The following is a 50429-nucleotide window of genomic DNA, read 5'->3' as shown; positions in this document are numbered from 1 at the left end:
ACAATAAAGTAAAAGAAGTTACAAAAATGTTACCTTCTTACCTATCGATGAAATCGTTGACTGATATTAATTTCTTTGATGAAATTGAAGAAACTGGAACAACTTTCGAAGAAAATGCGCAATTAAAAGCGAAAACTATTTTCGATAAAACGGGTAAAAATATCTTTGCAGATGATTCTGGATTAGTGATAGAAGCGTTAGATGGTGCGCCTGGTGTATATTCTGCTCGATATGCAGGTACTGGAAAAGACGAAGATAATATCGCAAAAGCGTTGAAAGAATTGGAAGGAGAAACGAATCGAAAAGCTTATTTTATTTCTATTTTCTGTTTAATTTTGAATGGAAAAGAATATTTTTTCGAAGGTCGCGTAAATGGAACAATTGCTACCGAAATTATGGGTGATAATGGTTTTGGTTACGATCCTATTTTTATTCCTGATGGTTTTTCAAAATCATTTGCTCAAATGACTGCTGAAGAAAAAAACGCCATTAGTCATAGAGGAAAAGCTGTCGAAAAATTAAACGATTTTTTAATTAATCTAAACGTAAATTGAGTTTACAACTAACAATATTAGGATTTAATTCGGCATTACCAACGGCTTTTACGCATCCAACCGCACAATTATTAAATATTGCAGAACGCTATTTTTTGATTGATTGCGGAGAAGGAACACAAGTACAATTGCGAAAAGCAAAGGCAAAATTCAACCGAATAAACCACATTTTTATATCGCATTTACATGGCGATCATGTTTTTGGATTGATTGGATTAATTTCCACACTTCAATTACTTGGTCGCGATATGCCTTTGCATATCCATGGTCCGAAAGGAATTGAGGAATTTATTACGACACAATTACGCTTAACAGAATCCAATAATTCATTCGAGATTATTTTCAATGAATTGCATACAAAAGAATCTGTTTTAGTTTTTGAAGATGATAAAGTTGAAGTTTATTCTATTCCGCTAAATCACCGAGTGTATACCAATGGTTATCTTTTTCGAGAAAAGCCAAAACCTCGAAAATTGAATATGGATACAATCGAAGAATTTCCTGAAATTGAAATCTGCGATTATCAAAATTTAAAAAATGGAAAAGATTTTACGTTAGAATCTGGAAAAATAATTCCGAATGATTATTTAACCTTTGATGCGCAAAAATCTTTGAGTTACGCATTTTGTTCGGACACAAAATATAAACCAGATATTGTTCCGATTATAAAAGATGTCGATTTGTTGTATCACGAATCAACATTTTTGCATGAATTGAAAGATTTAGCAGTTTACACTGGACATACAACTGCAAAAGAAGCTGGAATGATTGCGAAACAAGCCAATGTAAAAAAATTAATTTTAGGTCATTTTTCTAATCGTTATCACGATTATAAACCTTTATTAATCGAAGCCCAAGAAGAATTTACGAATACCGCTTTACCTGAATTGTTGAAAACAATAAAAATAAAAAGTTTGTAATTAAAATATAAAAAAATCCGTTCGAATAATCGAACGGATTTTTTTTGTTTTATAAATGTTTTACCTATTAAGGATTTTGAACTAAAACTCCTTTAGATAAGTTTATTTGCTGTTCTGGAATATATTCTACAATTTCATTTGCCGTTGGTGCAATTGTATAAAATGGATTATTTCCTGATAAATGAGTTCCTGGATATTGACGTTCCATTGTTAATCCATTTCTGAAAACATCAAATTTACGATGACCTTCCCAAGCCAATTCTAATTGACGCTCTTGCATCACAACATCTAATGCGGAAAGACCTCCTAAATTAGCTGTAGTCCACAATCCTCCTGTAGGAATGCCTGCTCTTTCACGAATAACATTAACATCTGTTAAAGCTGCATTTGTATTTCCTAATTTTGCATTTGCTTCTGCACGGATTAAATACATTTCACTTAAACGAGAAATAACTGGAGACCATAAATGAGATTGATCTTCTTGGCCTGAACATTTTAAAATATAATATTTTAAATATCCATTTCTATTTGCTAATTTATTATCGACTAAAACTGTTCTTTCTTTTCCTTCAATATTAATAAAATATTGGAAAGCATCTGCTCCATTCGATTTTTTAATTAATGTTTTCGTTACTCCAGATTCAGTATAGTTATAATCAGTTCCTGACTTAGTTACCACTACACTAGCGTATTGATAATTATCTTTTACATAATATGCATGTAATTCATTAGGTTTTTCAGCATCTAAGACTGGTTTAATTAAAGAATATCTAACATCTTGTGGATATTTACGAACTAACTCTAAATATTTACGTGAAGCATACATTTCTCCCCAACCAGAACCATTAATATTTGCATACATAGAACCAATTGTATACCATCCTCCATCTGGGTAATCAATATTTTTTACAAACTTGATTGAAAAGATATTTTCTGGATTTTTTTCAGGAGCATTAACTGCAAAGTTCTTATATTCATTTTTAGAAATTAATGTAAATTTTCCTGAATCAATTACTTTATTTGCATATTCAATTGCTTTTTGATTATTCTCCATGTAAAGATAAACACGAGACAATAATGCATAAACTGCTTCTTTTGATGCGTACACTTTATCACGACTTTCATCATTAATTAAAGCTTCTGCTTTATCTAAATCTGTTAAAATCTGATCATATACTTGTTTTACAGTACTTCTTGGTAAATTTTCGTACGGATCATCTTTTAATTTAATTGGCACTCCTAAATTTGTACTTGCACCTTGATTATAAGGACGTCCAAATACATTTGTTAAATAAAAGTACATTAAACTACGGATATATAAATTTTCCGCAATTAATTGATCATCCTCTTGCGATTTACCTTCTTCTAATTTCGTCAAGGTACTATTAACACCAGCAATAATCTTGTAAGAATATGCCCAATAGTTATTTACCCTACTATTATTTACAATTCGTTGATAATTGTAATTATTCATTAAATTATCTGTTGTAGAACCACTCAATGCAACATTGTCTCCTGGATATTCAGTAATTCTATGCCAATTTTCTACCCAATTCTTCATTAAGCTATAGTTACCTAACGTTAGGTTTTTAGGAGAACCATCAATATGATCAATTTCTCCTTCAGGTATACTTGTATAAGGCTCATAACCTAAGTCACATGATGTTAAACTCAAAAAAGTTACAGATGCCAATATATATACTATTTTTTTCATTTTTAATTTTTTAGAAAGTTAGATTTAAACCAAATGTGAAACGTTTCGGATTTGGATAATTTGAAGTTCTATCTCCTGAAATAACAGCTTCTACATCAGCTCCTGTATATTTTGTAGCAGTCCACAAATTATCTCCTGAAATATATAATCCTAATCCTTTTAGACCAATTGATTCAATATCTTTTTGATCAAAATTATATCCTAATCTTAAACTTCTCATTCTTAAGAATGAAGCATCTTCTAAATAACGACTAGAGATTTTATTTGAGTTAGCATTACCATTGTAGACCAATTCTGGATGAGTTGCATTGTTTGGATCTGCAGCAGTCCAACGTTTCCAACCACTTTGCATTTTCATTTGGTTATAATATGGATATGCTCCGTCAGAATCAAATAATTCTCTACCAACATTATAGGCTAATCCTCCTTTAGAATACACAAAATCTGCACTTAATGTAAATCCTTTGTATGACATTGTTGAAGAAAATCCTCCATTAAAATCTGGAGTAGTATTTCCTATTCTTTGTAGACTTGCTTGATTATAATTGGTAACTGTTGTTATTTCTCCTGTTTTTTCATCTATTTTTTCCCACATTGGCTTACCTGTTGCAACATCTACACCAGCCCATTTACGCATATACCAAGTATCCATATCGTATCCTTCTTCGATACGTTTCATGTATCCATTTGCAGTAGCATCTACAAATATTGGAGTACCACCATACAACTCTTTTACTTTATTTTTATTCTTCGCTATATTGAAGGCTAAATTCCATTGAAATTCGCTAGAAGGCTTAAATAAGTTAGCATTAATAGAGAATTCTATACCTTTATTATTTACAACCCCTACATTATCCCAATAGCCTGACCATCCAGATGTATCAGGGAATTTAACGAAGAACAATAATCCATCTGTGTTCTTATTATACACATCTAGAGTCATATTAATTCGGTTAAATAAACCTATGTCTAAACCTATATTTGTATCCTTAGATGTTTCCCAAGAAACTGCATTATTTCCATACTGCCCTTGTGTTAATGCAGGCAAACTATTGTATTGCCCTGAGTTAGAATATAATTGATAATACATATATAGATTGTTGTCTGGACCAACATTACCTACAATACCATAAGAAGCTCTTAATTTTAAGTTCGAAATTGTATTAGAATCTTTCAAAAAAGCTTCATTGCTAACATTCCATCCTCCACTAATTGCATAAAAACCTTTGTATTGATTACCTTTTGCAAATCTAGATGATCCATCATAACGATAAGAAGCTTGTGCGTAATAACGATTATCATATCCATAATTTACTTGGGCTAAACCTGCTTGAAATGCGTAATCATTTCTTAAACCTTCAGATTTAAACGGAGTAACACCATTATTTAAAACTGTTGTTCCAGGAAGAACACCTTGTTTTGTAGCTCCTAAATTTTTATAATCATAATCAGAATACTCATAAGCTACATATCCAGATAAACTATGTAAACCAAATTTGCGGTTATAACGTAACATTTGGTTAAACAAGCGTACAATTCTTCTGTCTGAATATTGATAAATAGATCCATCATAATCTGCTCCTGAGATAGATTTAGGATCTACATAATACATAGATGTTTCTGAGTAATACTGTACATTATTTGTTGATTGAAAAGTTAATGAATTCGAAATTTTCCATTCAAAATCCATATTTGCTTGAATATCAAATTTATTTCCTTCACCATAATTAGTACTCAAATCATAATAATAATTCGAATAATCTCTTCCATACCAAGTACCTCCGTCCCAAGTATTTGGATTAATTAACTTACCATTTTTATCATAAGGACTATCCCAAGGCATATTTAGATACATATCATACAATGAATGCTCACGATCTTTCTCTGTCGTATAGGTAGCGTTTAATTTTGGTTTGAAAGTTAAACGATCAGAAAGTTTATGATCAAGATTAATTCTTGCAGATAATCGTTCATATTCATAGCCTTTTACAGTTCCTTTCTCATCATAATAATTAATCGTTGAATAAAGATTTGTTAATTCTGTATTAGAAGCAATGCTAACTGAAGCATCTTGTACAACACCTACAGTTGTTCCATTTTTTACCCAATCAAAATTTTGAGTAGCTAACTCCTTTGAAGGAATCTGATCTGTAGGAACTTTACTCATAGATAAGAAATTATCATACATTTCTTGACTATTCATCACTTCAAATTTTCCTGGATTAAATTTATTCCAACTAGAAGCGTAATCAACATTAATTGTTAGCCCTTTTCCACGTCCTCTCTTTGTTGTTACAATAACAACTCCATTTGCTCCACGAGAACCATATTGAGAAGTCGCTGCAGCATCCTTTAGAATAGAAATCGTTTCAACATCATTTGGATTTAAAACAGGCGTTTTATGATAAATAACTCCATCAACAACCCAAAGTGCATCCTGATTTCCATAAATAGAAGACTTTCCTCTAATTTTTAGACTTCCTGTTGAGCCAGGTTTTCCTGAGTTATTTATAATTGTTAATCCCGCATCTTTACCCTGCAATAAATTTGTAATATTTGGAGATTTTGTATCAACTAAATCTTTTGCACTTACAACTGAAACTGCTGTGGTTACTTCTTCTTTACGCTGTGTAGAATATCCAATTACAACTGCAGTTCCTAAATCTACAACTTTATCTTGTTGAAAATAACTAGATAAATCTCCTAAATTTCCAGAAGTAACAGTAATTTCCTTGCCTTTAATAATTAAAATATCACCGATTTTGGCATCAATATTAAAATCTCCATTTTCATCTGTGTAAGCTGCCTTATCAGTCCCTTTTATTTTTACCTCTACATCTGCTTCTGGAAAACCAACAGAATCTTTTACATGACCTGTAGTTTGAGCATAAGCAAACGATCCAAGAACAAAAAGAAGACTAAAAATTCTAATTTTTTTTTCTCATCTCTTGTGTTAAAATTGTTAATAATAAAAGTATTTAAAAAAAACACTTAAGAATTACTCTACAATTCAAATACAAAAATAAACCAAGTAATAAAAGAATATATAGAATAATTTTAGGAATTACTTGTTTCAATAAAATATTAAACTATTTTTTCAACTCTTAATAGAATGTTAAGAAATGGTAAAATTTAATATTTTATATTAAACTTTCAAAATCAGCCAAAAAAAATCCGTTCGATTATCGAACGGATTTTATATTTTTCCTAAAAAAGCAGTTTTTAGTAAGCAGCGTCTTTGATACGAGCTTTTTTACCACGTAATGCTCTGAAGTAGAAGATACGAGCTCTACGAACTTTACCTTTTTTGTTTACTTCAATTTTTTGTAACGCTGGCATGTTAACTGGGAAGATACGCTCTACACCAACATCTCCAGACATTTTACGGATTGTGAAAGTTTCTGTAGTTCCTTGTCCTCTTCTTTGGATAACAACCCCTTTAAAGAACTGAACACGAGTTTTTCCACCCTCTGTAATTTCTTGATAAACTGTAATAGTATCACCTGCTGCGAAAGCTGGGAACTCTTTTTTAGCTACGTATTTCTCTTGTACGTATTTTACTAAATTTTCCATTATTATAATTTCAATTTATTTGAATTGAGCAACTTAAACGTCTTTCGTCAGAGGTTGAACAATGTGGGTGCAAAATTAATCAAAAATCTTGATTATACAAATGATTCTCTTTCTTTTATGAATGAATTTTTATTAAATCATCTTCAAAAGATTGATTTGTTAATTGTGCTACGACTGATTTCATCGCTAAAAGTCGAGCAGTTTTTTTATCATCTGTCACAATTTCTAGCCAAGATGAACTTTCTGTTCCTGTTTGCTGAAACATTTTGTCAATGTAATTGGTATAAACATCCCATAACTCTTGTGCCTTTTGATCCAATGTTCCTAATTTCCATTGTTTCATTTCGTCATCTTTCCGATCTTGTAATCGTTCTGCTTGTTCTTCTTTCGAAATCGACAGGAAAATTTTAACCAAAATAATTCCATCATCTTGCAAAAGCTTTTCTACTTCTACTACTTGTTTCATAAACTTTGTATGTTGTTCTTCCGTACAAAATCCGAAAACAGGCTCTACAACAGCACGATTATACCAAGAACGATCAAAGAATACAATTTCACCTGCATTTGGTAATTCTTTAAAATATCGCTGAAAATACCATTGTCCTTGTTCTATTTCAGTCGGCTTTGGTAATGCTTCAACACGATATTTTTTAGGGTTTAGAAATTCTGTTATTCTCGAAATTGTTCCTCCTTTTCCAGCTGCATCACGACCTTCAAAAATAATTAACACACGTTTATTCTCTTGAATAACTTTAGATTGTATTTCTAACAATTTTTCTTGAAGTTCTTTTAATTCTTTCTCATAAGCGAGTTGTTCTTTGAACTTCTTTTCTTTTATAATATCATGTCTAACCAAAAAATCAATGATTTCTTGATTATTATTTATTTTTTCTAAATCATTTAAATCAAATTCAGCCATAGTTTTAGGTTTGATAATTAATTTTCTTCTTCTAAGTTTTGATGTTTCAAAATACGTTTATTTTTATCATCATAAGGTATTTTAGACAAAATATATTCCATCGCCTCTACTCTAGCCTTGTACTTTTTGTTGGCATCAATGATTTTCCAAGGAGCAAAATCTGTATTTGTTTTCGTAAACATTACATCTTTATAAGCTGAATAAACATCAAACAAATCTTGCGCTTTTTGATCTACAGAGCTATACTTCCATCGTTTGGTTGGTGAATTTACAATATCCGCAAAACGTTTTGCTTGTTGTTCTTTTGTAATCGAAAAATAAATTTTAATCAAATATATTCCCGAATTAATCCACATTTTCTCGACATCATTTACCTCGTTCATAAAAGTTTCATATTCCTCTTGTGTACAAAACCCATTTACAGGCTCTACAACAGCTCTATTGTACCAACTTCTATCAAAAAAAACAATTTCTCCTGCACGTGGTAACTGACGAACATAACGTTGAAAATACCATTGTCCTCGTTCTACTTCATTAGGCTTTGGCAGTGCTATAATTCTATGTTCACGAGGATTTAGATGTTCTACAATTCGACGAATTGCACCTCCTTTCCCAGCTGCATCTCGACCTTCAAAAACAATCACAACTTTTCGTTTATTTTCGGCTACCCAAGTTTGTAATTTTATCAATTCTTCTTGTAATTGCTCTATCCTATTTTCATATTTTACAGTACGCAAGGCTTTCGCAAAATTCAACTTTCCATGATCAGATTGTAAAAGTCCAACAAGACCTTTTTTGGTTTCGATTAATTTTAAATCTTTCGGTTTTAGCTCCATTTTCTTACAATTTAAAATTAATGATTCAATTCTTTTACCATTCGATAATAACGTTCAATCACATTTGGATCTACCATTAAATTTACTTCGGCATCCTCTTTTCCTTTATAATTAAACAAAGAAAGCACATAACGAATAGATTCTAATCTTGCCGTATTTTTATCATTTGCGTTGACAATAATCCAAGGCGAAAAAGAGTTGTGCGTGCGCGTAAACATTTGATTGATATAATGCGAAAATTCATCCCAAAGCTCTTGTCCTTTTGCATCGACTGGACTATATTTCCACTTTTTAAGCGGATTATTTAACCTCGAATCAAAACGTGTTTGCTGCTCCTCTTTAGTCACAGAAAACCACAATTTGACAATATATGTCCCTGATTCGTACAACATATGTTCAAATTCTGAAACTTGCACCATAAATTGCTCATATTGTTGCTCGGTACAAAATCCCATAACTGGCTCTACAACTGCTCTGTTGTACCAACTTCTGTCAAAAAAAACAATTTCACCAGCATTTGGTAACTCTTTGATATAACGATTAAAATACCACTGATTTTGTTCGACTTCTGTAGGTTTATTCAATGCAACAACACGCATAGAACGCGGATTAAGATGCTCGCGAAAACGGCGAATTGTACCTCCTTTTCCTGAAGCATCTCGTCCTTCGAAAATGATTGCAACTTTTTTCTTTTCTGTCGAAATCCAATTTTGAAGATTTACTAACTCTGATTGCAGTTTTAGTAACTCATTTTCATATTCAAACTTCTTTATCACATTTTTATAGAGAGGATTTTCTTCTTGATTTTCGACCAAAAAATGCATTAGTTCTTCGGTTGTTGTAAAATCTAAAATCTTACTTTTTTTCATAAATATTTATAGATTGTAAAATCTTTTTTAAGGTAAAAATTTTACAGAACATAAAAGTGAAGATTATGATAAATCTTTCTTTTAAAATCATAAATTTTATCATATTCAACCTCAATCAATTTGGTTAAATTTGACAATAAATTAGTTTTTTGCGCATACTATTTTTCATATCACTCATATTTTCTATCGCATTTCGTCCTTTAATGCCGATGATAGATTATGTTTTGAATTATGAAGAAATCGCAAATGAACTTTGTGAAAATCGAGAAAAACCCGAATTACTTTGTAATGGTTTTTGCTATTTGAAAGAAGAAATTTCGAAAAGTGAAAAGAATCAGCCAGAAAATCATTTTGTCAAAAATTCGGTCAAAATTTTAGATGCGATTGTTCCTCAAAAACAAATTATTTCTCCAAAAAAGTATTTTACGCAAAAAAATAAATTATCAACTGATCATTATCAAGATATTAATTCTAACTATATTATTCGTTTAGTTTTTCATCCTCCAATTGTTTAATTTTTCTTTAATAAATCTAAACTATAGAATCAGATAACAATTAATTAAAAACAAATAAACAATTTAAAATGAAAAATTTAAAAAATATATTCTCTTTAATAGTATTAGGGTTTGCATTATTTTCTTGTAATAAAGAGCAAACAAAACAAGAGAATTTTGAAGTAAAGCATGTTTCTCACGAAGAAATGAAAGCTGTAACTAAATTGGATATTGCGGTTGTGAACGAAGTTGATCCAATTTGCGGAATGAAAACTGCAGATCATTTGAGTGACACAGCTAATTACCAAGGAAAAACGTATGGTTTTTGTTCGACAATGTGCAAAGAAGAGTTTCTAAAAAATCCTGAAAAACATATCCATGAATAAACAATTAATAGCCGTTATTGTTATTATTTTAGGCGTTATAGGAACTGTTTTTTGGTTAAAAAATAAGCCTAAAGATGAACTTTACATGGTAATGAAAGTTCCGGAATTTTCGATGACGAATCAAAATAATCAAACGATTACAAATCGTGATATGTTAGGAAAAGTGTACGTTGTAGAATTTTTCTTTACAAGTTGTCCAACGATTTGTCCAGTAATGAGTAACAATTTACGCACAATAGAAGATGAAATAAATGAAGCAAACCTTGGTTTTATTTCGATTACAATTGATCCAAAACGAGATACACCTGCACGATTGTTAGAATATGCAAAACAAATTGGTGTAAAATCGCCGAATTGGCATTATTTGACTTCGGATCGAGAAGAAATTGAGCAACTTTCGGATAAATTCAATATTTATGTTGGAAAAGACGAAACAACTGCCGAAGGTCTGAATCACAGCGGAAAACTTGCATTGGTTGATAAACAAGGAAATATCAGAAGTCGATATGATAAAATGGGTGTTCCAATACTGTTTTATTCGGGACTGAATTACAAAGATCCTGAAGGAAAAGAACCTTCTCTAGCTGGAAAATATCATCCTGAAATAGAATTTTTAAAAGAAGATATAAAAAAACTTCTTGCAGAATAAAATTTAAAACCCTCCTAAAAATGGAGGGTTTTGTTTTAATTATAATTTTCTAAATCACAGCAAATTATTGTTTGTCCTGATGGAAAATTAATGGACGAAATGCATCGCGTTGTAAAAGCAAATTTATTGGAGTTGAAAACGATAAAAGCGTATCGACTTTCGACTTTACCAAACCCCGATTATATTGATGTAGATCCTGACGATTTACCTTATGACGAAAATTAAAATTTAGAAATTATGCAATCAAATTTTGAATGGTTCAGAACGTTTAAAGCAATTTACGAAACTGGAACTTTATCTGCTGCTGCACAACAATTATTTATTTCACAACCTGGTGTTATCTTACATCTCAATTCGTTAGAAGCCTATACAGGCTACAAATTATTTGATCGATCGGCGCGAAAAATGGTTCCGACTGAAAAAGGAAAAATTTTGTATAATTTTATTTTAGAACCGATTCAAAAATTAGCTGCTGCGGAGCAACATTTTTGGAAAGAAAATTTTAAAGAACATCCAGATTTCAAACCAAATTATATTGTCCCAAATATCAGTTCTATTATTCGTTGTTTGAGCGATGGAAATGGCTTTTCTATTGTTCCCGACTTTTTATGTCAAGAAGCACTAAATTCTGGTAAAATAAAATTGGTTTGGCAAGGTGAAAAACCGTTGGAAAATACACTTTATTTTGGATCTAGAAAAAATACGATTTACGAAAAAGAAATTGCGCAATTACAACAGATTTTCGAGAATAAATGGTGTAAAGATTTGGGTTAAATACTTCCCAAATCTTTGAAAAATGCAACCAATTGATGATTACTTGTAATTTGTAGCGACTCTTTTAATGAGCCCAATCTCTTTTCTACACTACTTAGACTTGCAGGTTTGATATTATTTTGTTTTAAGTGATTTGAAATATCTTTTAGCAAAATTCCATTCGAAAGCAAAGAAACTAACGTAACATCATACGAAGTTATTTCATACGTATTTTTTTGTTTGATACTACGTTTCATGTCCAATTCCAAATGCATTCCGCCCGCAAAAACAGTTTGTATCGCTTTTTTCAACTCTTTCGAATCTTCTCTTCCTTTCGCCACAAACCCATCTATATGGTATTCCTTGAAAAGATTATCCACCATATCCGCTTTCTTTTCTACCGAAAAAACAATCATTTTCAAATTTGGCTGAATTGCTTTTACAGCTTCAATTAAATCTCTTCCTCCTTTCAAGTTTTGCTCGCGGTGATCTTCTTCAAAAGACAAATCAGAAATCAATAAATCATAAGGTTGATTGTCGTGCAATGCTTTTTTCACTTTCAAGAATGCATCATCACAATAAAAAGCATAATCAGGATTTTCTACATGTAAATCTTTTAAAACTTTCTGAATTGAAATATTAAAACTCTCAAAATCTTCTGCAATTAATACTTTTTTAAACATACTTTTTATTTAGGTTATTGAATTGGAAATATGATCTTAATTTTTAGACCATTCACATTTTCAGTTTCAAAAATAACATCTCCGTTTAGATTAGAAATACGTGAAACCGTATTTTGCAAACCATTTTTAGGTTTTAAGTCCGAAATCCCAATTCCATTATCTGAATAATTGATAATAATTTGTTGGTTTTCTTCTTTAAAATTTAGTATAACTCGTGAAGCTTCGCTATGTTTTTTCATGTTCGTCAACAATTCTTGCATCACTAAGAAAACCTCTGTTTTAGCATAATCTTTTACGTTTCTCCAAAGTTCTTTTTCATTTCCAATCAAATATATTTTGACTTGTTCCGAATCATAAGAACTTATCAATTGTGCTAATTTTTCTGCAAAATTTTCTTGTTGATTTTCATCGATTTTGTCATAAGAAATATCGCGCGAAATTTCATAAACAACTTCCAATTTATCTAAAATTTGATCACGATTAAATTCTGATTTATTCTCAATATCAGACATCACATGATAAATTCCGTTCGCCACTTTATCGTGTACTTTTTTAGAATATTTCAATTCTGTTTTTTTGACTTCCAAAACCTTTTCTTGTTGCAACAAAACTTTCTCTTGCTCTAATTTTTGCTTTCTTTTTCTGTATAAAAAATATCCAAAAACAAACAAAACGATCAATAAACCGATTAGAATATAAAGTTTTAAAATATCATTTTTCTTCTTTTCATTCTCTGCTTCAGCTTTCAAAAAATCTGCACGATTTTTCTCCGAATCATAACGCACCAACGCAAATTGATTTTTCGCTCTGTTACGTTCTAACTGAATACTATCGTTTAGCTTTTGATAAGCTTCAAAATATTGTTTTGCATTTGTAGGATTTTCTAATAAAATAAGTTGTTGATAAACTTCTAATTTATCGCCCACACTCTTATTTTCGAAAGCAATTTGTTTTCTTTTATAAGCATAGTCCAAGGCTTTTTTATGATCTAAATTTGAAAAATAATCTGTTAAATGCGCATAACTTGCATTTTGTCCCCACAAATCATTTTCCTTTAATCTAATATTTAACGCTTTATTTAATTCATTTATAACATTGGACTTATTGTCTTTTAACCATTTGGTATATGCTAAATTATCAGTAATTCGCGCATATTCTTTTGGATTTTCAATTGTATTCTTATCTTTTAGTAATTCTTGGTAAATCTTTATCGCTTCATCATACTGCTTATCGTAACGATAACTATTTGCAATGTTATTTTGATTGATAATATAAACATCTTTTTCTTTAGAAAAATCAATTGCTTTTTGATAATAATCTATAGCATCATTAAAATTTCCTAAATCATGAGAAGTTTGCCCTAAAATATTATATGCACTAGAAAGTGTTTCTTTTTCTTCACTTATTTTAGGGTTTAATAATTTTACCGAAGAAATAATTAATTCTTGGCTTCCAAACCAATCTCCTTGATCTTTAGAAATAAAAGCCATATTTATCAAACATTTTGATGCTTGATGTTTGTTATTCAGTTTTATAAATTCTGAATATGCTTTATTAAAATAAACATAAGCACTATCATTCTCTTGTTTTTCATAAAACTTCCATGCTTTATCATAAGCTTTATTATCTAAATTATCCTGCTCAATCTCTTTGTTTTTAGACTGTTGACATGAAATAATAAAAAGTATAAAATAAAAAAATAAAATTTTTCTCAAATCTCCATATTTACAACCTAAAGCTAAACAAAAAACGGATAGATTACTCTATCCGTTGATGATTTATTTTTTCACAGGAACATCCCCTTTTTCTCCATTTGTATCACCGTCTATACTATCGGTTGATGTTTGTACAACTGGATGTTGATCTTGTGAAATTGTGTTTGCATTTTGATTTGGAAAAAAGAATCCCAATAAAGCGAATAATAATTGTAACATAGCTTAAATTTTTAATTTTTTGATATAGGTGCTCTTCCTCGCAAAACAGATTGCGAATAGTGTACACGAGAAAAAAAGAAGCGCTTCTTTAGTGGGAAGTTTTTTGTAGTCTTGAGAACAATTCAGGAAAAATGCTTCCCTTCAAATCACCTCAACTATTTTCGAGACTACGTTTTCAGAAATCAAGTTTTTTGTTTTTGTTTTGATTTCTACTGCAAAGTAAATACAGAACACAAAGTCGCTGTTAGACAAACAATGGACAAGTTTTGGACAATTATTGGACAGCCCGTTTTACGGGAAACCGTAATTTATTTTATCCAAAATTTGTCTACTTTGTAAAAGAATTAAAAGCGAAATGTCTACAAAAAAAGATCTATTCGAAAAAGTTTTTGAGAAAGCAAAAAATGAATGTGGGAGTTCAAGTAAAAATGGAATGTCTGTTCATTTAGAAAAAGTAATTTCAGATGATTATAATTATCCTATAACAAGCAAATCTTTCTCTCGACATTTTGATGATTTCGTGAAAGAAAACAATTTAAAGAAGGAAATAAGTCCTGATTTATTAAACATTCTTTCTTATTATATCGGTTATGAAAGTTTTGGAGATTTTAATCAAAAAAATCAGCTGATAAAAAGTGATGAAAAAGAAGTTAATGTAGAAGAAATCGTATCCGTAGAACTAATAGTAGATGATAATATTTCTGCAGAAGCAGAAATTATTAATCTTCCATCAAAAAAGAATAATTTCTTTGAGAAAATAAAACTTCAACGAAATAAAGTAATTGCTGGAAGTGGCATTGCAACTATTTTGGCTAGCGTAGGATTATTTCTTAATTCAATCAATCAAAATTCGTCTTGTATGATTTGGAAAGAAAATCATTATGAAGAAATAGAATGCGAAGAAACTTCGCCTCAAATGAATGCTGTTCCATATAACGAAATTGTTTTTCAATTGAAGAAAATCACAAAACCTGATACTTTAAATTTTGAAAATGCACTTGATAAAGTTTGGTATACAAAGAAAAATGGTGAAGTAGAATTTTATACAAATTACGGTTTACATCCCGAAAATGGCAAAACATTGAAACCTGTCACAAAATATATTTTAACTAAATATGTCTTAAATAATGAACAATAAAAAACACTCAACATGCGAGATGAAGAGTGTTTTGATTGTTAGAAATGATATATAAAATTTAGAAAATTTTAAAAAGAATTCGAATACTAAATGTGATGACTAAAAAAGCTACAGCCAAAATAGCAACTTTCTGAGGTATTTTGCCTGCTAATTTCGCAGCAATTGGCGCTGCTAAAGCTCCTCCAATTATTAAACCTGCAATGATAAAACCATGACTTACGCCCAAAGCTGCAAAAAAAGTCAACGATGCAGAAAGTGTCACAAAAAACTCGGCTAAACTAACTGTTCCTACTACTAAGTTTGATTTTTTTCCTTTTGCTAATAAAGTTGATGTCACGACAGGTCCCCAACCTCCACCACCAAAAGCATCTAAAAAACCTCCAGCAAATCCTAAAAATCCAACCCGTTTTACTTTTTTGCGTTCGATTTTTTTTCTGAATGCTAAAATAATTAATCGAATTCCGATGATCAACGTATACGAAGCTAAAATTCCGTAAGTAATTGTTTCATATTTGTTTCCCAAATAAACCAATAATAATGATCCCGAAACTGCTCCAATAACACCTGGAATAGCCAATGCCAATAATAATTTTTTGTTTACATTTCCAAATCTATAATGCGAAAAACCACTAATTCCGCTCGAAAACATTTCGGCAGTATGAATACTACCACTTATTGAAGGTAAATTAACGCCAAACAACATCATGCTTGTAGAACAGGTTACACCATATCCCAAACCAACGGCTCCGTCGACCATTTGAGCGAAAAAACCAACCGCCAACATAATGTAAAAAACATTTGGAATGTGAATCACAAAATCTTTCGCTTCCGAAAAACTCACGATTGATGACAAAGCATATCCTAAGAATAATGCAAAAAATATCAATGTAATTTCGGTTACTAAACGTTTGTATTTTTTAGTCGATTTTTTTCCTTCAAAAGAAGAAGTTAAATGATTCAAATCAGTTAGTTTTTGATTAAAATCTCCTTTGTGACTATTTCTAATTTTATTTAAACTTTCAATGTTTTCATCAATTGAATCTGGAATAACATCAGAAAAATATTCTCTCAAACGTTTTGCCATAACAGGAGATTGTCCATTTGTAGAAATCGCAATTTTAAGATGACCTTTATTCACAATCGAACCTAAATAAAAATCGCACAAATCGGGCTGATCAGCTGCATTAACCAAAATTCCTTTTGCATTTGCTTTTTGCTTCACTTCTCTCGAAGTTTCATTATTATCGGTTGCGACAATCACTAAATCTATATTTTCCAAATCACTCGATTCGAACGCATGAGTTTCGTATTTAATTGATGGATATTGTGAAAAAACATCTTTCAATTCTTGTTTAAAATCCTTTGCTACAACTTTCAAATTAATCGAAGGATTTTGTTTGATTAGCGTCGAAACCTTTTCTAATCCTACATTTCCTCCGCCAACAATCAGGAAGCGCAAATGTTCTGTTTTTAAAAATATCGGGAATAAATTATTTTTCATTGTTCTTAAAGCGATTTAACTAATTAACCGAAAAATATTTTCGATAGGTAAAATCTCCGAATGTTTCATTGTCTATTTTTTCTTTTGTATAACTTTCGAAAACTTGGTCTAACTCATTCAAAATCTCAGTTTCATTGACTTTTTCTTTGTAAATTTTGTTCAAACGAACACCATATCGATCTCCTCCCAACATCAGATTATAATGTCCAGCAGAAGTTCCGACAAAACCAATCTCCGAAACATACGAACGACCGCAACCATTTGGACAGCCCGTCATACGAATAGAAATATCATCATTTTGAAGTTGATGTTTTTCTAGCAAAGGCTCTATTTTAGTTACTAATTCTGGTAAATAACGCTGTGCTTCCGCCAGAGCCAATGGACAAGTTGGTAAAGCCACGCATGCCATCGAATTTTTTCGAAGTTCACTAATATCTTTGTGAATAGAATATTTTTCTAAAAGCTGTTCAACTTTAGCTTTATTTTCAGTAGAAATCTCACCTAACAATAAATTTTGATTCGCTGTAAAAATAAAATTATTGATATTTAATAAAGCCAATTCATGTAAAAATGCTTTCTGATTAGGCTGTACAACTCCATTCTCCACAAATAAAGTGTAATACCACGTTTTATTATTCACTTGTCGCCAATCATAAATATCAGAACGCTCCGTAAATTGATAGGGCTGAGAAGACTTTAATTTAAAACCAACACGTTTTTCTAATTCAGACTTGAAACCATCAACTGTTAATTTATCAACTGTATACTTTAGTCTCGCTAATTTTCGATCGCCACGATTCCCAAAATCACGCTGAATTGTCAACACTTCATAAGCAACTTTCAACACTTTTTCTTCAGAATCAACAAAACCAATTTCGGTTGCTAAACGCGAATATGTATTTGGATTTCCGTGAGTTGTAGACAAACCTCCACCAACAGCGATATTGAAACCTTTCAATTCATTATTTTCGATAATCGCAATCAGTCCCAAATCATTTGCAAAAACATCTACATCATTAGTTGGCGGAATAGCGATTGCAATTTTAAATTTTCGAGGTAAATAGCGGTCTTCGTATAACTCATCTTTCTCAGTTTCTCGCTCATAAATCTTTTCATTATCTACAAAAATTTCGTAATACGCTTGGGTTTTAGGCAACAAATGTTTAGATAACTTATCTGCATACGCATGAATTTGAGCGTGAATAGGTGAAACCAAAGGGTGAGAACTCGCAATTACATTTCTGTTCACATCACCACAAGCCGCAATAGAATCTAACTTTGCTTGGTCAAAAGATTGTAAAGTTGGGCGCAATTGATGTTTCAAAATTCCGTGCAATTGAATGGTTTGACGCGTTGTAATTTTCAAAACGCCTGTTCCATATTGTTCAGAAGTTTCATGAATTGCCAACCACTTATCAGCGTCAATAATTCCACCCGGAATACGCAAACGAATCATAAACGAATACAATTTGTCTAACTTTTTTTCTGCGCGTTCTTCTCGTCTATCGCGATCATCTTGCACATACATTCCGTGAAATTTCACCAAAGCTTCGTCATCTGCACGTACATTTCCAGTGTGATTATCTAGCTCTATACTTTCTTTTAACGTACCGCGAAGTCCGTCACTTTTTATTTTAATTCCTTCTATAGGAGATTGTTTTTCTATACTCATTTTATTAGTTATTGGTTGATTAGTAAACATCTTTTTGGTAGCGACCTTCTTCTTCCAATTGTTCCAGAAAATTTTTCGCTGAAACCTCATCTTGATTTGATTCTTTTGCTATTAATTCGATCAAAGCACTTTCTACATCTGTACTCATTCCGTCTTTTTGACCGCAGACATACAAATACGCACCTTCGTTTAACCAATTGTAAAGTTCTTTTCCTCGTTCTTTCACTCGATCTTGCACATAAATTTTATGTTTTTGATCTCTCGAAAAAGCTGTATCTAATTTGCTTAAAACTCCTGTTGAAAGCCATTCCTGAATTTCAGTTTGATAATAGAAATCCGAAACAAAATGTTGCTCACCAAAAAACAACCAGTTTTTACCTTCTGCGCCAATTGCATCGCGATGTGTCAAAAAACTACGAAAAGGCGCAATTCCAGTTCCCGGACCAATCATAATCACCGACTGATTTTCATCTGGAAGTTTGAAGTTTTTATTTTTATGAATGTAAAATTCTATGGATTTATCTTGCTCAAAATCTGCTAAAAACTGAGAACATAATCCAGTTTTTTGTTGATCTGAAACTGAAAAAGTATTCAGACTAACCGTTAAATGAATTTCGTTATCATGTGCTTCATTCGATGATGAAATCGAATATAAACGTGGCGCAATCGGATGCAAAAGATCTAAAATATCATCAAATTTCATTGTAGATTCTGACGAATAATATTTTGATAATAAATCAATTAAATCAATCTTAGTTTCAAGAATTTCTACATTCAAAATTGTTGCAAATTGATCGATTGATTTTTTAGAAAGTGCTCTAATATTTTTTTCTTCAAGTTCTTTTGCGCGATTTTCTTCATTGAAAAATTTTGCAATCGTTAAAATTTCGGTTTGATTATTTTTTGGATAAACACCCAAAGCATCGCCAGGTTCGTAATCTACTTGCTCATCAACTGCAATTTCGATATGATATGTTTCTTTGTTTGAACCTCTATCGTTCAAAACAATTTTATGCTTTACAATTCCTTCGTACGATTTTTTCTGCGTAGAAGAACTTTGTAATTTTTGAGGTTGAACATTTGTTGAACTTCTTTCTGATTGAATAGTTTTTAAAATTTCAGCAAACCAATTTTCGGCAATTTCCTGATAATCTAAATCTACTTTTACCAAATCAAAAACGCGTTGCGCACCAAGTTTTTCGAATAATTCATCAATTTCTTCTCCTGATTTACAAAAAAACGGATAAGACGTATCGCCCAAACCAAAAACAGCAAACTTTGTTTGATTTAATTTTAGGTCAGAATTGCTCAAATTATCATAAAATTTTTGTGCATTTTGAGGTAAATCTCCATCTCCTTGCGTACTAAAAATTAGAATTAAAAATTCTTCTTTTTCAATTTTTTCCAGTGGATATTGAAACGCATCAATCGCTTTGGCTTGAATTTTATTCTTCTTAAAAATTCCAAGTAATTGATTAGCTAATTTCTTCGCATTTCCTGTTTCAGTTCCATAGATTATTGTAGGTTTGATTGAGGTTAAAACTCTTTGTTCTTGCAGTACTTCTTGTGTTTGATTTACAACTAATCCAGCCAAATAACCATTTGTCCAAATAATTTCGTCACGTGATAATTCTTTGACTAAACTTTTTACTAAGTTCAATTTTTCGTTAGCTAGCATAAGAAATTGTTGTTTTATAGTTATCAAAATATGAATTGGAAGTTGGTTGTTCATCTAACCAAGCGAATGATTGATGCAAATTGACAACATGACCAACGATAATTAAAGTTGGTACAAAATCAAAGGTTGGTAAATGATTTTCTACAATATTTTCAAAAGTAAACACTTGCGTTTTCTGATCTGGAGTTGTCGCTTGTTGAATAACTGCTAAACCTTTTTCGGTATCAATTCCATTCAAAATTAACTGATCGGCTAAAGTTTGTAAACGTTGTCCACTCATATAAAAAACCAATGTATCTGACGTTTTTGCCCAATCTTTCCATTGTTTATCGTCAATAGATTTCAAATCGCACAACGTCAACATGCGAACTCCTTTCGAATGATTTCGTGCTGTCAACGGAATTCCCGTGTAAGCAGCAGCACCAAAAGCAGCCGAAATCCCTGGAATTATTTCGTACGGAACATGATTTTTTTTCAAGGTTTCTAATTCGTCCAAAATATTAGAGAAAAGCGAAGCGTCACCTCCTTTCAATCGAACCACTAATTTTCCTTGCATTGCAAACTCAATCATCAAGTCATTGATATCTTTTTGAGGCGTATGAATTCCTTTCGAACATTGTTTTCCGACATAAATAACCAACGCATCTTTCGACGCATATTCATCTATTAACACTGGAGAAACCAAGCGATCTGTCAAAATAACATTCGCTTTTTTGATATAATTTAATGTTTTGAGCGTCACCAATTCTGGATCTCCTGGACCAGCACCGGCCAAAATTACTTTTCCTATTGTTGTTTGCATGTTTGTAATAAATTAGTTGATTGATAAGATTGAATTGATATTTTGAAACCTTTATATTTTAGATAATTTTATTAATGAAATCGTCAATTCGAGTGGAATTTTGTATCGATAAAAAATTATGGAAAATAAAATTCATCTTAGTTCTCGATATAATTTTTATAAATTCATTTCTAAAAATCACTCGAACTGACGAATTTTAGTCAATAAACATTAAAGCTGCGACTGTATTTTTTGTTGTTTCGTCAATCAAAATGGCATTTCCTGTATGAATATTTTCTTTGAAAGAATCGAAAAATAAAGGTTGATTTGTTTTTAAAACCACTTGTCCAATATCATTTAACTTGATTTCTTCAGATGGAATAAATTCCCAATTATTAATATCCCATTGTTGATCGATTGTTTTGATTTTTGCACGAACCGAATGAAAACGATGTTGCAACACATACGTTTTTCCTTGTTGTAATGCATTATTGTCTAACCAACAAATCCACGCTTTTAGCACATTTGTAGTTTGCGGTTCTTCGGAAGTTTTTACAATTGTGTCTCCTCTACTGATATCTATATTATTTTCGAGATGAATCACAACATTTTCTCCTGCTTCAGCATGTTGTACTTCTTCCAAATGACGTTCTATTTTAACAATTTTTGATTCGATATTTGATGGATAAACTTTAATAGAATCCCCAACTTTGTAGGCTCCACTCAAAATTTGCCCCGCATAACCTCTATAATCGTGATGCTCTTCATCTTTTGGACGAATTACCCATTGAACCTGAAAACGAGCTGCTAAATTTTTATCTGTTTCAATCGAAATTGTTTCCAATTGATGCAATAATGTTTCTCCATTGTACCAAGGCGTTTTTGCAGATTTTTCGACAATATTATCGCCAACCAAAGCAGAAACTGGAATAAAAGTTACTTCATCATAATTCAATTGATCTTGAATTTGTTGAAAATTATTTTTTATCTTTTCGAAAATATCTTGTGAATAATCAACCAAATCAATTTTATTAATGGCGATAATTGCTTTTTTAATTCCCATTAACGATCCAATACTTGCATGACGTTTTGTTTGAGAAGTGATTCCTTTACGTGCATCAACCAAAATAATAATCAACTCTGAATTTGAAGCTCCTGTAATCATATTTCGCGTGTATTGCTCATGCCCAGGTGCATCTGCAATAATAAATTTTCGTTTTGCAGTCGAAAAATATTTGTATGCTACATCTATTGTAATTCCTTGTTCACGCTCGGCACGTAAACCATCTGTAATTAAAGACAAATCAATTTCGTCGTCTTCGTTTGATTTACGTTTTTCTAAAACACCTAATTGATCGGTGTGAATACTATTCGAATCGTAAAGTAAACGCCCTATTAAAGTACTTTTACCATCGTCTACGTTTCCTGCTGTTATAAATTTTAATGTATTCATTTTACTTAATTTCTATAGAACTTATAGAGTATTGTTTAAAAAAAATTTGACTTAGAAATAACCTTGTTTTTTACGGTCTTCCATTGCCGATTCTGATAATTGATCGTCCAAACGAGTTTGTCCTCTTTCGCTAATTCTTGTATTGATAATATCAGTAATAATATCGTCAATAGTAGAAGAATCTGAAGGTACAGCCGCTGTACACGTCATATCACCAACCGTTCTGTAACGTACTTTTTCTATCACAACTTCATCTTCTGCATTTGGCTGAATAAAATCTGAAGTCGCTATTAATTTATCATTGTAAACAATACATTCGCGCTCATGAGCAAAGTATAAATTTGGCAATTCGATGTTATTTTGTTTGATATAATTCCAAACATCTAATTCTGTCCAATTGCTAATCGGAAAAACACGAACATTATGTCCTTTTTCAATTCTTCCATTCAAAATATTCCACAATTCAGGACGTTGAAGTTTCGGGTCCCATTGGCCAAAATCATCACGAACTGAGAAAATACGCTCTTTTGCACGTGCTTTTTCTTCATCGCGACGAGCTCCTCCAATACATGCATCAAATTCATTTTCTTCAATCACATCTAATAACGCATACGTTTGTAAGGCATTACGAGAAGGAAAACGGCCAGAAGTTTCTTTCAGATTATATTTTTTTATAGCATTTTCTACAGAGGCTACAATCAATTTTTCACCGATTTTATCAACCAAATAATCTCTAAATTTTATCGCTTCAGGAAAATTGTGTCCTGTATCTACGTGTACTAAAGGAAAAGGAAATTTCCCTGGACGAAAGGCTTTCAAAGCTAAATGAATCAAAACAATCGAATCTTTTCCTCCTGAAAATAACAATGCTGGACGCTCAAATTGAGCAGCTGTTTCTCTCAGAATATAGATTGCTTCGTCTTCTAATTGATTTAAATAATTTTTTTCTTGACTTGACATTCTTTCTAACTTTCTAACTTATTTTTTGACAATAAAAAACTCCTCAAAATTTTGGAGGAGTTCATGAACTATTATTTTCGTAATTAATACATCACAACATATTCCTCCTCTTGTAAAGAGCGACACATATACATTGACATATTAAATACTATTTTTTTCATTTTTCTTGTTTCATTTCTGAGTTCAAAATTATATTATTTTTCTAAATAAATATAATTAATAGAATAATTTAAATAACAAACCTATTTTTTAAACAATTTAAAGAAAATTATCCTAAATAAATTTATTCAATAAAATAATAATCTATAAAACCGATAGATTTTATGTTGTAAAAGTAAAAATTTTATTTAAAATACAAAGATTGATTCCAAAAAAAGATAAAAAATTGAATATTTCGGGGACTTCCTTACCTTTGCAAAATGTCAAGAAAAGCGAAACAAAAAATCATATTAAATAATATAGAAGTTTTACGTGCTGGTGCAAAAGGTGTATCGGTTGGTAAAACAGAGGAAGGGAAAACGGTTCTGATAAAAGGCGCAATTCCAGGAGACGTTGTAGATGTACACGTTTTGAAGAAAAAAAGCAGCTATTTAGAAGGACAAGCAATCGAAATTCACACAAAATCTCCTTATCGCGTTCAGCCAGAATGTGAGCATTTTGGTGTTTGCGGTGGTTGTAAATGGCAAGATATGAGCTATGATGCGCAATTAAAATTTAAGCATGACGAAGTGGTTAACAATTTGGTTCGTATCGGAGGTTTCAAAGATTTAGATGCTGAAATTGTTCCAATTTTAGGTTCTAAAGAACAATATTTTTACCGTAATAAATTAGAGTTTACTTTTTCTAATGCACGTTGGTTAACGTTAGAAGAAATTCAATCAGGTAAAGAATTTGACGACCGCGACGTAGTTGGATTCCATATTCCTGGCGCTTGGTCTAAAGTTTTGGATGTTACAAAATGTCACTTACAACGTGATCCTTCGAATGCGATTCGTGTCGAAGCAAAACGATTTGCATTAGAACATCACTTGGATTTCTTTGACTTAAAAAATCAAGAAGGTTTGTTGAGAACGTTAATGATTCGTACTTCTCAGAATGGACAAGTAATGGTTTTAGTTCAATTCTTCCGCGAAGAGAAAGAAAATCGTGAAGCTTTCTTACAAAACCTAAAAGATAAATTCCCTGAAATCACATCTTTATTGTATGCGATTAATCCAAAACAAAACGATTCTGTTTATGATTTAGATATCGAAGTTTTTGCTGGAGATGATCATATTATGGAAAAGATGGAAGATTTGAACTTCAAAATTGGTCCAAAATCTTTCTATCAAACAAATCCAGAACAAGCTTACGAATTATATAAATTAACACGTGATTTTGCAGGTTTAACTGGAGATGAATTAGTATACGATTTATATACTGGAACTGGAACGATTGCGCAATTCGTTTCGAAAAAAGCGAAAAAAGTAGTTGGTGTAGAATCTGTTCAAGAAGCAATTGATGCAGCAAAAGCGGCAGCAAAATTTAATGGAATTGATAATTGTGATTTCTATTGTGGTGACATGAAAGATGTCTTGAATCAAGATTTCATTAACGAACACGGAATTCCAGATGTAATTATTACTGATCCTCCACGTGATGGAATGCATAAAAAAGTGGTTGAAAATATTTTGTTTATGAATCCTAAACGTGTTGTTTATGTTTCGTGTAACTCTGCTACACAAGCGCGCGATTTAGAATTGATGAAAGATCAATATAAAATTGTTAAAGTTCAACCAGTTGATATGTTTCCACAAACACATCATGTAGAAAATATTGTACTTTTAGAGCGAATTTAAAATTCAATCAAAAAAAAATGAAAAATATTCAACGTTTTCTAGCCTACTCAATTTTTGCTTCTATAATTTCTTTAGCATTTTATAGTTGCGAAGATGATGATATTTGTACCGACGAAGGTGATGTTCCACGCATGGTTGCTAATATGTATTATGATGGAACTAATGTTCCTTTGGAAGATTCTATTTATTATTGGGCTTATGTTTATAATGATTCGATTACGAAAGGAATTAGAGAAGCTACAGGAACGAGTAAAGATACTGTCTTAATCGAAAAAAATTCTGCTTTAGGAAAAACGAGTTTCGGAATTGCTTTGCGTCAAAATAGTAAAAAAGAGATTTACTATACTATAGCGCAAGGTCCAGATATAGATGTAAAAGATTCTATAACGGGTAAAGTCATCAGAACAATTCCTGCAAAACGTGATCGATTGATTTTAAAATACGATACGCTTGGAAATGGCTATACTTCTAAAGCTTGTGGTTTTGGATTAACTTTTAAAGGAGTTGATGTAAAATTGGTAACAAAAACTGGAAATGGAGCTGGAAATTGGATAAAGAAAATAGAAACTGTAAATACTGAAATTAAAGATGGTTCGACAACTATTATTAAGCTTTTTGCTGACGAGCGCAATTAATTTTGCATTTGGTCAAGAAAATAAAACTGATTCGACAAAAGTTTCCGTTACAGATTCTATTCCAAAGAAAAAACACCATGATATTTTTATCGGTGTAGATGTTTTCAATCCGATTGTTTCTGCTTTCAACGATAAAAAAGGTGTTAGTGCTTATGCTTCTTATCAAATCAATAATAAGTGGCATGCTGTTGTAGAAGCTGGTTTCGAGAAAAATAAGTTCGATGAAATCAATTGGAATGTTGATGTTGACGGCGTTTTTGCAAAACTTGGTGCAAACTGGTTTATAACGCAAGATGTAGAAAATCAATCGAACGGAATTTACATTGGTGGACGAATTGCGTATTCTAAATATTCGCAAACCATTAATAGTTATCCGATTAGAGATTTACAATCTAATGAGATTACAGGAACAGGAAGTTTGCCAAAAGCGAATGTAAGCAGTTATTGGATAGAAGCTGTGGTTGGTGGACGTGTAGAGATTTTCAAGAATTTTTATGGTGAATTAGCCTTGCATCCTGCAGCTTATATTGGTGGTAAAAAAGATCAAGGAATTGATCCTTTGGTTATTCCTGGTTATGGGAAATATAGTGGTCCTTTTAATATGCCTGTTTTTTGGGGAATTGCTTATAAGATAAAGTAAAACTAAGGTTAAGATTTAGACTAAAGTTAAGATAAAGTATACAAAAAAAGGAACTCTAAATTGAGTTCCTTTTATGTTGATGCGAAGCTGAAATGAATTCAGCTTGACATTCTTTCTCTACATTATCATTAATAATCCTTAAATTAGTTTATCTAACGAAGTCATCCTGAACTCGTTTCAGGAACATATCATATAAGGAATTCTTATGAAAATATATTATGTTTATATACTTACAAACAAATATCGAACTGTTTTCTATATTGGAGTTACCAACAATTTAATTAAAAGAATAGAAGCTCATAAAGAAGGAATTGGTTCAGCTTTCACTCAAAAATACAATGTAAAATCATTAATTTATTTTGAAGATTTTACTTCAATTAGTCAAGATATGTTAAGAGAAAAGCAATTGAAAAATTGGAAACGGGAATGGAAAATTAATTTAATTAAATCTAAAAATCCAAATTTAGAAGATATTAGTATTCTATAATAAACAAAAAAGGAACTCTAAATTGAGTTCCTTTTTATATGTTCTAAAAAGATTTATAGATTAATCCAAAACCTTTGCTCCTTTTACTTTTTGATTCGTTAAAGCAATATCCAAAACTTCTTTCATTTCTTTTACAAAATGAAAAGTCATTCCTTTTACGTATTCTGCTTTAATTTCTTCAATATCTTTTCGGTTATCTTCGCACAAAATAATTTCTTTGATATTTGCACGTTTTGCCGCTAAAATTTTCTCTTTAATTCCGCCAACTGGCAACACTTTTCCACGAAGCGTGATCTCACCTGTCATTGCTAATTTTGCTTTTACTTTTCGTTGTGTAAAAGACGAAACCAAAGACGTCAACATTGTAATTCCGGCAGATGGTCCATCTTTTGGCGTTGCTCCTTCCGGAACGTGAATATGAACTTTATAATTCTCGAAAACTTCTGGTTTAATTCCCAATTCATCCGCATGCGATTTGATGTATTCTAATGCAATTGTTGCAGATTCTTTCATCACAGTTCCTAAATTTCCTGTGATAGAAAGTCCACCATTTTTTGCTTTCGATAAAATAGATTCGATAAACAATATATCCCCTCCAACACTTGTCCAAGCTAAACCAACCACAACACCTGGAACTTCATTGTTCTCGTATTGATCTGGCGTAATAGAAGGACCTAAGATTTTCGAAATATCTTCAATTGAATATTTAGTATTAAATTCTTCTTCCAACGCAATATGTTTTGCAGCTGAACGAACTAATTTCGCAACTTTCTGATTCAATTTACGAACACCAGATTCACGCGTATAACCTGTTATTAAATATTCGATTTCTTTTTTTCCTAACACAACATCTTTCTCTTTCAAGCCATGTTCTGTTAGTTGTTTTGGTAAAAGGTGACGTTTTACGATTTCAGATTTTTCCTCGATTGTATAACCTGCAATATTAATCATCTCCATACGATCACGTAACGGACTTGGAATATCTCCAATATTATTGGCTGTCGCTATGAAAAATACTTTCGATAAATCGTAGCCAATTTCTAAGAAATTATCATAAAAAGTTGAATTTTGCTCTGGATCTAAAACCTCTAACATTGCTGATGAAGGATCTCCATGCGCACTAGCCGACATTTTATCAATCTCATCTAAAACAAAAACCGGATTCGACGATTCAGATTTTTTGATTGACTGTAAAATTCTTCCTGGCATCGCTCCAATATAGGTTTTACGATGACCACGAATCTCAGATTCGTCGTGTAAACCACCCAACGACATACGTACATATTTGCGCCCAATCGCTTCTGAAATAGATTTCCCCAACGATGTTTTACCAACACCCGGAGGTCCATATAAACAAAGAATTGGCGAACGCATATCCCCTTTCAATTTCAACACAGCAAGATGCTCCAAAATGCGTTCTTTCACATCTTCTAAACCATAATGATCATGATCTAAAATTTTCTTTGCATTCTTGATATCAAAGTTATCTTTCGTCAAGGTATTCCAAGGTAAATCCAACATAAATTCAAGGTAATTACGCTGAATATTATGCTCTGGCATTTGCGGATTTAGACGAGAAAGACGGTTGATTTCTTTATCAAAATGATTTGCTACATCTTCGCTCCAACTTTTCGTTAAAGAACGTTTGCGCATTTCATTAATTTCTTCTTCTGTCGAATTTCCTCCTAATTCTTCTTGAATCGATTTGATTTGTTGATTTAAGAAATATTCTTTTTGTTGTTGATCTAATTCTTTGCGAACTTTATTCTGAATCGTATTCTTCAACTCCAATTTCTGAAGCTCAACATTCATAAAACGCATCACTTCCATTGCCCGAAGTTTCATATCAGAAATTTCTAACAACAACTGTTTTTCATCTAAACTCAACGTCAAATTAGACGCTACAAAGTTGATTAGAAATGTATTACTTTCGATACTTTTTATAGCTCCTGCAGCTTCCGAAGGCAACATTGGATTTTCTTCTACAATCTGAAAAGCTAAATCACGAATTGATTCAATAATAATTGGATATTCTTTGTTGCGTGATGTCGGAACTTTTTCTGTCAAAATTTCTACTTCAGCCTTGAAATAAGGATCATTTGATACAAATTCTTTAACTTTGAAGCGTTTCATCCCTTGTAAAATCACCGTAATGTTTCCATCTGGCAATTTTATCATTCGCATGATTTTCGCAACTGTACCAACTGTATACAAATCGTCTTGTGTAGGATCTTCCACAGCAATTTCTTTCTGCGAAAGCACTCCAATAATGCGATCTTCTTTGTAAGCTTGTGTTAAAAGTTGTATAGATTTATCTCTACCCGCGGTAATTGGCGCAACCACACCCGGAAATAAGACAGTGTTTCTTAACGATAAAATAGGCAATACCGAAGAAATATCTTGCTTATTTAGCTTACTTTCTTCGTCTTTACTCATCAAAGGAATTAATTCGATTTCTTCTTCCATTACTTGTGCTAATGACAAATTGTCTATGTTCATAATTTTTTTATACGTTCAAAGTGTCAGTAAAACTATTTTTAACTGACGAAAGCCTTTCATAATAACAACATTATTAAGATTTGAATCTTGTCTAAAGCATTTAGAAAAGCGAGTATAAATAAGTCAAACGTTATGCCAATAAAATATATTGTCAGTTTTTCAATAAAGGTTTTGAATGAGGATGAATAAAAAAAATCGGGATTTACCCGATTTTAGATTTTGCAATTACTTTGCGGTACAATTCTTCATATTGCGGAAGAATATTCGTTTTATCAAATCGTATCGCTTGTTCTTTTGCTTGATAACTAAACTCTGCCAAACGCTTTTCGTCCTCTAAAATATAAATCGCTTTTTCTGCCATCATTTCGATATCTCCTACTGGGCAAACAAAACCAGTGACTCCGTTAATATTTACTTCTGGAATTCCGCCTGCATTGGACGAAATAACCGGAACACTTGCCGCCATAGCTTCAAGTGCTGCCAATCCAAAACTTTCTTGTTCAGACGGTAAAAGGAATAAATCTGCCGCTTTCAAAACATCATTCAAGTCACTTACCATTCCAAGACTTTTCACTTTATCTTGAATTCCAAATTCTTGAATCATTTGATCCGCCATATCCCATTCAGGACCTTCTCCAGCAATAATCAATTTCGATGGAATTTGTTTCTGGATCAAATTAAACGTTCCAATTACATCTTCAATACGTTTTACCTTTCTCAAGTTTGAAGTGTGCAAAATTACCTTCTCTTTTGGTTGCGCAAAATTATCACGACAACACACACATTTCTCTGGCAAATATTGATCATTATCAATAAAATTTGGCACTACTTCTATTTCATTTGTAATGTCAAATGCTTGTAAAGTATCTTGTTTCAAACTTTCGGAAACTGACGTTACAGCATCCGATTCATTGATCGAAAACTCAACAGCCGTTTTATACACAGGATGTTTCCCTACCAACGTAATATCTGTTCCGTGCAACGTTGTTACAATTGGTAATTTATACCCCTTTCGAGCCAACATTTGTTTCGTAAAATACGCCGCATACGCATGCGGGATCGCATAATGTACATGAACCAAATCTAATTCGTAATGCAAAACTTTATCATACAAAATTGTACTCAACGCCAAATCGTATGGCTGATATTGAAACAATGGATACGTTTCGACATGAATTCGATGAAAGTATATATTTGGTAATTTGATGTTTAATCTCGCAGGAACATTTGTGCTAAAAAAATGTACTTCATGACCTTTTTCCGCTAAATCCATTCCCAGTTCTGTTGCCACAATTCCACTCCCTCCATAGGTTGGATAGCATACAATTCCTATTTTCATTCGCGATTTTTATTTAGACAAATTTAAGGTAAAATTGCTTCATAAATTACTTGTCGAATATTTTCTCTCACTTTTTTAATGGAAAGATAATTTGGCTCGACAGTTTCATTGACACGATTCGAAAGAAAAATATACACTATATTATATTTAGGATCAGCCCAAACCATAGATCCAGTAAAACCTGTATGACCAAAACTTTCGACAGATGGGCCAACTTTAGAAATATGTTGCATTTTATCAAAACCAGCTCCACGATGATTTCCTTTGAATTGTTGTTTTGTAAATTCCGCAACTATCTCTGGCTTCAAATAAACCTCATCGCCATATTCTCCACCATTCAAATACATTTGCATCAATTTTGCCAAATCAATCGAGTTAGAGAATAAACCAGCATGACCAGCAATTCCGCCCATCATCGCAGCTCCTTGATCGTGTACAAAACCATGTACCAATTGATTTCTATAGGTTTTGTCGTATTCGGTTGGAATAATATCTTCTAAACTAAATTTTTCTTTTGGATTAAAAGTTGTGCGATACATTCCCAATGATTGATAAAATTTTTCTTGTGTCAGTTGATTCAAATCTTTCCCAAAATCCTTTTCTAATTTCTTCTTGAAAATATAATAGCCTAAGTCTGAGTATTCGTATGATTTACGGCCTAAAGATGATTTATAAATATCTTCGTAAATCGTATCTTTAATAGAGTTGATAATATAAATGTTATCTGTAACTTTTATCTGATGTTCCTCATCTTGCTTTCTCGAATAGAAATCTAAATATAATCGCGCATTTTTTACATTGACAGTTTCATTGTAAAAACCAATCCATGGCTTAAGACCAGCTTGATGCGCTAATACTTCACGAACTTTTAAGGAAGATTTGTTCGAGTTTTTTGCATCATTATCAATTTCTCCAATTGTTTGCTCAAGGTTTAATTTTCCTTCGTTTACCTCCAGCATCAACAAAGGCAACGTCGCCGTCACCTTTGTTACAGAAGCGACATCATATAAATCTGTCCACTTCACTTTTTTTAAAGAATTTTTATCTTGAGTTCCAAAGCTTTTATCATACACGATTTTCCCGTCTTTTGCGACTAAAATTTGCATTCCAGGCGTGTAATGATTTGCAATTGCTTCTTCGGCAAGTTTATCTATTTCTAAGAGTTTTTTTTTCCTAAATTCACATTTTCAGGTGCAGTAAATCCTAAACGTTTGATGTGTTTTGTTACAATTCCTTGCCCTTCTTTCAAGTTTTGATTGATATCTACCGGAAATGTTCCATCTGCATCAATTGCTCCAAAAATAACTTGCGCAGCAGCTGCTTGCGCATCTTTTGTATTTTGATAATGAACTGTAACCGCATCTAAATTTGATAAATCAAGATCTTTCAAACCATAAGGACTTGTGAATAATGAGAAGATTTTCTTTTTATCTTTTGGTAATGCTTTCAAAATTGCTTTCGAGTTATCTGACAATTTATATGGTTTGTAAACCGTTTCATTCGATAAAAACGCTCCCGAAATAATCACATCATAATCATTCAATAAATTGATCTGATTTGGATTTGAAATCTTCACCAACTCAACATTTGTATATTTTTGTAAATGTCTCAAAAATTGATCATAATCTGTTTGTTCAAGGGGAACAAAAGCTATTTTTTGATTCAATTTTTTAATTGGTAAAAGTTTGTGTTCATTCTTTACAACTGTCGAAGCTTTCTCAAAAATTTTAGTTGTTAACGCTAAATTTTCAGGAGAATTTAAATCTTCTAAAACATTTGCAGAATTTAAAGTTTTTATTTCATTTAAACCTGTAATATATTTTGCCATCAAAATTTTCTTCACACTTTCTTCTAAACGTGCTTCAGAAATCTGACCTTTATTTATTGCATCAATAATTTTTTGTTTCCCAACGTGTACATTTTGCGAAAACAATAAAATATCATTTCCCGCTACAAATGCTCTATAATCTACATCACCAGCAGGAAACATTTTTGCTACACCATCCATATTCAACGCATCTGTAATCACAATTCCTTTGAATTGTAATTCTCCTTTCAAATAATCTGTAATAATATTTTTTGACAACGTCGAAGGCATTTTTGGATCTGGTTCTAAAGCTGGAACATTTAGATGCGCCACCATAATTGACTGTACACCTTCATCAATCATTTTCTTGAAAGGTGCAATGTGATATTTCTCTAAATCTGCTTTATTATCTGGAATCAACGGCAAAACTTTGTGCGAATCTTGATCTGTATTTCCATGTCCAGGAAAATGTTTTGCAGACGATAATACGTTTTGCGCACGCATTCCATCCATATAAGCAATTCCTTTTTCTGCAACTCGATCTGGATTTGAACCAAAAGAACGATTCCCGATAATTGGGTTATTTGGATTAACATTGACATCAACTGAAGGTGAAAAATTAAACTGAACACCCATTCTGTTCGCTTGTATACCAATTTGTTTTCCAACTTGATACACCAACTTATTATTGCGTAGAGCACCAAGCGTCATATTCCAAGGAAAACGCTCCACTCCTTTCAAACGCATTGCCAATCCCCATTCTGCATCCATTCCAATTAACAATGGAATTTTAGAAATAGATTGAAATTTATTTGTCAACTCAATTTGATGAGCCGCTTGATCTTGCATAAAAATTAATCCTCCGATATGTTCTTCTTCAATTAATTTTTGAATATCATTTTCATGCACCACATCTCTATTTGTATAGGCTGCAACGATAAATAACTGACCTACTTTTTCTTCCAATGACATTGAATTATACTTCTCATTCACCCATTTCATCTGAATAGAATCTTTGTACAATGGCGAAACGTGTTGCGCTTTCGAAGCTATAGGTAAAATAATTGTTAAGAATACGTATGCGATTACTCTTTTCATTCCGGAATAAATTAATTTTGCTTGTTTTTTCTTTTTTAGAAACATTTTTTAAAGGCCAATCAAGTTAGGATTGGTAAATTTATAGTAAATTGTCAAATTAAATAAATTTATATGAGTATTTTCAGTGTTGTACAGGATAGCATGTTGAATCATCCTGGACTAATAACTGTTTTTGGGGTTGCAGTAATTATTATGTTACTACTTGATTTAGGTGTTTTTAATAAAAATGCGCACGTGGTTTCGAACAAAGAAGCGCTTACTTGGACCATCGTTTGGATTTCCTTGGCGATGATTTTTAGTGGAGTGATTTATTTCGTTTTTAAAGAAGCAGATGGACATGCATTTGCCATCAATAAATTTTCGCAATTCCAGGCGGCGTATTGGATAGAAAAAGCCTTATCCGTAGATAATTTATTCGTCTTCATACTCGTTTTTGGATTCTTTAAAATTCCAAAAGAATATCAACATAAAGTCCTTTTTTGGGGAATTTTAGGTGCTCTTCTTTTTAGAGCAATCTTTATTTTTGCAGGAGTTGAATTAATTAAAATGACTTATTTACCAGCTTTTTCTATTGGAGATTGGCACTTTAATCTTGGTGATGAAGCAACTCATGCAAATTTTGAAGCAAAACAATTCTTCCGTCCAAATGTTGTGTTAACACTGTTTGGTTTCTTCTTAATTGTCGCCGGAATCAAATCTTGGAAATCAAGTGATGATGATGAAAATCAAGATTTATCACAAAATTTTGGTGTTAAATTGGTACACAAATTCTTTAAAGTTACACCAAATTTTGATGGAGATAAATTCTTTTCTGTACAAAACGGAATTAAAATGGCAACACCACTTTTCGTCGCTTTAATGGTAATTGAAGTAACTGATTTGGTTTTCGCTGTAGATAGTATTCCCGCTATATTCGCTGTTGCTCCAGACGATCCTTTTATTCTATATTCATCTAATATTTTTGCAATTTTAGGACTACGATCGTTGTATTTCTTGTTGGCAAATTCAATGGATAAATTCAATAAACTACATTACGGCTTAGCGATTATTTTAAGTTTTATCGGAATTAAAATGATTATTATGCCATTCTATCATTTTGAATCGACTATCTCATTGTCAATAATTGGTGGAGTTTTATTAACAACAATTATTTGGTCGTTAATTTCGAATAAATCAGAGGTTACGGAATAAGATTATTATCATCATATAATGAATAAACCCCAAGATTGAATTAATCTTGGGGTTTATTTTATAATCATTATACCTTACGAAACAACTTCTATCAAACTACCTTTTTCTTCATCTTTTGTGATTTGTAGCGCAGCTGGAATTCGATCTTTTAATTCGTCAACATGAGAAATAATTCCGACAATTCGGTTCTCTTTTTGTAAACTCATCAACGTTTCAAACACGATATTTACCGCATCTGCGTCTTGCGTTCCAAAACCTTCATCAATAAAGAAGAAGTTCTTTTCCGACTTCGCATTTGTTTGCACACTTTCTGCCAAAGCCAAAGCCAAACTCAACGAAACTTGGAAAGATTGTCCTCCAGAAAGCGTTTTCACACTACGTGAACGACCTTCGTTCAAATAATCTATAATCTCAAAATCATTGTTGTCATTCATTTGTAAACTCAATTGATTTCTCGTCATTCGATGAAATCTCACATTTGCGTTATCACATAATTGTTTCAAATAAATTGACGAAACATATTGCACAAATCCTGCTGAATTAAACAAATTTCGCATCGTTTGTAAATTAGCCGCTCGCTTTTTCAACTTTTCCAATTCAATTAACAAATCTTTCTTTTCTGTAAAAGATTTATTCAATCGCTCAATTTCAGTTTTTATTTTAGTAACAACTTCAGTAGCTTCTTTCAATTGATTTATCACAAAAATCAATTTTTCTTCTTGTATTTTATAAATCGTTTCATCAAAAGAAACTTCCGATAATTTTTGCTCTAATTCATGAATTAAATTTTTCAACGTTTCATACAAAATTCGAAAATCTTCCAACTCTTTTCTGATTTGAGAAACATTAAATTTCTGATTTAAAACAAATTGAACCTCTTCAATGTTTTGTATTTGATATTTTTCTAATGCTTTTTCTATTTGATTTTGATTAATAGCCAACTCTTCTTTTAACTCAATAAGTTGTTTTTCAACTAATTCAATTGAAGTTTTTTGAGAAGCTAATTTTGGATTCAATTGATTTAAACTGTCTGTAAATTGAATATAATCTTGTTCAATTTTTGTATTATTTAACTTTAAATCATTCAAATTTTGAAGCACATTTTCTGTTGTTTGATTTTGAAAATCTTCAAATTTCAAGACTTTCAAATTTGCTTGATTTTGCTTGATTTGAGAAGCTTTTTCAGCTTCTTCTAATCTAAATTTTTCTAAAGCATTTTTATATTTTTCAACAGATTCACGTTCTTTCTCTAAAGTTTCACGAAAAGTTTCAATCTCTTTATTTTTATTCGAAATTGTTTTGTCCAAAGCAATAGCTGCTTTCTTTTTTTCTTCAAATAATTCAACATTTTTCGAATCAAAATCTTTCCAAACAAACAAATTCAGATGATTTTCTTGTTCAATTTTCAGATCATTCAAAACTTGATTTTCTTGTGCAATTTGTTTTTCAATAAACTGTTTTTGATCAATCATTTTCTGAACTTCATTTTGTTTTTTCTGAAGCGATTTTAACTTTTCATCAATTTGATTTAATTCATTATTTACAACTTCAAATTTCGTGGAAATATCATCAATTTCAACAATATTCGGATGCTCTAAAGCGCCACAAAGCGGACAAGATTCACCTTCGTTTAAATTATGTGCAAAATGAGCCAACTTTTGCTGAACTTCTAATTCATTTTTCTGTTTTTGAATTGATTTTTTAGTTGATTCAAGCTTTTCAAATTCAGAACTAAACCAATTTTCAAAACTTGAAATTTCAATATTATCTGTTTTGAATTGAGCTTCGAAAACATTAATTTGTTGCTTTTGCTCATCTATTTTAGTTTGTTGTTTCTGAATAGATTGTTGCAAATTTTGATTCTGAACAAACCAATTTCCAACCTCCATCAATGTTTGCGCATCTATTTTTGACTCAGCTAAAGTTTTGACTTCTTTTTCAGATGATTTGATTGAAGCTTCAATTTTTTGTTCATTTTTCTGAACCTCTTCAACTTCTTTCAAACCTTTTGCTGTTCTTACTTTTAACTTTTCTATCTCCTCTGAAAAAGTTAAAATTTGAACTATTAATTCTAAATCTGTTTCTTCTTTTCGTTTTATTGGTAAAGTTTCATAATCAGTTTTAATCGCTTCAATTTGGTTCGAAATTTCTTTGATTTGATTCTCGATTAAAGTCAATTGTTTTTGTTGATTCTTAACTGAAATTGACTTTTCTTCAATTTGATTTGAAACTTTTTTATGATTTTCTAAAAGTTGAGAAAACGCATTAAAAATCAATTCATAGCGCTCAATTTCAAGTTTTCGTTGATCCATTTCGTCTTTCTGAACTGAAACTTTTTCAAACTCAATTTTCTTTTGTTTTAACGTCTCAAAATCTGATTTCAACGATTTTAAATGTTGAAACGATTCATTCATTTGATTATATTCTTCTTGAACTTTATTGGTAACTTTTGTTTGTTCAATCAAATTTTCTTCAAGCTCTTTTATTTTTTCTTCCGAAACTTCTTCAAAACTAGATAATTTTCCTTCTAGTTGATTCAAATTCGTTAAGTTTTGAGAATTTAAAGCTGCAACTTTATCTTGTAAATCATAACGATGAAGTCCAAAAATTTCCTTCATCATTTGTGTTCGATCTTTTGCACCCAACTCAATAAATTCCTTGAATTGCCCTTGCGGAATAATAATTGTTCGTTTGAAATTTTCGTAACTCAACCCAATTATTTCTTCTGCTTTCGAATGATTAAGCGGAATCCATTCATTGTCTTTTTGTTCATAAAAAACAACTATTGGCGATTTTACATCTTCAAAACGTTTCGAATTTCTTTTAAATTCACGTGTTGCTCTGAATAATTTTTGTTCAAAATTATAGAAATCAAACTCGATATATGCCAAATTCGATTTCAAATTCATCATATTGTAAGCACGCTTATCTTTGGAATTTAGACGTTCTGTTTCGCCATACAAAACGTACATAATCGCTTCCAAAATTGACGATTTTCCGGAACCTACATTCCCGAAAATTCCAAATAATCCTGCTTCTGTTAATTCAGAAAAGTCAATTGTTTGACGTTCTTGATACGAATAAAGTCCTTCTATGGTTAATTTTACTGGAATCATTTTTTAAGTTTAAGGTTTAGATTAAGGATAAGATTTCTTGATATCATAATATAACTTCAAAAAATAATCAATTTAACTATTCAAAATTTCGTTAAACAAATCCTTTATTTCGTCGTTTGGTTCTTGATTTCCATTTTTCGATTTGAAATAATCTGCAAACAATTCCTTCATATCTTTTGTTTGATCTGCAAACTTATACTCAACCATTTCAACCTCTTGATTTTTAACTTTCGGAATCAAATGAATAATTCCATCATGTGATTGATAAATCAATTTTCGTTCATCAACTTTCAAAAAAGAATCACTTTCTAAAGTCAATTCAACCAACGCATTTTGATTTTCATTCAACCATTCTACAGCTAAATTTATATCATCAAAAGTTTTTCGAATAAGTGGTTTTCCGTTCTTTAATTCAACTTTATGATAAGAAACAGTTTGATTTGGTTCAGCTTCAATAATCGAAACATATTTGGTTTGACCAGCTTCGGAAAAGCTATAACACAAAGGCGAAGAGCTATACACAACGGGGTTTTCTTCCGATCCGATGTTCTTAAAACCATGCAAATGTCCCAAAGCTGTATATTGAATTTGAGGCGGAATAGCGTCGGAAAAAATCATATCTGCATTTCCAATTTTAATCGGTTTTTCTCCTTCAGGTTCCTCTAAAATTTCAGCACCTTTTTGATTCATATACAAATGCGCCATCAACAAATTAACTCCATTTGCGTCACAATATTCATTCGCAATATTTTTCCAATTTGTCGCTAAAACTTCATTCAATGCATCTTCTTTATTCTCTCCAAAATATTGTTTCAAACGGATTTCATTTGCATAAGGTGTATGAATAATTCGAATCGGATAATCGAAAGAATTTAATTTCAATTCAATCATTCCTTCCACAGATTTTGAAATTTTGAAATCATTTAATTCAAATTCCTGAATTTTTGCATTTGGATAACCAATCAAAATAATTCCACATTCACGTGCCAACGGATCTGGCGCATCAATCAAACTTGGAGAATCGTGATTACCAGAAATCGCTACAACAGGACGTTTTCCGTTATTCGAAAGTCTTTTTAATGTTTTATAAAATAATTCTACAGCTTCTACACTTGGATTAAAATTATCAAATAAATCGCCCGCAATAAGTACCAAATCGACTTGTTGTTGATCTGCAATTTCGACAATTTCATTCATCACTAAAACTTGTTCTTCTAATCGCGAAAAACTATCTAATTTTTTACCCAAATGCCAATCGGCTGTATGTAGAATTTTTATCATTATTCTTCCGTTTCTGGTTTATTTTTATCGTTAAATTGCTGATTAATTGCTTTCAATCGAGCTTTTCGTTCGGCCTCAGCTTCTTGCGCTTTACGCTTCTTTTGATCTAACTTTTTCTTGTGCGCTTTTTTATTTGCGTCTGTATTTCTACTCATTTCTATTTGGTTTAAAATTAATTATTCTCCACGCCAAATGATGTCGCAAAGTTAGATTAAATGATAAAGAATTGTAAAACTTTTGTCTAACTAAATTGAAATTATTAACTTGGGTAGAAAGTAATCGAATTTATTAATTTTAAAACATTTATAATGGGAAAAGGCGATAAAAAATCGAGAAGAGGAAAAATTGTGAATGGCTCTTATGGTGTAAAACGTCTGAGACATAAGTATTATTATGAGGAAGATGTGGTTGAAGAAAAACCAACCAAAAAAGCTAAAAAGTAATTTTTTTGAAGCTGAAAATCACGATTGATTTTCAGCTTTTTTATTTTATTGAATTTTTAGACATTCTAACAAAAGTCATTGAATACAAAATCAACAACCTCATTATATTTGCCGAAACAAAAATAACATGAAAGCAATTTTATTTGCCTTATTTCTATTATTGAATACTACAATTTTTGCTCAATCTCTTGAAATAAAATCACCGAATGAACTTCCTAAAAATGATCAACGTACAAAGATATTTTTAGGAGGAACGATTGATATGGGAAATTCTGAAGATTGGCAAGCGAAAGTTTCAAAAGAACTGAAAAATGAAAAAGTCATCCTGCTAAATCCTCGTCGTGATGATTGGAATACTGCTTGGAAGCCTGTGAAAGAAGAGCCCGAATTTCGCAAACAAGTGGAATGGGAATTGAAGGCATTGGAAAATGCAGACTATATTATTATGTATTTTGGAAAAGATTCTAAAAGTCCGATTAGTTTATTGGAAATGGGATTGTATGCAAAAAGTGGAAAACTATTGGTGATTTGTCCAGATGGTTTTTGGCGAAAAGGGAATGTTGATATTACGTCAGAAAAATATGGCGTAAAACAATTTGATTCAATAGAAAATGTGTTGGATTATTTAAAAAATAATCTAAAATAATTAATTAAAAGAGAGAGAATTAAGTTGAAACCTGAAAGGTTTAACATATAATTTTATTTCTCAAAATCTTATTTTAAAAATTTATGTTTTAGCTTTGAGACCGCTTTAATAGTAAGTTTTAGAGATTATGAAACATAATGATTTGGAAATTAATCGGTTGATTGAACGATTAGAATCTTTAGGAATTTTGGTCGAAAAAATCGAGAGTTCTGGTTTTGGTAGCATGTTAAATTTTGAAATGATTTATCAACTTCCTGAACAAAATATTTCTAATGCAATCAATTTTAGACGTTTTGATATACAAGATGTTTATCTTTATTTCAAAGAAGCTGTTAACCAAAAAGGAGATTTACTTTTTATAGAATAAACGAAAAATGCTCAAGAATTTGAGCATTTTTTTATTTCAATTTTTGTAAGTCATTAACCGTATAAAACTTCATATCATTGTTCTTTACAAACTTGCAAATCTCTTCTAAGGTTTTAAATTCAGTTTCATAATTATTAGTTGCTTTTGCAACTGTTTTATGCGCGTAAAAAACGACTATCTTATTGTTATCCTTTGCGTATTGCAACAACGAAATAAAATAAGGTACACTAAAATGCGCGTAACTATTATCGATTCCTAAACCAAAAAATAACGGTTTATTTTGATAATAACAGTTCTGAAAATTAGGCGCTTCGTTTCCATAAGTTGTTCCTCTTAATGTTTTAAAATGATTGAAAAGTAATTGATCCGATTCTACACTTCGATCGCCATAAGGATAAGAAAAATCGGTTACATCAAGACCTTTGTTTTTCATCAAAGTTAGCATTGGAGCGATTTCTTTATCAATAAATTCTTTTCCTCCAAATTCTTTTATATACTTTGTTGTATGAACGTGATTTAAACCATGCGCAGCAATCTCATTTCCGTTTTGTTGCAGATTAGTTAACTCACGTATTTGACTCTCCGAAAGCTTATCAAAATGCGTTACATAGAACGTTCCTTTCCAATTGTATTGTTTCAATTTTATATTCGCATTGAACCATTCGTCCACATAATCATCATCAAACGTAAGCACCACTCCTGCTCTATTTGTAGATTTTTTTGGTTCTTTTATCGCATCTTCTTCGTGTGTACAGCTATTCAACACAAAAATTGAAATTAAGCAAATAAAATAATAATTAAGTTTTAGCATTCTTTATCAGTAAGTTTTAGTACTTAAATATATCGAAAAAGTAACTGCTAAAATGAGAAATTTTTAAAATTAAGCAAATCTTAATTTTAGATCATTTTGAAGTGATTTAAAACAAAAAAACCACTCAAAATTGAGTGGTTTAGAAAATACTATAGTGTAATTTATATCTGCTGATACATAAAGTTTTCACCTAAATAAACGCGACGAACATCTTCATCATTTGCTAATTCTTCTGGCGAACCTTCTTTCAAGATTTTACCTTCGAACATAATATACGTTTTATCGGTAATTGCAAGCGTTTGCGATACATTATGATCGGTAATTAAGATTCCGATATTTTTATCTTTTAACGAACGTACAATCTTCTGAATATCCTCAACCGCAATTGGGTCAACTCCAGCAAAAGGCTCATCTAATAAGATAAAATTAGGTTCTGTTGCCAAACAACGTGCAATTTCGCAACGACGACGCTCACCTCCAGAAAGTAAATCTCCACGATTTTTACGAACATGCTCTAACGAAAACTCTTCAATCAAAGCATCTGTACGCATTTGTTGTTCTTTTTTGGAATGTTTCGTGAATTGTAAAACAGATTTGATGTTATCTTCTACAGAAAGTTTACGAAAAACAGAGGCTTCTTGCGCCAAATATCCAATACCTTTTTGCGCGCGTTTGTACATCGCATCGTTTGTGATATCTTGTTTATCTAAAAAAACTTTTCCTTGCGTAGCCTTTACTAAACCAACAATCATATAGAAAGAAGTCGTTTTACCAGCACCATTTGGTCCTAATAATCCAATAATTTCTCCTTGTTCTACTTGAAAAGACACATTTTTTACGACGTGTTTTTTACCGTAATCTTTTACTAAATTCTGACCTTTTAATACAATTCCCATATCGCTTCAAAGATAGGATTTTTGTTATTTAATCGAGTTAATAATATCATATTTTGTGATGATATGATATTTTCCATTTTCTAATTCTATTAAAACAGCTTGATTATCCTTAGTAATTAACTTCGAAACTTCTTCGATAGATGTTCCTGCTTTTACGACTGGATATGGTTTTCCCATTATTTCGTGAACAGGTTTTTCAGCAACATTTCTATCTTCTAAAAATGCTTGAAACAAATCTGATTCATCCAAAGAACCAACAATTCCATTCACGTCCATTACTGGAATTTGAGAAATTTTGAAACGACGCATACGATCAATTGCATGAGAAGCCAATTCCTCTGTACGAACCGTAACCAAAGGTTTATCAACATGTTCTTTGATTAAATCGACAGCTGTTTTGATTTCTTCGTCCAAATATCCTCTGTCACGCATCCAATCATCGTTAAAGATTTTTCCTACATAACGAGAACCTGAATCGTGGAATAAAACTACTACAACATCATCTGGTCCGAATTCGTCCTTCATTTGCAACAATCCTTTGATCGCTGATCCCGAAGACATTCCAACAAACAAACCTTCTTCTAAAGCTAAACGACGCGTATAAACCGCTGCATCTTTATCAGTCACTTTTGTAAATCCATCAATAATATCAAAATCTACGTTTTCTGGTAAAATATCTTCACCAATTCCTTCTGTTACATAAGAATACACTTCATTTTCGTCGAAGATTCCTGTTTCTTTATATTTTTTGAAAACTGATCCATACGTATCAACTCCCCAAATTTTAATGTTAGGATTTTTTTCTTTCAAGTATTTCCCAACTCCTGAAATTGTTCCTCCAGTTCCAACACCAACAATAAAATGCGTTACTTTTCCTTCTGTTTGTTCCCAAATTTCTGGTCCAGTTTGCTCATAATTCGCAATTGCATTTGATGGATTATCATACTGATTGACATACCAACCATTCGGTGTTTCTTGAGCCAAACGTTTAGAAACTGAATAATAAGAACGTGGATCATCTGGCTCAACATCCGTAGGACAAACCACAACTTTCGCACCAACAGCGCGCAAAATATCCATTTTCTCTTTCGATTGTTTGTCTGTAATCACACAAATTAATTTGTAACCTTTGATCACAGCAGCCAAAGCCAATCCCATTCCTGTGTTACCAGAAGTACCTTCGATAATTGTACCTCCTGGAACTAAACGACCATCTTTTTCGGCATCTTCAACCATTTTTAACGCCATACGATCTTTACAAGAATGACCAGGGTTAAAATATTCAACTTTTGCTAAAACTGTACATGGTAAATCCTTTGTAATCTTATTAATTTTAACCAAAGGTGTATTCCCAATCGTTTCTAATATATTGTTTGCGTATTTCATTTTTTTCTAACTTTTAAATTAAAACATTAAATTTTATCTAAAATTAATCGCTTTTGCAGGTGTAATTTTAGATATCATATACGATGGCAAAAGTAATACAATTGCACAAACTAATAACGCTCCTGCATTCAATAAAACAATTGTGCCAAAATCTAAATAAACTGGAGCTGTTGATAAATAATAGTTTTCTGCCGGAAGTTTGATAATTCCGAAATATTTCTGAATGAATAATAATCCAAGTCCAATTGCATTTCCAGCAATTAATCCTGGCAACATAATAAATAATGCGTAATTGATGAATAATTTTCGAATTCGCCAATTTGTTGCACCAAATGCTTTTAAAATTCCGATTGAATGTGTTCGTTCTAAAATTAAAATCAATAAAACCATCACCATATTAATCACCACGACAAAAAGCATGATAAAAAGAATAATGACAATATTTTTATCGAAAATAGAAATCCAATCGTTAATCTGAGCAAAAGATGCTGTTGCTGATTCTGCATACAAATTATATGGAATATTTTCTTGCACACGCTTTGCAACTGGATCAATATTTTCGACATCATTTACAAATAGTTCGAAACCACCAACAGTTGTCGAATCCCAACGATTAAGGCGTTGCACATGTTTAATATCACCAAACATAATTTGATCGTCAAAATTTTTGATGTCTGTTTTGAACAATCCAGAAATGGTAAATCGACGATAAATAGGCTTTGTATCTTCTTGAATAAAATACATCACAAACGAACTATCCACATCCAATTTCATTTCGTCCGCAATCTTTTTAGATAATAAAACCTCATCCATTATCGAATCTTTATTGATTCGAGGAAAATGTCCTTTTACCATAAATTTTTCGAAACGAACCGAATCATAATCTGTTCCAACTCCTTTGAACACCACACCACTAAAGTTTTCATCCGTTCGGATAACACCACTTTTATTGGCAATTGCTTGTACATGTTCTATTTCTGGAATCGATTTAAACTTTGGATAAAAAGCTTGATGAAGTGATAATGAATCGGAATTTAATGACGTATTACTATTATAGTTTCTAATCGTAATATGACCATTAAAATCGGCCAATTTTTCTTTGATTGCCATTCTTGCTCCAACACCAGTCGAAATCGTCACCAAAGAAACAATCAACCCTAATGCTACCGCAATTTGACCTACTCGAATAATAATACTCGATAAGTTATTTTTAGTATTTTTACCAAGCGCAATTTTTTTTGAAAACCACCAAGAAAAACTCAAATTATATATTTTTTATAAGATTAAAACTAACTTTAGGCTTTAAATTCGTCTAAATTCAAATGATTCAAAACGAAATGAAAAACTTTGTCAAATATACATCAATTGGTTTACTTAGTTCAGTTATTTTTTTCGGCTTTTCTACTCCAATTTTAGCTCAAAATAATACATCAAAAACGATAGAAAATCATTCAACTATTCTTGTTGGAGCAGAAAATACAGCTAACTATCTTTCGAAATTAAAAGGTAAAAAAGTTGGATTAATTTCTAATCAAACAGGAATTGTAACCATTAATGGAACTACGATGCATACAGTTGATTTGTTATTAAAAAATAACATCAATGTGGTTAAACTTTATTCCCCAGAACACGGTTTTCGTGGAGATGCTGATGCTGGCGCTAAGGTAAAATCTGGTGTTGATGCTAAAACTAACTTGCCAATTATTTCGCTTTATGGTGATAATAAAAAACCAAAAGCAAATCAGATTGCTGATGTAGATGTTTTGGTTTTTGATATGCAAGATGTTGGTGCGCGTTTTTACACTTACATTTCTACTTTGCATTATGTTTTGGAGGCTGCGGCTGAAAATGGCAAGAAAGTAATTGTGTTAGACAGACCAAATCCGAACGGACATTATGTGGACGGACCTGTGATGAAAAACGAGTATAAATCCTTTGTTGGAATGCACAATGTTCCGATTGTTTATGGAATGACGATTGGCGAATATGCGCAAATGATCAACGGTGAAGGTTGGTTAGCAAATGGTATAAAAGCAGATTTAGAAATTATTCCATTGATCAATTATACGCATCAATCCAAGTATAATTTACCTGTAAAACCATCGCCAAATTTACCAAATGCTCACGCGATTAATTTATATCCAAGTACCTGTTTGTTTGAAGGGACAAACGTTAACGAAGGTCGTGGAACAGATATTCAGTTTCAGGTTTATGGTTCACCATTCCTAAAAAATATGCCTTATCAATATACGCCAACTTCAAAACCTGGTGCAACAAGTCCAAAATTCAAAGATGAAGTTTGTTATGGCGAGGATTTATCGGATGTTCCGTATCAATCTTCCATCAATTTGAAATGGTTAATCAATGCGTATAAAAACAATACGAAGCAACCTTTTTGGACGATGAATGGTAAAAAATTGTGGATTGATCAACTTTCTGGAACTGATGAATTGCGCAAACAAATAGAAGCAGGTTTATCAGAAGAAGAAATAAAAGCAACTTGGCAAAAAGATTTAGAAGCTTTCAAGAAAATAAGAACAAAATATTTGATTTATAAAGAATAATCTAATTATAAATGATTAGTTATGAATTATGAATATCAAAATATAAAAACGGAAGCCAAATTTAACTTCCGTTTTTATGTTTTAGAATGATTATTTTTCTCCAACAACTGCAGAAATAGATTCACCCAATTCTTTTACTTTTTCATATAATTTTGTAGAACCTTTATCAAATTCTATCGAAATTTTTCCTTCACGTGCCTTTATTTCTAAAGAATCTCCTTCTCGCCAAACATAATTTTTTCCTTCAGTCGTTGGCTTTCCAAAAGCTTTCTCTATTTCATTTATTGCAGCTTTAGATTTTGGTTTATCAAAAATCGCCGAATACGAATAAACTTCGTTACTATCGCTCACACTAACCGAAACATTAGAATGAGTTGTTGATCCTGAAGATTTGGCAACTGCGTGTGATTTTGCTGTTTGTCCGTTACAAGCTAAAGCTGATAAAGTTATTGCTATAAATAATGTCTTTTTCATATTTTTATTTTTTATAAAATTCTGAAAAAGATTGGTTTGCATTGGTTAATGAACGGTTAACGAAGCGTTAACACAAAAAAAGCCACAAAATAATTGTAGCTTATTTTTTAAGTATTTGTATTATTTATATTTTTTGTTGCAAGAATTTTATCTACAAGATTTATAATTTTATCTACAACCTATTGATTATCGGTACTTTTTGAATCTCAATTTTAAGCGAATTATCATTCAAAATAATTTCAAAACTTCCTCTTCCAGTCCATATATAAACAGAATCTTCTAAAGTTCCTTCACCAAATTGTGTTTCAATCAACTCTTTTACCATATCATTTTGTTGCGGTCGAAAAACTACTTTATATGTGTACGACAACGGATTGTCGTTCAAGGCATAATTCTTGGTTGTAATCAATATATTTTTTGGTCCTGGATTAATGATAATTTCAGTTAATTCTTTCTCTAAATTCAGAAATTGATGATAAAATGAATCATCAGAATTATTTTTCATTAGAAAAATTCTACTTGATCTTTCTTCAACGTGATATCATAATCAGCCGCTTTCCTATCAAAAATATCTGTTTTTAACGTTGGTTCTCCAAAATATTTTTCGAAACTTTTCTTGATATTTGCTCTCTTATTCTGCGTAAAAACTCCACGATACGAAAATGTATTTGCTTTGTCATTTACAACATAAAATTTCTCTGTAATCAAGCGATGTTTAAAAACGGGTTGACTGACAATTGTCGATAAATCCTTTCCTAATTCTTTCACTTTTTCATACAAAGCCTGATTATCATTGCTTTTCCCGAAGTTTATATTGACATCATTTTCTCGCACAACAATTTCATAACTTCCGTTATAATTCCAAACCAAATCATTTTTATTGACTTTTGGCGCTTTAAATTCAGAAGAAATTCGATTGATGATTGCTTCTTTAGAACCTGAATCGAAAACCGCTTTGTACGTATAAGAAACTTGTGAATCGTTCTCTATAAATGATTTATTGTAATTTGTTTGAGCTGTGGCAAAAAGAGAAAATGATAAAGAAATTAAAAATAAATATTTTTTCATTTAAGGTTTATTATTAAACGATAAATATCTAAAATTTTCAGCAGAAAAACATCTTATAATTCGTTTAATATTTCAATCGTTAAGAATTCTCCCGTCATCGAATCAAAAGAGAATAAACAATTTAAACGACTATAATCATTTGCTAAACGATTTGGATCATTATTAATAATTCTTTGATAATCATTACTTTTACGAACTTGAGTTTCATCAATATTTCGATTCAAATCAAAAATATTTTGACCTTCATAAACCTTACAAATTGGATTTGGAGAAAGATAAAACTTAATCGAAACAATCATTTCATCAACAATTTTCACCGAAATACCTTTTTCTTTGTACAATACAATTTTTCCTTGAGGAATATTTTGCTCTGAAATATCAGATTCAAATTCAGTTTGAAATGATTGAAATAATTCGTCATTCACCGATTTTCCTATCAAAGAAAAATACTGATTTGGATTGGCTTGAAATAAGTTTGTCATATTTTATAGATTTGATTTCATAAAAAAACCTTTCCAAAAATAGAAAGGTTTTGATTAATTATTGAGTTAAAAATATTAGTTTTCTTTCAAATAAACTCCATCAGCCTCAAAATTATATTGCAACTGAGGTTTTGTAATTTTCGCAATTTCTTCTTTCGATTGTCCTGCATCTTCTGCATAATGACGCAATTTCTCAACAGAAATTTCACTAACAAAAGCTTTTCCGTGCACGACAACATTCGCTTTTTCACCATCTAAAGGCATAAAAAAACCATAATCTTTGAAACGCACAAACGACTGTTCTTCGCCTTTTCCAAGATCAACTTTCATCCAACAACCTTTCTTTTTGCAAACAGATTCTATCGTCGAAACAAACTGAACATTTTCCAAAGAATCACCACTTTTCATGTTATCATATAACTTTCCAAGCTCGTTTTTTGTTAATGTATTTTTGATATCAAACGATTCTCCATACACTTGATACGCATATAAATCGTCTATTTTTGCGGTTCCGTTATCTAAAATTTTTGATTGAGATTTAGAAGCTTTTTCAGTTTTAACCTTGGTTTCTTTTTTCGTTTGAGCATTAGTTGTCAACGCAAAAGATGTTAAGGCACAAAAAGTTAATATATATTTTTTCATATTAATTTTATTTAGTTCAAATTTAAATAATTATCCATCAATAATTTAATATTTGGATAAGAATTTTCTAATAATTCAGGAATTTCATTCTCTTTTTTCCATTCAACCGACTCAATTCCTTCTTCAGTTTGTGGCAAAGGCAATTCAACACCGTCATAAAAAACTTCGAACCAAAATGTTTCTTTGATAATATATTCTCTCAAAAAATAAATATGAAAAGTTGGTATTAAAAATCGTTTCAACTCCAAATTTGTCAAACTACACTCTTCTTCAATTTCACGAATTGCAGATTGTTCTCTCGATTCTCCTTTCTCCATTTTACCTTTTGGCAAATCCCATTTTCCAAGTCTAAAAATGAACAAATAATCGTCTTGCGGATTACGAACAATTCCGCCCGCAGCTTGTATATGTTTGTAATATTTTAAGAATTTCGTCCAAACATCATCAATATCTTCACTAAAAATATTGACTAAAGTTGCTGCTTTTGATGATAATAAATGAAAAGATTCATCAAATTGAGCTTCATTTTGAAACAAAATATTTTTTGCTTCTGGATTAGATTGGTTGCTGAAAGTTAACAAACTTTCATTAAAAAAAACTTTGTACATTTGAACGATTTGTTACAAATTTATAAAAAACTCACAAGGATATGAAGGTAAATACAAATAAAGTCCGTTTTGCAAAAAATCAACAAGAAGCATACACTTTTTTGTTGGATATGAAGAATTATGAGCAATTGATGCCAGAGGATACAAAATCGTTTGAAATTCACGAATCTGGAAAAGGATTTACGGTTGGTGTTGGTGCTTTACCAAAGGTTGGAATGCGTTTGAAAGAGACAGTTGAGCCATCGAAAATTGTTTTCGAATCTCCTGCACCTGCTTTTGAATATACTTTGACAATTTCTATTGATGCTGTTGATGAGAATTCGTCTGATGTTACGTTAGATTTTGATGGAAATTTCAATATGATGATCGAAATGATGGCAAAAAAACCATTAACATCTTTCATTGAAACTATTGCAGAAAATTTAGGAAAAATAGGCTAAGACTATTTTTCGATAAATAAAATTCCTAAAACTGTTAAATAAACTTTATATTTTAAAGTTATTTAGCAGTTTTTTTATCTAAATTATTTTTTATGAAACACTTTTATTCAAAAATAATTCTCCTACTCTTTTTTACTTTTACACTAAATAGTTTTTTATTTGGTCAATATATTCTGGTAGATACATCTTTATCGAAAGAAGAAT

Annotated in this window: 50 protein-coding genes; 18 read left to right on the top strand and 32 right to left on the bottom strand. The window is 31.3% G+C overall.

Going from position 1 to position 50429, the window contains the following annotated elements:
• Together rdgB and N5D03_RS09310 are read left to right on the top strand one after the other, a co-directional pair.
• The coding region (gene rdgB / locus N5D03_RS09315; protein ID WP_280051460.1) for an RdgB/HAM1 family non-canonical purine NTP pyrophosphatase at positions 1-554 on the top strand (554 nt) is incomplete at its 5' end.
• The gene (locus tag N5D03_RS09310; protein WP_280050020.1) at positions 551-1474 is read left to right on the top strand and encodes a ribonuclease Z; all 924 of its coding nucleotides are present in this window, start codon (positions 551-553) and stop codon (positions 1472-1474) included. The genes rdgB and N5D03_RS09310, both read left to right, overlap by 4 nt.
• A gap of 67 nt (positions 1475-1541) precedes the next feature.
• On the opposite strand, the gene N5D03_RS09305 is transcribed toward N5D03_RS09310, so the two are convergent.
• From N5D03_RS09305 to ppk2 (N5D03_RS09280), 6 genes are all read right to left on the bottom strand, one after another.
• Positions 1542-3188 (bottom strand): RagB/SusD family nutrient uptake outer membrane protein, encoded by a 1647-nt coding sequence (locus N5D03_RS09305; protein ID WP_280035578.1) that lies wholly within the window; start codon positions 3186-3188, stop codon positions 1542-1544.
• 10 nt (positions 3189-3198) lie between these two features.
• Positions 3199-6114, bottom strand: a complete 2916-nt coding sequence (locus tag N5D03_RS09300; protein WP_280035605.1) for a SusC/RagA family TonB-linked outer membrane protein — start codon at positions 6112-6114, stop codon at positions 3199-3201.
• 296 nt (positions 6115-6410) lie between these two features.
• A complete protein-coding gene (gene rplS / locus N5D03_RS09295) occupies positions 6411-6761 on the bottom strand; it encodes a 50S ribosomal protein L19 (protein WP_019975296.1) in 351 nt (116 codons plus the stop codon).
• Between the two features lie 115 nt (positions 6762-6876).
• On the bottom strand, positions 6877-7680 hold the full coding sequence (gene ppk2 / locus N5D03_RS09290; protein ID WP_280051459.1) for a polyphosphate kinase 2: 804 nt from the start codon (positions 7678-7680) through the stop codon (positions 6877-6879).
• Between the two features lie 17 nt (positions 7681-7697).
• Positions 7698-8516 carry a polyphosphate kinase 2 gene (gene ppk2, locus N5D03_RS09285; RefSeq protein WP_125348818.1) on the bottom strand — a complete coding sequence of 273 codons (819 nt, stop codon included), beginning with the start codon at positions 8514-8516 and terminating at the stop codon, positions 7698-7700.
• Positions 8517-8533: 17 nt separating this feature from the next.
• Complete coding sequence (gene ppk2 / locus N5D03_RS09280; RefSeq protein ID WP_125348817.1) at positions 8534-9385, bottom strand: polyphosphate kinase 2; 852 nt, start codon at positions 9383-9385, stop codon at positions 8534-8536.
• Positions 9386-9594: 209 nt separating this feature from the next.
• On the opposite strand from ppk2 (N5D03_RS09280), the gene N5D03_RS09275 reads away from it, so the two are divergent.
• The 5 genes from N5D03_RS09275 to N5D03_RS09255 all read left to right on the top strand — a co-directional run bounded on the left by N5D03_RS09275 (position 9595) and on the right by N5D03_RS09255 (position 11688).
• Entirely contained in the window at positions 9595-9900 is a 306-nt protein-coding gene (locus N5D03_RS09275; protein ID WP_125348816.1) for a hypothetical protein, read from the top strand.
• A 68-nt stretch (positions 9901-9968) separates the two neighbouring features.
• Positions 9969-10265 (top strand): YHS domain-containing protein, encoded by a 297-nt coding sequence (locus N5D03_RS09270; RefSeq protein WP_038332307.1) that lies wholly within the window; start codon positions 9969-9971, stop codon positions 10263-10265.
• On the top strand, positions 10258-10914 hold the full coding sequence (locus N5D03_RS09265) for an SCO family protein (protein ID WP_038332309.1): 657 nt from the start codon (positions 10258-10260) through the stop codon (positions 10912-10914). The genes N5D03_RS09270 and N5D03_RS09265 overlap by 8 nt, the downstream gene beginning before the upstream one ends.
• Positions 10915-11004: 90 nt before the next feature.
• Positions 11005-11139: a hypothetical protein gene (locus N5D03_RS09260; RefSeq protein ID WP_280051458.1), complete on the top strand. Its 135-nt coding sequence runs from the start codon at positions 11005-11007 to the stop codon at positions 11137-11139.
• A 12-nt stretch (positions 11140-11151) separates the two neighbouring features.
• A complete protein-coding gene (locus tag N5D03_RS09255) occupies positions 11152-11688 on the top strand; it encodes a LysR family transcriptional regulator (protein WP_280051457.1) in 537 nt (178 codons plus the stop codon).
• Here the strand turns inward: N5D03_RS09255 and N5D03_RS09250 are convergent.
• The 3 genes from N5D03_RS09250 to N5D03_RS09240 form a co-directional block, all read right to left on the bottom strand.
• Positions 11685-12350, bottom strand: coding sequence for a response regulator (locus N5D03_RS09250; RefSeq protein WP_219035053.1), 666 nt, complete (start codon positions 12348-12350; stop codon positions 11685-11687). The two genes, N5D03_RS09255 and N5D03_RS09250, sit on opposite strands and share 4 nt — an antisense overlap.
• A gap of 14 nt (positions 12351-12364) precedes the next feature.
• The gene (locus tag N5D03_RS09245) at positions 12365-14065 is read right to left on the bottom strand and encodes a tetratricopeptide repeat-containing sensor histidine kinase (RefSeq protein ID WP_280051456.1); all 1701 of its coding nucleotides are present in this window, start codon (positions 14063-14065) and stop codon (positions 12365-12367) included.
• A 63-nt stretch (positions 14066-14128) separates the two neighbouring features.
• Positions 14129-14284 carry a hypothetical protein gene (locus N5D03_RS09240; RefSeq protein WP_280051455.1) on the bottom strand — a complete coding sequence of 52 codons (156 nt, stop codon included), beginning with the start codon at positions 14282-14284 and terminating at the stop codon, positions 14129-14131.
• Positions 14285-14639: 355 nt separating this feature from the next.
• On the opposite strand from N5D03_RS09240, the gene N5D03_RS09235 reads away from it, so the two are divergent.
• Entirely contained in the window at positions 14640-15422 is a 783-nt protein-coding gene (locus tag N5D03_RS09235) for a hypothetical protein (protein WP_280051454.1), read from the top strand.
• A gap of 58 nt (positions 15423-15480) precedes the next feature.
• Here the strand turns inward: N5D03_RS09235 and N5D03_RS09230 are convergent, their stop codons facing one another.
• From N5D03_RS09230 to cysD, 6 genes are all read right to left on the bottom strand, one after another.
• Positions 15481-16923, bottom strand: coding sequence for a TSUP family transporter (locus N5D03_RS09230; protein WP_280051453.1), 1443 nt, complete (start codon positions 16921-16923; stop codon positions 15481-15483).
• 19 nt (positions 16924-16942) lie between these two features.
• Positions 16943-18595 carry an NADPH-dependent assimilatory sulfite reductase hemoprotein subunit gene (locus N5D03_RS09225; protein ID WP_280051452.1) on the bottom strand — a complete coding sequence of 551 codons (1653 nt, stop codon included), beginning with the start codon at positions 18593-18595 and terminating at the stop codon, positions 16943-16945.
• A gap of 19 nt (positions 18596-18614) precedes the next feature.
• Positions 18615-20273: a flavodoxin domain-containing protein gene (locus N5D03_RS09220; RefSeq protein WP_280051451.1), complete on the bottom strand. Its 1659-nt coding sequence runs from the start codon at positions 20271-20273 to the stop codon at positions 18615-18617.
• Positions 20263-21075 (bottom strand): uroporphyrinogen-III C-methyltransferase, encoded by an 813-nt coding sequence (gene cobA, locus N5D03_RS09215; RefSeq protein WP_125348807.1) that lies wholly within the window; start codon positions 21073-21075, stop codon positions 20263-20265. Before cobA ends, N5D03_RS09220 begins: the two co-directional genes overlap by 11 nt.
• Before the next feature lie 196 nt (positions 21076-21271).
• Positions 21272-22507 carry a GTP-binding protein gene (locus N5D03_RS09210; RefSeq protein ID WP_125348806.1) on the bottom strand — a complete coding sequence of 412 codons (1236 nt, stop codon included), beginning with the start codon at positions 22505-22507 and terminating at the stop codon, positions 21272-21274.
• A gap of 51 nt (positions 22508-22558) precedes the next feature.
• Positions 22559-23467: a sulfate adenylyltransferase subunit 2 gene (gene cysD, locus N5D03_RS09205; protein WP_280051450.1), complete on the bottom strand. Its 909-nt coding sequence runs from the start codon at positions 23465-23467 to the stop codon at positions 22559-22561.
• A 419-nt stretch (positions 23468-23886) separates the two neighbouring features.
• Between cysD and rlmD the strand changes: the two genes are divergently transcribed.
• The 4 genes from rlmD (at position 23887) to N5D03_RS09185 (ending at position 27067) form a co-directional block, all read left to right on the top strand.
• Positions 23887-25305 carry a 23S rRNA (uracil(1939)-C(5))-methyltransferase RlmD gene (rlmD, locus tag N5D03_RS09200; RefSeq protein WP_221856669.1) on the top strand — a complete coding sequence of 473 codons (1419 nt, stop codon included), beginning with the start codon at positions 23887-23889 and terminating at the stop codon, positions 25303-25305.
• 17 nt (positions 25306-25322) lie between these two features.
• The gene (locus N5D03_RS09195) at positions 25323-25940 is read left to right on the top strand and encodes a DUF6452 family protein (RefSeq protein WP_280049908.1); all 618 of its coding nucleotides are present in this window, start codon (positions 25323-25325) and stop codon (positions 25938-25940) included.
• On the top strand, positions 25894-26580 hold the full coding sequence (locus tag N5D03_RS09190) for a DUF6048 family protein (protein ID WP_280051449.1): 687 nt from the start codon (positions 25894-25896) through the stop codon (positions 26578-26580). Before N5D03_RS09195 ends, N5D03_RS09190 begins: the two co-directional genes overlap by 47 nt.
• Positions 26581-26785: 205 nt before the next feature.
• Entirely contained in the window at positions 26786-27067 is a 282-nt protein-coding gene (locus N5D03_RS09185; protein WP_125348802.1) for a GIY-YIG nuclease family protein, read from the top strand.
• Positions 27068-27127: 60 nt separating this feature from the next.
• Here N5D03_RS09185 and lon read toward each other — a convergent pair whose 3' ends face one another.
• The 4 genes from lon to N5D03_RS09165 form a co-directional block, all read right to left on the bottom strand.
• Positions 27128-29566, bottom strand: coding sequence for an endopeptidase La (gene lon, locus N5D03_RS09180; protein ID WP_125348801.1), 2439 nt, complete (start codon positions 29564-29566; stop codon positions 27128-27130).
• 202 nt (positions 29567-29768) lie between these two features.
• On the bottom strand, positions 29769-30905 hold the full coding sequence (bshA, locus tag N5D03_RS09175) for an N-acetyl-alpha-D-glucosaminyl L-malate synthase BshA (protein ID WP_125348800.1): 1137 nt from the start codon (positions 30903-30905) through the stop codon (positions 29769-29771).
• A gap of 23 nt (positions 30906-30928) precedes the next feature.
• On the bottom strand, positions 30929-32059 hold the full coding sequence (locus N5D03_RS09170) for a serine hydrolase (protein WP_125348799.1): 1131 nt from the start codon (positions 32057-32059) through the stop codon (positions 30929-30931).
• 2 nt (positions 32060-32061) lie between these two features.
• A complete protein-coding gene (locus tag N5D03_RS09165) occupies positions 32062-33810 on the bottom strand; it encodes a glycoside hydrolase family 3 protein (RefSeq protein WP_280051448.1) in 1749 nt (582 codons plus the stop codon).
• A gap of 111 nt (positions 33811-33921) precedes the next feature.
• On the opposite strand from N5D03_RS09165, the gene N5D03_RS09160 reads away from it, so the two are divergent.
• Complete coding sequence (locus N5D03_RS09160) at positions 33922-35001, top strand: TerC family protein (RefSeq protein WP_280035556.1); 1080 nt, start codon at positions 33922-33924, stop codon at positions 34999-35001.
• Positions 35002-35075: 74 nt separating this feature from the next.
• On the opposite strand, the gene N5D03_RS09155 is transcribed toward N5D03_RS09160, so the two are convergent.
• From N5D03_RS09155 to N5D03_RS09145, 3 genes are all read right to left on the bottom strand, one after another.
• Complete coding sequence (locus N5D03_RS09155; RefSeq protein ID WP_280051447.1) at positions 35076-38117, bottom strand: SMC family ATPase; 3042 nt, start codon at positions 38115-38117, stop codon at positions 35076-35078.
• 72 nt (positions 38118-38189) lie between these two features.
• A complete protein-coding gene (gene sbcD / locus N5D03_RS09150; RefSeq protein WP_280051461.1) occupies positions 38190-39395 on the bottom strand; it encodes an exonuclease subunit SbcD in 1206 nt (401 codons plus the stop codon).
• Positions 39396-39397: 2 nt separating this feature from the next.
• On the bottom strand, positions 39398-39553 hold the full coding sequence (locus tag N5D03_RS09145) for a hypothetical protein (protein ID WP_162835350.1): 156 nt from the start codon (positions 39551-39553) through the stop codon (positions 39398-39400).
• Between the two features lie 153 nt (positions 39554-39706).
• Between N5D03_RS09145 and N5D03_RS09140 the strand changes: the two genes are divergently transcribed.
• The 3 genes from N5D03_RS09140 to N5D03_RS09130 all read left to right on the top strand — a co-directional run bounded on the left by N5D03_RS09140 (position 39707) and on the right by N5D03_RS09130 (position 40854).
• On the top strand, positions 39707-39841 hold the full coding sequence (locus N5D03_RS09140; RefSeq protein WP_084106891.1) for a 30S ribosomal protein THX: 135 nt from the start codon (positions 39707-39709) through the stop codon (positions 39839-39841).
• A 127-nt stretch (positions 39842-39968) separates the two neighbouring features.
• Positions 39969-40487: a nucleoside 2-deoxyribosyltransferase domain-containing protein gene (locus N5D03_RS09135; RefSeq protein ID WP_280051446.1), complete on the top strand. Its 519-nt coding sequence runs from the start codon at positions 39969-39971 to the stop codon at positions 40485-40487.
• Positions 40488-40614: 127 nt separating this feature from the next.
• Positions 40615-40854, top strand: a complete 240-nt coding sequence (locus tag N5D03_RS09130) for a hypothetical protein (RefSeq protein WP_038334521.1) — start codon at positions 40615-40617, stop codon at positions 40852-40854.
• A 31-nt stretch (positions 40855-40885) separates the two neighbouring features.
• Here N5D03_RS09130 and N5D03_RS09125 read toward each other — a convergent pair whose 3' ends face one another.
• From N5D03_RS09125 to N5D03_RS09110, 4 genes are all read right to left on the bottom strand, one after another.
• Positions 40886-41665: a polysaccharide deacetylase family protein gene (locus N5D03_RS09125; protein WP_280051445.1), complete on the bottom strand. Its 780-nt coding sequence runs from the start codon at positions 41663-41665 to the stop codon at positions 40886-40888.
• 161 nt (positions 41666-41826) lie between these two features.
• On the bottom strand, positions 41827-42555 hold the full coding sequence (gene lptB, locus N5D03_RS09120) for an LPS export ABC transporter ATP-binding protein (protein WP_125348857.1): 729 nt from the start codon (positions 42553-42555) through the stop codon (positions 41827-41829).
• 30 nt (positions 42556-42585) lie between these two features.
• Positions 42586-43947 carry a pyridoxal-phosphate dependent enzyme gene (locus N5D03_RS09115; protein WP_038334519.1) on the bottom strand — a complete coding sequence of 454 codons (1362 nt, stop codon included), beginning with the start codon at positions 43945-43947 and terminating at the stop codon, positions 42586-42588.
• A 33-nt stretch (positions 43948-43980) separates the two neighbouring features.
• Entirely contained in the window at positions 43981-45210 is a 1230-nt protein-coding gene (locus N5D03_RS09110; protein WP_280051444.1) for an FtsX-like permease family protein, read from the bottom strand.
• A gap of 74 nt (positions 45211-45284) precedes the next feature.
• On the opposite strand from N5D03_RS09110, the gene N5D03_RS09105 reads away from it, so the two are divergent.
• Positions 45285-46511: a DUF1343 domain-containing protein gene (locus N5D03_RS09105; protein ID WP_280051443.1), complete on the top strand. Its 1227-nt coding sequence runs from the start codon at positions 45285-45287 to the stop codon at positions 46509-46511.
• A gap of 90 nt (positions 46512-46601) precedes the next feature.
• Here the strand turns inward: N5D03_RS09105 and N5D03_RS09100 are convergent, their stop codons facing one another.
• The 6 genes from N5D03_RS09100 to N5D03_RS09075 all read right to left on the bottom strand — a co-directional run bounded on the left by N5D03_RS09100 (position 46602) and on the right by N5D03_RS09075 (position 49785).
• Complete coding sequence (locus tag N5D03_RS09100; RefSeq protein WP_280051442.1) at positions 46602-46985, bottom strand: hypothetical protein; 384 nt, start codon at positions 46983-46985, stop codon at positions 46602-46604.
• A gap of 172 nt (positions 46986-47157) precedes the next feature.
• Positions 47158-47490 carry a hypothetical protein gene (locus N5D03_RS09095; protein WP_280051441.1) on the bottom strand — a complete coding sequence of 111 codons (333 nt, stop codon included), beginning with the start codon at positions 47488-47490 and terminating at the stop codon, positions 47158-47160.
• Positions 47490-48053: a hypothetical protein gene (locus N5D03_RS09090; RefSeq protein WP_280051440.1), complete on the bottom strand. Its 564-nt coding sequence runs from the start codon at positions 48051-48053 to the stop codon at positions 47490-47492. Before N5D03_RS09090 ends, N5D03_RS09095 begins: the two co-directional genes overlap by 1 nt.
• 53 nt (positions 48054-48106) lie before the next feature.
• Positions 48107-48535, bottom strand: a complete 429-nt coding sequence (locus N5D03_RS09085) for a hypothetical protein (protein ID WP_280051439.1) — start codon at positions 48533-48535, stop codon at positions 48107-48109.
• A gap of 75 nt (positions 48536-48610) precedes the next feature.
• Positions 48611-49177, bottom strand: a complete 567-nt coding sequence (locus N5D03_RS09080; RefSeq protein ID WP_280049918.1) for a DUF4920 domain-containing protein — start codon at positions 49175-49177, stop codon at positions 48611-48613.
• Between the two features lie 11 nt (positions 49178-49188).
• Entirely contained in the window at positions 49189-49785 is a 597-nt protein-coding gene (locus tag N5D03_RS09075; protein WP_125348791.1) for an NUDIX domain-containing protein, read from the bottom strand.
• 41 nt (positions 49786-49826) lie between these two features.
• Here N5D03_RS09075 and N5D03_RS09070 point away from each other — a divergent pair, with 41 nt between their 5' ends.
• Positions 49827-50225 carry a hypothetical protein gene (locus N5D03_RS09070; protein WP_038334509.1) on the top strand — a complete coding sequence of 133 codons (399 nt, stop codon included), beginning with the start codon at positions 49827-49829 and terminating at the stop codon, positions 50223-50225.
• Positions 50226-50429: the final 204 nt, after the last annotated feature.

Origin of the sequence: Empedobacter sp. GD03861, assembly GCF_029840885.1 — a bacterium.
GTDB lineage: Bacteria > Bacteroidota > Bacteroidia > Flavobacteriales > Weeksellaceae > Empedobacter > Empedobacter falsenii_B.
The sequence above is the reverse complement of the archived record's forward strand: the minus strand, read 5'-3'. Positions and strand labels throughout refer to the sequence as shown.

Bases quoted from the DNA above. Each gene is read 5' to 3' on its own strand.
- N5D03_RS09305 (WP_280035578.1), bottom strand. From the start codon at position 3,188: ATGAAAAAAATAGTATATATATTGGCATCTGTAACTTTTTTGAGTTTA.
- rplS (WP_019975296.1), bottom strand. From the start codon at position 6,761: ATGGAAAATTTAGTAAAATACGTACAAGAGAAATACGTAGCTAAAAAA.
- ppk2 (WP_280051459.1), bottom strand. From the start codon at position 7,680: ATGGCTGAATTTGATTTAAATGATTTAGAAAAAATAAATAATAATCAA.
- ppk2 (WP_125348818.1), bottom strand. From the start codon at position 8,516: ATGGAGCTAAAACCGAAAGATTTAAAATTAATCGAAACCAAAAAAGGT.
- ppk2 (WP_125348817.1), bottom strand. From the start codon at position 9,385: ATGAAAAAAAGTAAGATTTTAGATTTTACAACAACCGAAGAACTAATG.
- N5D03_RS09275 (WP_125348816.1), top strand. From the start codon at position 9,595: ATGATAGATTATGTTTTGAATTATGAAGAAATCGCAAATGAACTTTGT.
- N5D03_RS09270 (WP_038332307.1), top strand. From the start codon at position 9,969: ATGAAAAATTTAAAAAATATATTCTCTTTAATAGTATTAGGGTTTGCA.
- N5D03_RS09265 (WP_038332309.1), top strand. From the start codon at position 10,258: ATGAATAAACAATTAATAGCCGTTATTGTTATTATTTTAGGCGTTATA.
- N5D03_RS09260 (WP_280051458.1), top strand. From the start codon at position 11,005: ATGGACGAAATGCATCGCGTTGTAAAAGCAAATTTATTGGAGTTGAAA.
- N5D03_RS09255 (WP_280051457.1), top strand. From the start codon at position 11,152: ATGCAATCAAATTTTGAATGGTTCAGAACGTTTAAAGCAATTTACGAA.
- N5D03_RS09250 (WP_219035053.1), bottom strand. From the start codon at position 12,350: ATGTTTAAAAAAGTATTAATTGCAGAAGATTTTGAGAGTTTTAATATT.
- N5D03_RS09240 (WP_280051455.1), bottom strand. From the start codon at position 14,284: ATGTTACAATTATTATTCGCTTTATTGGGATTCTTTTTTCCAAATCAA.
- N5D03_RS09235 (WP_280051454.1), top strand. From the start codon at position 14,640: ATGTCTACAAAAAAAGATCTATTCGAAAAAGTTTTTGAGAAAGCAAAA.
- N5D03_RS09230 (WP_280051453.1), bottom strand. From the start codon at position 16,923: ATGAAAAATAATTTATTCCCGATATTTTTAAAAACAGAACATTTGCGC.
- N5D03_RS09225 (WP_280051452.1), bottom strand. From the start codon at position 18,595: ATGAGTATAGAAAAACAATCTCCTATAGAAGGAATTAAAATAAAAAGT.
- N5D03_RS09220 (WP_280051451.1), bottom strand. From the start codon at position 20,273: ATGCTAGCTAACGAAAAATTGAACTTAGTAAAAAGTTTAGTCAAAGAA.
- cobA (WP_125348807.1), bottom strand. From the start codon at position 21,075: ATGCAAACAACAATAGGAAAAGTAATTTTGGCCGGTGCTGGTCCAGGA.
- N5D03_RS09210 (WP_125348806.1), bottom strand. From the start codon at position 22,507: ATGAATACATTAAAATTTATAACAGCAGGAAACGTAGACGATGGTAAA.
- cysD (WP_280051450.1), bottom strand. From the start codon at position 23,467: ATGTCAAGTCAAGAAAAAAATTATTTAAATCAATTAGAAGACGAAGCA.
- rlmD (WP_221856669.1), top strand. From the start codon at position 23,887: ATGTCAAGAAAAGCGAAACAAAAAATCATATTAAATAATATAGAAGTT.
- N5D03_RS09195 (WP_280049908.1), top strand. From the start codon at position 25,323: ATGAAAAATATTCAACGTTTTCTAGCCTACTCAATTTTTGCTTCTATA.
- N5D03_RS09190 (WP_280051449.1), top strand. From the start codon at position 25,894: ATGGTTCGACAACTATTATTAAGCTTTTTGCTGACGAGCGCAATTAAT.
- N5D03_RS09185 (WP_125348802.1), top strand. From the start codon at position 26,786: ATGAAAATATATTATGTTTATATACTTACAAACAAATATCGAACTGTT.
- lon (WP_125348801.1), bottom strand. From the start codon at position 29,566: ATGAACATAGACAATTTGTCATTAGCACAAGTAATGGAAGAAGAAATC.
- bshA (WP_125348800.1), bottom strand. From the start codon at position 30,905: ATGAAAATAGGAATTGTATGCTATCCAACCTATGGAGGGAGTGGAATT.
- N5D03_RS09165 (WP_280051448.1), bottom strand. From the start codon at position 33,810: ATGAAAAGAGTAATCGCATACGTATTCTTAACAATTATTTTACCTATA.
- N5D03_RS09160 (WP_280035556.1), top strand. From the start codon at position 33,922: ATGAGTATTTTCAGTGTTGTACAGGATAGCATGTTGAATCATCCTGGA.
- N5D03_RS09155 (WP_280051447.1), bottom strand. From the start codon at position 38,117: ATGATTCCAGTAAAATTAACCATAGAAGGACTTTATTCGTATCAAGAA.
- N5D03_RS09145 (WP_162835350.1), bottom strand. From the start codon at position 39,553: ATGAGTAGAAATACAGACGCAAATAAAAAAGCGCACAAGAAAAAGTTA.
- N5D03_RS09140 (WP_084106891.1), top strand. From the start codon at position 39,707: ATGGGAAAAGGCGATAAAAAATCGAGAAGAGGAAAAATTGTGAATGGC.
- N5D03_RS09135 (WP_280051446.1), top strand. From the start codon at position 39,969: ATGAAAGCAATTTTATTTGCCTTATTTCTATTATTGAATACTACAATT.
- N5D03_RS09130 (WP_038334521.1), top strand. From the start codon at position 40,615: ATGAAACATAATGATTTGGAAATTAATCGGTTGATTGAACGATTAGAA.
- N5D03_RS09125 (WP_280051445.1), bottom strand. From the start codon at position 41,665: ATGCTAAAACTTAATTATTATTTTATTTGCTTAATTTCAATTTTTGTG.
- N5D03_RS09115 (WP_038334519.1), bottom strand. From the start codon at position 43,947: ATGAAATACGCAAACAATATATTAGAAACGATTGGGAATACACCTTTG.
- N5D03_RS09105 (WP_280051443.1), top strand. From the start codon at position 45,285: ATGAAAAACTTTGTCAAATATACATCAATTGGTTTACTTAGTTCAGTT.
- N5D03_RS09100 (WP_280051442.1), bottom strand. From the start codon at position 46,985: ATGAAAAAGACATTATTTATAGCAATAACTTTATCAGCTTTAGCTTGT.
- N5D03_RS09095 (WP_280051441.1), bottom strand. From the start codon at position 47,490: ATGAAAAATAATTCTGATGATTCATTTTATCATCAATTTCTGAATTTA.
- N5D03_RS09090 (WP_280051440.1), bottom strand. From the start codon at position 48,053: ATGAAAAAATATTTATTTTTAATTTCTTTATCATTTTCTCTTTTTGCC.
- N5D03_RS09085 (WP_280051439.1), bottom strand. From the start codon at position 48,535: ATGACAAACTTATTTCAAGCCAATCCAAATCAGTATTTTTCTTTGATA.
- N5D03_RS09080 (WP_280049918.1), bottom strand. From the start codon at position 49,177: ATGAAAAAATATATATTAACTTTTTGTGCCTTAACATCTTTTGCGTTG.
- N5D03_RS09075 (WP_125348791.1), bottom strand. From the start codon at position 49,785: ATGTACAAAGTTTTTTTTAATGAAAGTTTGTTAACTTTCAGCAACCAA.
- N5D03_RS09070 (WP_038334509.1), top strand. From the start codon at position 49,827: ATGAAGGTAAATACAAATAAAGTCCGTTTTGCAAAAAATCAACAAGAA.